The sequence below is a fragment of the Marinoscillum sp. genome, assembly GCF_040222955.1.
Taxonomy (GTDB): Bacteria; Bacteroidota; Bacteroidia; order Cytophagales; family Cyclobacteriaceae; genus Marinoscillum.
The window spans coordinates 1-57,671 of the sequence record NZ_JAVKCA010000003.1 but is presented as its reverse complement, the minus strand read 5'-3'; the positions used below and the strand labels follow the sequence as shown (position 1 = coordinate 57,671).

Here is a 57,671-nt window from a genome sequence, read left to right as displayed (position 1 = left end):
ATTGGTGAGATTGGGGAAACGAACATCAAAAGGAGCATGATAAACCCTGCAATTCTTTGCTTTCAAGAAATGATGCAACTCGGTGAAAATAGCCCCTCCTATCTCCTGATGAGTCCTCCGCGGCGCAGGAGACATCCTAAAAAGCTTTCCCTTGATCAACTCCACACGTTCCTCAAACGTCCATTTCAGATAATCAGCATAGGAGTACGTGGCCTCCGGCTCCAGCAGGGAGATATCATCAATCAGAATTTCATTTGGTTCGTATGCGGACATATCTACTTTTAGCCGTTTATTTCTTCAAAAACATCCGAAAGCTCAATCTTAAGCCCTTTCAATACATTAGAATCGACAGCATTCTCTCGCACAAATTTGCCCCGGGAGACATACCGCCCTTCGATGAGATCGTAGATTTCAAGCACATTTTCACCTGGATACACTACCCAGTACTCCTTCACACCATGCTCTTCGTAGAGGTGGTATTTTTCATTGAGATCCCTGGACGCTGTAGCTGGTGAAAGAATCTCCACCACCAGATCCGGTGCACCTTTGCACCCGGCATCATCCAGTTTAACTGGATCACAAACCACACATATATCCGGCTGAACTACTGTAAAAGTCTGATTATCCTTATCTCCCTGATTTTCAGGAAAGCGAACATCAAAAGGAGCAGAATACAGATGACAGGATTTTCCCTTCAAAAAACCACCGATCTCCACATGAAGCCTGGAATGAACTTCCTGATGAGTCCTCCGCGGCGCAGGAGACATCCTGAAAAGCTTTCCCTTGATCAACTCTACACGCTCCTCAAACGTCCATTTCAGATAATCGGCATAGGAGTACGTGGCCTCCGGCTCGAGAAGCGAAATATCGTCTATACTGGGTTCTTTTTCTTTATATAGTGGCGTAGCCATGCTAGTTTAAAGATAAAACGTTTTAAAATTATTTTCACACATCTCCCATGAGTCAGCATTCTCTACCTCCTCCTATTCGCCAAAAGTGGGGGTGGCTCTCCGGTAAAAGGATTCCACCTGCCGATGGTCTTCGCCAGCATACCCGAGGCACGCATCACAGACCGGTCTCCATACCTATCCCGAATGGCATCCATGGCGTGGTAGAGATTGAGCTGCTCCTCACTGTCATCAAAGAGGTCTATCTGATAAAAACCATTCACCAGATCACTCATGCGAATCCCGATAAGCCGAACCAGCAGTCGCTTGTTATACAACCGATCAAATAAATCCAATGCTTTAGGTATAAGCGCATGATCAGCCGCCGTATAGGGGATTTTGGCCTGCAACGTATAGGTATTAAAATCTGAATAGCGCACCTTCACGGTAATACAGGAAGTCAGCTTCTCTCCCCGCCTCAGTTGAAACCCGAGATTCTCTGTCATGGCCACCAGAATTCCTTTGAGTTTCACCACATCGATGGTATCCCGATCAAAGGTACGCTCCGTGGAAATTGATTTTCGCTCAGAATACGGCACCACTTTAGAATAGTCGATCCCATTGGCCTTGCGCCAGATGGTGACTCCATTGGCCCCAAACGCCCGCTCCATCAGGTCCACCGACATCTGCTGTAATGTATAGATCTTACGCACACCCAGACTCATCAGTTTACTGTAGGTCTTATCTCCCACCATTGGAATCTTTTTCACAGAGAGGGGTGCTAAAAAAGGCTTCTCCTGGCCGTAATCTATCCGTAGGTGGTTATTCGGCTTGGCTTCATTAGTCGCTACCTTGGAGACCGTCTTGTTTTCCGAAAGGCCAAAAGAAATAGGCAACCCTGACTCCTTCACGATGCGGGTACGCAGTTCGGTAGCCATTTTCCAGGCTCCAAAAAACTTGTCCATTCCCGTGAGGTCTACATAAAACTCATCGATCGAACTCTTCTCCAACACCGGCACTGCTTCCTGAATAATATCCGTCACCATCTTGGAGTGCTTGGTGTAATCAGCAGAATTTCCCCGCACAATGATGGCCTCCGGACACAGCGCCCGTGCCAGCTTCATGGGCATGGCCGAATGCACCCCAAATCGCCTGGCTTCATAGCTACAGGCCGCCACCACTCCCCGATCGCTCGTCCCCCCGATCAACACAGGTTTACCCACAAGGGCACTATTCTTTAATCGCTCCACAGAGACAAAGAACGTATCAAGATCCAGATGCAGAATAGAATTCATATTTGCAAATCTAATATTTTTAGTATTAAAACTAATTATATTAGTTTTTTAAATGGGAAATAATTCCTCCAATTCCAGTTCCCCGTCCTCTTACCCTCAATCGCTTCGATTAGATATCCAATAAAAAATTAAATTAACTTCCTATATTATTTTTTTAGGCAAGTCTAAATTAATAATATTGTAATTCTAAATACTTTCAAAATGAAGTACACTCAATCATTCATCACCGTCTACTGTATGATCTTGCTGGGAAGCTGTGAAAGCCTCATACCTCCAGCCCCTGAAGAGCACGACTTACTGGATGGCCCGATGGCAGAGCTCACTCACGCTCAAAACAAACAGTTCCTTGCGGGTGATATCGCTTTTAATGATGAGGTCTTCACCGCCGAAAATGGGCTGGGTCCACTCTTTGTGGCTACCTCCTGTGGCAGCTGCCATGCCGGTGACGGCAAAGGTCATCCCTTCACCACGCTCACCAGGTTTGGGCAAACCGCACCCGATGCCCCGCATCAGTCACCAGGCGCTCCTCAACTGCAACACCGGGCGCTTCCCGGTTTCGAGCCAGAACGAATACCGGAAGGCACACCCTTCATGAACTTCACCCCGCCGGCTGTTACCGGACTGGGGCTGCTCTCGGCCATCACGGATGCGCAAATCCTGGACCATGCTGATCCCGATGACCTGGACAATGACGGCATCTCCGGAGTACCCAATTACGTCAGTCCACCTCCCTATTTTGAACAGCAGTGGTTTCACTCTCCACTCAATGGAAAAGTCATAGGCCGATTTGGAAAAAAAGCAGCCGCGGTAGACCTCCTCCACCAAACAGTGAGCGCTTACAACCAGGACATGGGGATCACCTCTACCTTCGAGCCCACAGATACCTATACCGGCCTCACGCTGGATCCGGAAGTGAGCGACCAAACGGTGCGAGATGTGGTTTTTTACCTGCGTACACTCAAAGCTCCCATCCCAAGAAGCCCTAAAGAATCAGTCATCTCATCAGGACGACAGCTTTTCGAAAACATCAATTGCTCCGGTTGCCATATCCCAGAGTGGAAAACCCCCTCATCAGATATCGCAGCCCTGTCCAACAAGCTTTTTTACCCCTATACAGATCTACTCCTCCACGACATGGGCCCGGAGCTGGATGATGGCGCAACAGAAGGTAGTGCCGAAACTTATGAGTGGCGGACTCCTCCACTTTGGGGCCTGGGTCTGTCTCCCAATTCACAGGGGGGCCAGTACTTCCTGATGCATGATGGCAGAGCCAACAGCATCTCTGAAGCCATCAATATGCACGGTGGTGAAGCCGAACAAAGTAAACTGGCGTTTCAGGCCCTTGCGGAAAGTGATCAACAGGCGCTATTGAAATTTTTGGAATCCCTATAGGTATGAAACGAAAAAAATTTATCAAAACCTGCGGGATCGGGTGCCTGAGTCTGGTAAGCGGCGCCAGCCTTCTGGCAGGCTGCGTAGGTACACGGCACATCAGTGTTCCCATTTCCGACTCCTTTCTTATCATTCCCGTAAGTGAATTTGCTAATGAAAAAAAGGGAGGCTACAGAAAGTACCTCATCGTGCAGAATGAAGAGCTCAGCTATCCCATATGTGTTTACAGGCTTTCCGAAAACGAATATACCGCCATCTGGATGAGATGCACCCATCAGGGCACAGAGCTACAGGCCTATGGCGACAGGCTGCAGTGTCCCGCCCACGGCAGTGAGTTTTCCAATACCGGAGCATTGCAAAACGGACCCGCAGATCAGCCACTGAGAACTTTCCCAACAACCACAGACCTCAACCAAATCAAAATAGACCTGAGATGAGATATTTATACAGCATCACTTTACTCATTTGTTCATTGTCAGCCTGGACACAGGTAGATAGCTCGTTGCTTAAAAAAGCTGCGAAAGACTCCACCATCACCGGCATGAATATGGATGCAGTCTATAACAGACCCTTTCTGCAGGTTGGGAAAACCCCTATAGCCGTAGGTGGGTACATAGAAGCAGACTATCAGTACATGGGTGAAGACGGGCTTACCGAGGGGCATTCATTCAGAATACCGCGACTAACGATCTTCATGTCTTCTGCCATCCATCAGAAAATCAAGTTTCTGACCGAACTGGAGCTGGAAGAAGGAGGAAAGGAAATCGCCATAGAGTTTGCCGCGCTGGATTTTAATTTTCACCCCCTCCTCAACCTCCGTGGCGGGGTGATCATGAACCCCATTGGGGCTTTCAACCAAAACCATGACGGCCCAAAATGGGAGTTTGTGGACCGTCCGCTCAGTGCAGAGCAAATGCTCCCTGCCACCTGGAGCAATGTGGGATTTGGCATTTATGGCAAACATTACCAAAACGACTGGGCATTCGGCTATGAGGGGTATCTCACCAATGGGTTCAACAACGCCATCATAGAGAATGACCAAAACCGAACGTTTCTGCCGGCATCCAAAGCCAATGCCGACCGGTTTGAGGAGACCAATAATGGTGAACCGCTGATTACCCTAAAAACTGGCCTGAGATACAAAAACAATGAGATTGGCCTTTCTTACATGGGAGGCATCTACAATACACATACAGAGGATGGCCTTGTTCTGGAAAACAAGCGGCGGCTTGATGTATGGGCTGTGGACTTCAACACCACGCTGACCCCAACAAAAACTTACCTGGTGGGCGAGTATGCATGGATATGGGTGGACGTGCCCGCATCATATAGCCAACAATATGGAAACCAACAGCACGGCGGGTTCATAGACATTGTGCAGCCTGTTTTGAACAGGACCATATTGGGATTCACAAAAGCAACACTCAATGTAGCCTGCCGACTGGAGTATGTAGACTGGAACGTTGGCAGTTTTAGGGAAACAGGCGAAAATATCTCCGATGACATTTGGGCCGTGGTACCTGCGGTGAGCTTCAGACCTACAGCCCAAACGGTCATTCGACTTAATTATCGGATTATGAGGCAACAGGACATATTGGGTAACCCACCAGCTAGTATTGCGGGGGTGCAATTCGGGATATCCTCTTACTTTTAAAATGCATCGGACACATCCGGCCAACCAGAGGGTAATACAGGTCATTGTATAGCAAAAGCGAAAAATGACCGTAAACATATTTCAAAATCGATATAAACACTTAAATTATTGAAATATGCGTCCCAACTCTCTTCATTACCTGATCTCATTGGCACTATTGAGCCAACTTAACCCGGCCGATGCCCAACAGAAAAAAACCTACAACGTAGCCATCGTGGTACACGAAGGTGTAGAGCTTTTTGACTTTGCCGGCCCGGGAGAAGTCTTCGCTGCTGCGTCCCGGTCCAACGACGTGGCCAATATTAAAGTCTTCACCGTGGCCCCGACCAAGGATCCGGTGGTGAGCCAGACATTTCTCAGCATCAACCCCAATTACTCCATCGATGATGCCCCGCGGATCGATATCCTGGTGATTCCCGGCGGCAGGACCGGCGTACTGCTGAATGACGAGAAGTTCATGGCCTGGGTGAAAGAGCTGGAGCCGAAAACCGACAACCTTCTGACTGTATGCACAGGTGCCTTTGTGCCGGCTAAGCTGGGCTTACTCGATGGACTCAAGGCGACGACCCACCATGGATCAATTGCCTCGCTGAAAAGCGGATACCCCAAAGTCACTGTCATAGAAGAAGAAAAATTTGTAGACAATGGGCATATTATCACATCGGGCGGGGTGTCCTCTGGCACCGAGGGGGCTTTGCACATGATCCAACGCATCGCCGGGCTCAAAGCAGCACGCGGGGTAGCACGGTATATGGAGTATGATCACTGGTCTCCAGACAAGGGGCTCATGGCGTATGAAAATGAGGCCATCAAAAAACTCAAAAATCTGTCGGTCACCACCAAAAGCCGTGACGGCATGAAGTCGGATTTCTCAGACTTTGAAAAAGAACTTAACTGTGTGACTGCCGGGGCAGTGGATTTTGGCGAACTGGAAGCCTACGCTGATGAGTTGCTGGAAAATAATCAGTCGGAGCTAAGCCTGATGGTATTTAAGCGGCTGAGTGAACTGTATCCCTGGTCAATTGTTCCTTTCGATCGCATGACAGAAGTCTCACGGAAAACTGGCAAAAATGACACGCCTCCTACAGAAGAGGAATTTATCAGCCTGATCGAAGAAGATGGAATTGAAACAGCTGCCCAATCTTTCGAAACCTGGCAGAAAAAGTATCCCGGGTGGAAAATCTTCGGCGAGAGTGCACTCAATGTCCTGGGATACAGGTACCTGTACCACGCAGATCTGCCTACGGCGCTTGGCATCTTCCAACTGAACGTAAAAGCCTACCCCAAATCCTGGAATGCGTGGGACAGCCTGGCCGAAGGTTACCTGAAATCCGAAGACTATCCGATGGCCCGAAAGTACTACAACAAGTCCCTGGAGCTCAATCCGGAAAACACCAACGCCACCAAAATGCTGGAGCAAATAGCAACCCAATATGCCTCCAAATGAATCAAAGAAAAATTGTCTTCCTCATACTACCCAAAGTGCACCTTCAGGACCTGGCAGGTCCGGCACAGGTCTTTTATGAAGCTGACCGGTTAGATAAAAACACCTTTGAACTCCGATATGCCGGCCTTCAGGCCAGTGCCATCAGTGAGCAGGGGCTTCAATTGGGTGGTTTAGAAGACTTCAACCACCTGGAACTCACCCGGGAGGATTTCATTTTCCTCCCGGGCATTGATTTCACCAGCTACCGGGACCAACCTTTATCTGAGGAGGAAACAAGGCTCTTCTCCTGGCTAAAAAAGCAACACCAGGAAGGAGTTTCCATCGCTTCTGTCTGCTCCGGAGCGCTGATCCTCGCAAAGGCAGGCTTGCTGGACCATACGCGCTGTACCACCCACTGGAAATGTGTGGACTACCTGCAACAGGCCTACCCAAAAACCAGGGTGCAAGCCAACAAAATTTTTGAAGAAGACCGAAGAATCTATACCAGCGCGGGCATGACCTCCGGAATAGACATGGCACTGTCTATTGTAGAAACGATTTGCGGCCCGCTTACTGCTGCGTATGTAGCCAGAGAAATGGTGGTGTATGTTCGCAGAAGCGGAACAGAGAGTCAAAAGAGCTATTACCTGGACTACCGCACGCATTTCAACCCCACCATACATCAGGTACAGAACTACCTGATCAACCACATCAATGAAAACCCAACCCTCACGGAAATAGCAGAGCGATTCTGTGTAAGTGAACGAAACCTGACAAGGCTTTTCAAGAGACATGCTGGCCTGACCATTCAGGACTACAAAGATGTGATGCGACTGGAACTGGCAGCCCACCTCCTGCACAACCCCAGCTATACCCAGAAATACATTGCCGGGGAATGTGGCTTTCAGGACGAAAGACAGTTCAGGAGGCTCTGGAAACGTAAATACAATTACCCGCCCTCCAGACATCCAGAGCATGCTGCTTATTAAGTATGGCACAAAAAAACCTCACCTGAGACCAGGTGAGGTTTCGATTAATTTAATATTCTGGTGATTATACGATCTCTACCAATTCGATTTCGAAGATCAGATCCTGACCTGCCAATGGGTGATTGGCATCAATGGTAATCGCTTCCTCAGTTACTTCCTGTACGATCACGTGGGTCTGCTGACCGTTATCATTGGTGGCCACCAAAGTCTGACCAGCTTCAGGTTTCATATCTGCTGGCAGCTCTGTGCGGGGCACCTGCTGAATCAACTCTTCATTTCTCTCACCATATGCCTCCGCAGAAGGAATGGTCACGGTTTTTTTCTCGCTGATGGCCATGCCATTTACAGCCTCATCAAAGCCTTTGATCATCTGGCCTCCACCTACTGTAAACTGAAGGGGATCACGCTCCAAAGATGAATCAAATACTTGTCCGCTAGTAAGCTTTCCGGTGTAATGTACCTTCACGGTATCATTCGCTTTTGCAATACTCATAGTTGTTGTTATTGTTTTTTTTGAAATTTTTATCTGGCCAGACAAAGACACTAGGCACTCCGGAATGGATCAATAGCAGCTGCAACCTGACATTCTACCGGTTATAACCGGTTTGAGTCCGCAAAGTTAATAAATGAGGGAGGGTTTAAAACCAAAATCGCATTTTTATGCATTGAAATTCAATACTTTAACCCTGGGAAACATGCTATTTCGTGCGATCTATGGTAAACTGAACCAACTGCTCCAGGGATCTTCGATAGGGCGATTCGGGTAATTCAGCCAACAATTTATTGGCTTTTTGGTGATAATCGGTCATCACATCCGTGGCATACTTGATGCCTCCAGAGGCTTTCACAAAGTCAATCACCTCGTTGACCAGCTTAGGTTCATCAGCGCTTCGTTTGATCATTCGGCGGATGCGCTTCTTCTCAGACCTCCCCACCTGATTGAGGGCGTAGATCAGCGGCAGGGTCATCTTTTTTTCTTTAATGTCTATTCCGGTAGGCTTCCCTATTTCGAATGTCCCATAATCAAACAGGTCATCTTTGATCTGAAAAGCCATTCCCACATTTTCTCCAAACTGCGTCATGCGCTCAACCACCTCCGGGTCTGCTCCGGCAGAGGAGGCCCCCACCCGGCAGCAGGCCGTAATGAGACTGGCCGTTTTCTGACGAATGATGTCATAATACACCTCTTCAGTGATGTCCAGCTTTCGGGCTTTTTCCATTTGTAGCAGCTCCCCTTCACTCATCTCCTTCACCGCATTGGAGACAATCTTGAGCAAATCAAAATCATCATTATTGAGAGAAAGGAGTAATCCCCGGGAAAGCAGAAAGTCCCCCACCAATACAGCAATCTTATTTTTCCAAAGGGCATTCACTGAAAAGAACCCCCGACGATAGTGGGAATCATCCACCACATCGTCATGCACCAGTGTGGCAGTGTGGAGCAGTTCGATCAACGAAGCTCCTCTGTAAGTGGACTCATTGATCCCACCAGCGGCCCCGGCACTCAGAAACACAAACAAGGGCCGCATCTGTTTTCCTTTGCGACGTACGATGTAACTGGTGATTTTATCCAGTAGCATTACGTTGCTGCGCATGCTCTTTCGAAACTTTTGTTCGAATTCTGACATTTCCGCAGCTACCGGCTCTTGTATATCTTTGAGTTGTATGGGCATGTGAATTATCCAGCTGCAATATTAACATCTCGCAACTGCATTACAAATCTGTTTATTTGTGATCTAACCTTTTGTTATACTCGAAGGGTTTTTTAGTTTACCTCGTTTTTTATCAAATCCGCTTATGAGCATCAAACAAGCTGAATATTATCTTCTGGACGTCTTTACAGACGAAAAATATGGTGGAAACCCGCTGGCGGTTTTTCCTGATGCCAGTACGATCAATGAGCACCTGTTTCAGAAAATTGCCAGAGAAATGAACCTGTCCGAAACAGTCTTTCTTTTCCCTCCAAAGGAAAACAGCAACTACTCCATGCGGATTTTTACTCCTGAAAAGGAATTGCCTACTGCCGGACATCCCACAGTAGGTACGGCATACTACATGGCCAGGATGCATAATCTTGCCAAAGAAGGATCATTAAAAATCACGCTGAACCAACCCATTGGGGCCGTGGATGTGTTTGTGGAATTTGAAGACCATCACCCTGCCATGGTGACGATGCATCATCCGTTGCCAGTTTTTGGCCCAACACACAACGAAAAAGCCTGGCAGGTGGCTGAGCTGCTTTCCCTGGATGTCGAGGACCTGGATGATTTACCCATCGAGGAGGTCTCCTGCGGAAACAATACCCTCATAGTTCCGCTAAAATCGGTAGAAGCCCTGGGAAAGATCCGGTTCAGACCACACCTGTGGGACAATCTGCGCTCGGAATTCAACAAATCCATCGTGTATACCTTCACCAAAACAGGCGTGAAGGATGGCGATGTACAAGGGCGCATGTTCGGACCGGAAGTAGGCATACTGGAAGACCCGGCTACCGGATCTGCCAACGGCCCCCTCATCAGCTACCTCACCAAACACCAGCTGGTCTCCGGGCCCATACTGAGCCTGCAGGGATGTGAGATGGGCCGCCGCAGCAAGCTCCATCTGGATGCTGACACAGACAGCCAGGGCAACATCACCGCTGTGAAAGTGGGTGGGAAATGTGTCTTCGTGGGTAAAGGCTTCCACTTTTTAGAACTGATGTAGCATTTATCCCTAACTTGCATCCATAAAAAAACACCAGCCTAAAGCTAAGTAGATCACAATCTCTTTTGAATGAGAAGACAGAAAGCCAGATATTCTGAAATTATACCCCGGACAAAGCAGTGGCCCATCGTGCAACTGGCTAAGGACCGAAAGCAATTTATAGAAGAAGTAACCACCGAGTCATTCAATAACCTGAAACACATCACCCGTGGCAGATCGCTGCGCGAAGAACTGGAGATGACCGTGTACAGGGAAAAGCTTCGCATCAAAGCCAACCCGTGGAGGGTAGACCCAAAGGATGAAAAGTCCTTTTGGAAAAGCATCCAGGACCGACTCGGTGACAGCAGCGCATTACCCCCTGAAGAGGCCAAAGCCATAGAAGAAGGCCTGCTGACGGAGATCATTCGCCGATACGCCGAAGAGATTGCCGGTAATTTCAAGAAGAATTCATACCGGTTTGCCCGTGGGTTCATCACGTTTGGCTTTGCACGACTGCTCAATGCCACCCGGGTGAAGGGCTTTGCTTCCCTGTTCAGCCGACAACTGGACCTGGACGATAAAATTAACATCGTGGGCGAACCCGAACACATCCGCGAGCTGGCCAAAAGAGGCACCGTGGTGATGGTACCTACTCACTTTAGTAACCTGGACTCCATCCTGATCGGTTGGGTGATCCAGTTTCTGGGGTTGCCCGCATTCATCTATGGCGCCGGGCTGAACCTCTTCAACCTGAAGATTTTCGCCTACTTCATGAATAGCCTGGGAGCTTACAAAGTGGACCGAAGAAAGAAAAACCCTGTGTACCTGGAAACCCTCAAGACTTACTCCAGTCAGGCGCTTAGAAGAGGCTGTCACAGTTTGTTTTTCCCGGGTGGAACGCGCTCGCGATCCGGCCAGATAGAAAAAGCACTGAAACTAGGCCTGATGAGCACGGCCATCGAAGCACAGCGGATTATGTATCAGGAGGAAACGCCCGATAAGCCCGCAAGAAAGATCTTTTTGGTACCTGTGGTGATCAACTATCACTTTACTCTGGAAGCACCGGCACTGATCAATGAGCACCTGAAACGTACCGGACAGGAGCGATATTATAAGGAGGCAGATGAGTTTACCACATCCTACAAGATTGCTACCTTTCTGCTGAAGTTTTTCACCAAAGGCTCCAACATCTCCGTGAGCATAGGCCGCGGGATGGACATCCTGGGCAACTATGTGGACAATGAAGGTAACAGTGTGGATGCTGCCAACCAGCCCATAGACCCTAAAGACTATTTCATATCACAGGGGAAAATCACAGTGGACCTGCAGCGTGAGCATGAGTATGTGCGGATACTGGCGAAGCGCATCGTAGAGGAATACCATAAATACAACCGGGTTTTTGCCAGTCATCTGGTGGCCTACACGGCTTTCAAAATGCTGGAGAGAAAAAATCCCAAACTGGACCTGTACAATCTGCTGAGACTGCCGGATGAAGACCTCATCCTGGACTATGAGGAATTTAAGAAAGCCTGGAAAAAGCTGCGAAAGCGCGTACTGAAGCTGGAAAGAAAAGGAAAAGTGGGTGCCGCACAGCACCTGAAGGAAAAAGCCGATGAGGCCATCGTGCATGGCCTGGCCAACGTGGGAATGTACCATGCTCAGCGCCCGTTGATCAAAAAAGGCGATAAGATCATCATTCAGGATATGAATACATTGTATTACTACCACAACAGAATGGAAGGCTATGGGCTCGAAAAACACATCTGAAAAGCCAATAGGCGTTATCGGTGCGGGTAGCTTCGGTACAGCGGTATCCAATATCCTGGCCGAAAAAAACCAGCGCGTCATCCTTTACGCGCGCACACCCGAAAAGGCAGCGTTACTCAACTCTACCCGGGAGAGCTCCGGACATCAGCTGCACGATCGTGTGGAAGTGACCAACGACCTGGAGTACATTGGCACTTCCTGTGATGTCATCTTTCCGGTGGTTCCTTCTGCTAACTTCCGGTCGATGATGAAAGAGCTGGCCCCGTTTCTGCGGCCCTATCACATACTCATCCACGGCACCAAGGGCTTTGACCTCAATGTGGATCGCAAAAAAATTGATACACAAAACCCACTCTCGCGTGAGCATGTGCGCACCATGAGTGAGGTGATCAAAGAAGAAAGCTCAGTGGTACGGATCGGATGTCTGGCTGGTCCCAACCTGGCCCGGGAGATCAGTGAGAAAAAACCAGCCGCTACAGTGGTGGCCAGTCACTTCGATGAGGTGATCAGGGTAGGACAAAACCTGCTTAAAAACGATCGGTTTCTGATCTATGGGAGCAATGACCTTATTGGGATAGAGCTCTGTGGCATCCTGAAAAACATCATTGCGGTAGGCGCAGGCACCATTGCCGGGTTGGAACTGGGCGAAAATGCCAAAGCCCTCTTTATCAGCCGCGGCCTGGTGGAAATGGTACACATCGGCAAAGCCCTGGGGGGCAATGCAGAAGCCTTTCTGGGACTTGCGGGTGTGGGTGACCTGGTAGCCACCAGCTCCAGCCACCTGAGCAGAAACTTTACCGTGGGCAACCGACTGGCCAAAGGAGAAACCATCGATCAGATCATAGCGTCTATGGAAGAGGTGGCCGAAGGGGTGAAAACCATCCGGATCATTAATGAGCTCTCGCAGACTTATAAAGTAAGGTGCCCCATTACAGAGACGCTCTACCGCATCATCAATCAGGAAATGACCGTGGATGATGCCCACAAGTACCTGATGAAGTTCCCCTTCCGGGCGGAGATAGATTTTATGTAAACCCCTACTCCTCCTTTCGGGTACTGGTAAGCTGCTCCATCAGCAGGATCAGCAGTTCGAATCTGATCAATTCATTGTATTCCAGGTGATCATTATAGTCCGCCAGGTTTTTGATGAGCTCATCACGCTCTCTGTAAAACGCCTTTTCCTCAAACCGCTCCCTGACCAACCGTACAAAACACTGATAGAATGCCCGGGTGCGCGGCAACGCATTCTCTTTAATATACCGCTGATAATACACTTTGAGGTTATTGGCCTCACTGTCATACTCCAGAGTGTTTTTCAGGCGCAGGAGGATGACCCGCACGATCACAAACTGCAAATTGTAGCCGGTTTTGTCCTTGGAGATCGGGGCACAGTCGTGATAAAACTTGTGTAGTTTCTTAAAGTCAAAACCCGGCACCTTCATGGGCTCGCCCAGCATGTGACCGATCATAAAAAGATAAGCCGACCTGATGGCCCACGCCGCCCGATCCATTTTGTCCAGCTCCAGAAACCTGGGCTCCTCATGCACCATCTCCAATAGCTTTAGCGCCTCACCATATGCACCCCGATGCATCAGCAACTGAAACTCCTCCACCAGCACCTCAAACCGATTAAACGCCTCGAAAGAAGTGCTCTTAATCAATTTTTTGAGTACCGGCCTTGCCTGGCCCAGCTCAGCCGTGGCGATGAAGTATTTCAGGGAAGAAATATTGACCTCCAGCATCACATGCTCTGTCTCCAGGTGGGCATACGCTTTGAGGTGAGCCCTGACTGCCTCCAGCACCCGTCCCCACTCCACAAAGTCATTTTGCTGATGGGCCGCTACCAGGGCCACACGCAGGTAGTATAGCCTGAGAAAAGGAGACTCGTACCGCTCATGATAAGTGCTGAGCTCCTCCATGTAAGCCCTGCATTTGGTTACCAGCGTATGCGACTGTGACCGGACAAATTTAGTTTCCGAAAGTACCACCTGCACCAACCCTTTGGAGACATCCATGACCTTGGCCTGCTCCATCAGTCCGGTGGCGGCTTGCTGGTATTTCTCCACCTCGCTGGTAAAACCCTTCAGGTAATTGATCTTTCTGAGGGTGAGAAAACACTCCAGCTCCACCTCTATAAGGTCATACTTGCGTGCCTTCCGCAGCACCCGCCGGGCGATGCGCTCCGCATTGTGGTAGACATTTACATACAGCAGCTTCCTGGCGATGGTCATCTGGCGCTCACACTGAAACTTGATCTTGGTGTAATTCCTCCGGTTGAGTTCGGAATGGTTGGTGGCCAGAATAAGCTCCGACAGTTTATTGATGAGGCTGCCCTTCAGCATGATAAAGCGCTTGTCTCCGGGATCGCTCTGGTACAACTTACTGGCAGCGGAGACGTCATCCAAAAAGCCACCAGCAGCCACCAGCTTATAGAGTTTCTTAAGCTTTGAATCCCTTGGAATGAGTAGGTTAAACGTTTTCGGTCGGTCCTGCTCCACGACATTGACCATTTCTCGAATCAAATCCATTATCCGCTGGTAGAATTCGACTTTACTAATCCACAGGTGCTGTACCCGCAAACTGCGGTAAACAAACCCTGTTGGCTACTCTAAATAAGACCATTTTTAGCACATATGGCACATATGGTTGCAATTCTTAACATTCTCACAACACGCCCCTTCCCTGCCAACCGCGTTGCACGTCCTGTTTTGTAGCTTACTACCACGCAGATATTGTAATCGCAAAAGGTGCTCATTCAAAGTATCTTCGGGTAACCTAATTCAAAACGTATCATGAAAAAAACCTTCTCACTCTTATCACTACTACTCATTGTATTCTCCGTGGGGGCGCAGGCACCTGCCGGGTATTACAACACTGCCAACGGACTGTCCGGGGAAGCTCTGAAAGCCGCCCTGAACGACATCATCGATGGGCATACGGAATACAGCTACGCCAATGTATGGGACCTGCTGAAGGTCACAGATGTGGATCCCAACAACCCCAATAACGTGATGGGCATCTACTCACGATTCTCTATGGATGCTGCCGCAGAATATGCCGGTGGGGCCGGATGGAACCGTGAGCACGTCTGGGCCAAATCGCGGGGTGACTTTGGCACCACCATGGGGCCCGGCACCGACATCCACCACATCCGGGCGGAAGACGTGTCCACCAACTCAGCCAGAAACAACCGGGCCTTTGACGATGGAGGCACCCAATATGTAGATGGATCAGGCAACTACTCCGGACCTACACCTGCCAAATCCGGCTCCGCCTACACCTGGTACCCGGGTGATGAGGTGAAAGGAGATGTGGCCCGAATGATCTTCTACATGGCTACCCGCTACGAAGGTGAAAACGGCGAACCTGACCTGGAGCTCACCGAAGACATCCTTTCCAACACGGACAAGACACCTTTTCATGGAAAACTTTCGGTACTACTGCTGTGGCACGAGCAAGACCCGGTGACCACCCTGGAAATGGATCGTAATGACGCCATTTTTGGCTATCAGGGCAACAGAAACCCATTCATCGACCATCCGGAATACGTGGCCTCTATCTGGGGTTCCGGAGGTGGTGGCGGTGGAGGTGGCGGGAGCTGCGCCAACACAGAAGTGACCTTCACCCTGGTGACCGACAACTACCCTGCGGAAACCTCCTGGACGCTGACCAAAGATGGCAGCACCGTGGCCTCAGGCAGTGGCTACACGGATGCCAATACTTCGCATGTAGAAAGCCTCTGCCTGACCGATGGCACTTATGACTTCACCATCAACGACCAGTATGGCGATGGCATCTGCTGCTCCTACGGATTAGGTTCATATGAATGGACCTCCCCGGCAGGTACACTCGCCAGTGGCGGACAGTTCACCTCATCAGAGACCAAGTCCTTCACCATAGGGAGTGGTGGCGGAGGAGGTGGCGGCGGTGGCTCCACGGGCACGGTGATCATCTCCGAGTATGTGGAGGGCTCCTCCAACAACAAAGCCATTGAGATTGCCAACATAGGATCTTCCTCTGTAGACCTCTCGGCCTATACACTGAAAAAACAAGTGAACGGCGCAGGCGCCTGGTCTTCGCCGCTGAGCCTGAGCGGCACACTGCCTGCCCAGAGTGTCTATGTGATCGTCTACAGCAGCGCGGGCAGCACCCTGCTGGCCAAAGCAGACCTCACCACCTCCAGCTCGGTGATGACCTTCAACGGCAACGATCCGGTGGGTCTGTTTGAGAATGATGTGCTCACTGATATCGTAGGGACATTCAGTGGCGGTTCGGGCAACTTTGCGCAGAATGTGACCCTGCAAAGAAAAGCCACTGTGGCGGGACCTTCCTCCACCTACAGCACGTCCGAATGGACCACCCTGGCACAGGACAATTTTGACAATGTGGGGTTGCTCACCGGCGGTAGCTCCGGCGGAGGTGGTGGTGGTGGCACAGGCGGCACCATGCCCACAGGGTACTGCTCCTCCCAGGGCAACAACTCCTCCTACGAGTACATTTCCAGCTTTAGCCTGGGAGCTATCAACAACTCCAGCGGCAACGATGGTGGTTATGGCAACTACACCAGCCTCTCTACCACGGTAGCCAAAGGGCAGTCTTATCCCTTCAGCCTTACACCTGCATTCCCATCCGGGGTGTATGATGAATACATCAAAATATGGGTGGACCTGAACCGCGACGGGGACTTTGCGGATGCCGGAGAAGAGCTCTTCAGTACCGGCCCCATACAGTCTACCACCACAGGCAGCATCTCCATCCCCACCTCGGCCTCTGAGGGGATCACCACCATGCGCGTGAGCATGAAGTACAATGGTGCACCCACCTCATGCGAGGCCTTCAGCTATGGCGAAGTGGAAGACTATGCCGTGACCATCTCTGCCAGTGGCAGCAGGGTGGCAGCTACTGACGAAAGCATTCGCACCTTCACCACGGAGCTCTACCCCAACCCTGCGGCGGACTTTGTGAACCTGCACCTGAAAGTGAAGACCGAAGGCTACCTGCAGGTACAGATCAGCGATCTGAACGGCAGGATCGTCTATACCCAGGCTCACAAGGCAGCCAATGGCTTTCTGACCACACAGATCAAGACCGGCACGCTTGGTGGCGGGTTTTACTTTGTTACCGTCACAGGCGGTGAGGAGACCTTCCAAGGCAAGCTGATCGTGGAGTAAGCAGCACTATCCTATCAAAAACGAGGCGCGCATTCTGAGAATGCGCGCCTCGTTTTTTTCAGAAGAAATATCGTTCACTTCACTTGACAATCGTAAATATCCTAAACTCTTCACCCTCTTCTACAACCAATTCGCCATTGTACCAGACATTCCCAACCACGGTAAATCCTACCTTCACTTCGACATCTGCCTGTATTGTATCAATATCCACCTCAGAAAGCTTTAAATAGGTCGTGGTAATTTCACTTACTTGGGTAGTATCTGGCCAAAGAACGAGGTATTGCTTTCCATTGGAGTCCCCCGTAAGCAAATACCCATCATCTACGCGAATCGCCTCCCCGTTCTGTTCATAGTAAATCTCCATATCCTCCTGGCTATAATGACCATCCGTGTTAGTATCCAGGAGATTCTCACCCGCAGAATTTTCATAATAAATAGTCATATCAAGACTAACATAGGCAGATTTCTTATTTCCACCTCCCAGATTAAAGTCACAGGAGCTTGTAATGCATAGAAGAGCAAACAGTATAATCATTAATGTTTTCATATTATTTAGGTCTAATGTCTTTCACCATTTTCACTAAGAAATTGAATCTTGTTCCGTCTGTTGCGGTAAAATTAGCAGTCGTTCGTCCGTGTAGTAGATTTCTAGCTAAAGGTGTTTCGTTGCAAAAAAGACTTTGATCTTCTCATGACTTGTGATAATCATCCTGTCGTGATGGGTGGGGAATAGTCCCGATAACTATCGAGAGCACTAACCTTCCAGACCGATACCCATTCATGACATCAATGTTGGAGATCGCTATTTTTTTAAATATGACTCAATGTTGAAATCTTCTATTGACATATCGATTTCTTCAATCTCATAGGCTTCCATTAGCACAGATAATCCGGCACTTGGATATTCAATTTCATATTTCAATGCTAAAGCACCGTTTGTCGAGTTAAGAAACAAGTTCCAGTTTCCGAAATTATGGTTTTGATAAAGCTCTTTGTTCACAGTCAGTTCTGGGGAAAAGTAGTAAGTTGTGAAATCACTCTCACTCTCAATTGTTAGTTTACTGCACTTTAGTTCGAGGATTTCTTCTTCTCCGGAAAGCTGTTTCACAGTTCCCGTTTGAGGGTATTTGAATGACGCATCCATTACTTGAATTTGTCCTTGATTGTTGAAAAAGTATTTGTTCGAGGAGCTGTTAAAGAGCTGAGTTATCACACCCTTTTCGTTTAGCGATTTGTAATTGCCTTCCGAAACGAAGTAGTGCATCTCAGTATCCCTTCCAAGGGTTGCCGCATTAACTTCATTACCAAGAGAATCGAAGTATTGTAGCTTTAAAGATATTCGACCTTCAAAGAAGTTGGTTTGTGCGTTTAAATTCAGTGAAATAGCTGAAAAAAGTAAAAGAAGTATTTTGTTCATGATTTTATATGCGTAATTGAATCTCTTCACCGACCAGCTATCTGCTGTGTCTACAGCCGCTAGGTCACGATAAAGATAGCTGAACTGCCCAACCCCTACAACAGTATCCACGATGTACTACGAAACTCAAGTCTTCTACCAGAAAGATGGAAGGTGGGGCGGGAGATGAACTAACAGAATGGGTAGTGTAGCGGTTTGTTTTCTAAGAAACTCTCAGAAAGCACTCCCAGTAGCTATCGGGAGGCACATGCCTGATGAGGGTTTGTTAGCACTCTACTTCCAATTTGATATTATTTTTTCGTCTACGGTTGGCTCACGACCCTGTTCAGTTACAATGTTCCTGAAGAGTTCCTGTTGCATTTCAATTGTCCAGTTATCAAAGTTCTTCTGATGAAAAATGAATTGATTGTTCCAATAGAATTTCAATGTCCAGCCCTTCCGATGTTGAAGGATTGGTTTCCAATTCATCTTCAGTTCACCTACCGGAATCTTAATCGTTTGAAGACGGTCAAACTTGTAAAACTGAAATTCAAATTCGTTCGCCTGTCTTGAAAAGTTCACAAGTTGGTACTTAGCTCCAATAGCAGTCTGAATTGTGAATATGGTTAGTAGTCCCAATGAGACAACTAACCCATAAGTTCCTTGTTGATAAAGGAGTCCAAAGAGAACTAGAGAAATAATCCATCGAGGAAGACCTTGAATGGCCATTCTGTTCCAAAAGTTTCTGGGTTCAACTGTAAGTTCTGAAGACATGGTGAGTACTATCCTTAGCTTCCCTTCCTATAAATATTCCAAGAAACTGATTTATTAACTAAAAGATAGGAAAGTCAGGTATTGAACCAAGCGCTAACCAGATGTTAGGATCTATCGGTCGATTTGAAGCATGCTTTCCCATCTTAAGTTTCAGATAGATATTCGGGATTCAGTGTGAAGCTATCTACTTATCTAGGTCCATATAATAGACTTTTGCCGCTTCTTCAAGTTCGTCATTATAGCTGTCATCGAAGGCAAAACTGGCTAATCTCCACTCCTTGTCCGGCTTGTAAAGTTGAAACGTAAACCTGAGTGGTTGTCTGTCAAATTTGACCAGATAGGAGTGTAAGACATATGAGTTCCCAAGTTGTTTAGTCACTATCGGTTCGTACCCGTAATACTTGCCAACTAGTTCCTCGTTATATCTCGCCAATTGAGTTTTCACGTTGTTGATGGCATCTTGGATTCTAGTAGTCCAAGGATTCGTCTTGTAAAGTTCGTCAACAGCCACTTCGACTCCTTCATTCTCATATCTTGAGAAAAATTCGTCAATAAGTTTTTGCCCGTTATCTTGAGCAAAGGAGTTTAAACTGTTCAGTCCTACAAGAAGAATGGTGAGTGTTAAAATTCTGAGTTTCATGTTTTCTCGTTCGGTAAAGTGATCAATAAAAGTAACTTATCTGCATGTTCCTTTTAATTCATTGATAGTGGTGGGTACCTACTATAGTTACTAGTAGCGGTCTGATATCTGTATCGCTAGCATTTTTTGTTGGGCACAGTCTTTAAAGAATTATTTTGTAGTTGAGGCAGTAAGTTGCTCTAAATAGTTGCCAAGAGTTAAAGAATAGTTTGGGTTGTCATCATGACACTTGTCAAAGAGGAAATAGAGATGTGTTTCACCCGCCTTTCCACTTTTAATTTTTGTGACTTCAATATTTAAGGTGTCTCCTGAATGCAATCTCAAACTCATAATCGCTTCCCATCCTCTTGTCTGTCGATTCCATTCTCCCCTAGTTCGATTGCGGATCATTCTTCTTATTTGTTCAAGTACTATAGGATCAGAAAAAGTCATTTCGTAAGAAACTAGATTGTTTGCATATTGGTACTCTAACTTTTTAAGCTTCATTTCCATTATAGCATCCGGATTCTTAAGAAATTCAAGCTTTTTACCCATAGCTTCTTGCATAGAGGGGCAATGATTCGTGCTTTTTCCAACCCAGAACCAAAGAATAATGAAAAGAGGAATTAATATGAGACTTGCTTTAAGAGAAAATCTGTTATAAGCTTCATCCATTGATTTGAGTATGAATTATTGTGCCTAACAACCGACCAACAACCCCCGGCTACCGGCCTGTACCAAATCTAGCTGATTTTCCATCCAGAACAAACCACTGTAGGCTATCGAGATACCCTCAAGCCGGGTAGGCTGTTACTTTTCCTTGATGAAAAGTAACCAAAAATCATGACAGAATGATCGCTTCCCACCCTATCCGATCAGTATCGGGGCCATCGCACGCCCGGAATTCTGTCGGGCCGTCCCGCCTGGAAGTTGAGGTTCCAGGTTCAGGCCTGTTAAGAAGTCCAAAAACGGAATGACGGAACGGAAAAAAAAGGTCATTCCGGTTTCTGAGGCACGAAGAATACCGGAATCTCATGGCTAATTCAGAGGAGCTTCAGAGGGGTTTTGGCTCCGTAAGGATCGATCATGAGATCAATTGGGTAGGTATGTCCTCCCATCTGTAAGTTCATTGCCCTCCAAAGTAGGCATATAACCATTACGAGTCAAGCATTATTTTTCGCCCTTCCAGGAAACCTCCAGGGTTTTGAAAATCCTGGAGGTTTACCTGATTCACACCCGGTATGCTCAGGACAAGACACCGTCAAGCAAAAAGCTCCCAAAGGAGGCTTTTCCGTCAAGAAATGGCACTTGGGATCTTCCGGGAAGGTGTAATCCACCAGCCGTGATCAGATGATGGGGCTCCAGCAAGAGGGAAAATTTGAGAAACCTGGTCACTATTCCTAAAGATTCCGGTCTTTGTCCACCGCTGTGCTTCGCCCAAAAAACGGAATGACGGAACGAAAAAAAAAGGTCATTCCGGTTTCTGAGGCACGAAGAATACCGGAATCTCATGGCTAATTCAGAGCAGCTTCAGAGGGGTTTTGGCTCCGTAAGGATCGATCATGAGGATCAATTGGGTAGGTATATCCTCCCATCTGTCATGGTGAGCCTGTCGAACCATCAGACAGATGGGTGATTCGGTGCCGGCATTGTCCTTACGCTTCGACAGGCTCAGCGTGACAATGCTCCACTCAGGGTAATATGCCGGGCTCAACGTCCAGTATAAAACCTATCAAACCAGCACAAACAGCCCTTTCAATCCTCTATCCTCAGTCCGTCATCCAGCTCGTTGGTGTCTGTAGACTTTCGGACAAAACCATTTTTAAGAAGTAATTCCTTGCAGATACCAATGGCCTTCACCAGGCCTTCGCCTATTCGGTTGGCCTTCACGCCCATCACCACTTCATCTACCACGGTCTGCCAGTCAGCTGTTTGCACTTTTCGGCTGATGCCTTCATCTCCCAGCACCAGCACCATGTGCTCCTGCCTGCTCACAAATATGAGTATGCCCACACGCTCCTCCGTTTCGAATACTTTTTCATTCAAAAATGCCTCCAGCGCCCGCTGGCGCACCCGCTGCGCCTGTCGCTCTTTGGGAATGATCCAGCGCTTGGCCTGAGGGAAAATCAGGGGAAACAAAAAACCGACGATGAGCGCCAAAAAAGCAACAATAGCTACTTCCATAGGGGTCATCCTGAAAGGCAGCATCCATGTGTATGAAAGCAGACCCAGCAGCACCAGCGTAAATCCCGACAGCAATGTGCTCACGTACCAGGAGGCTTCCGCATAGTCATCGCTCGCTCCCACGAAGTAGGGCACTATTTCACCGCAAGACACCGTTTCCAGGTCTTTCACGGCCTGCTCCACCTGCTGCTTTTCTGATTCCGAAAAAGTATATTTCTTAGCCATTTGTTCCTATATTAAATATTACCACCCACCAGAGGCACCACCACCACCGAAACCACCGCCACCACCGGAGAAGCCACCAAAGCCGCCACCACCTGAGTAGCCTCCACCCCCACCAAAGCCGCCGCCCCAGAACATACCGCCACCTCCGCCACGGCCTCCATTGGAAGGCACACTCATGAAGATGGCCACTATGATGGCTATGAATATGCCAGCCACCAGCCCGATCAGGAGCCAGCCAAGGACGAACACAATCACAGCACTCACCCCTGTGGCCTTGCCTTTACCGAGCTTTTTGGTGAGTACCGCCTTAAGTATCCCGGTGAAAATAAAACCCAACACTAACACCGGCAGCACCCAGCTTTTGGATGAAGTACTGTTGGTGGGTCGCTGCTTAACCGCCGGAGGCAGCTCCTCGCCCGTGATGACACTGATCACCACATCCACCCCACTGTCTATTCCCTTGTAGAAATGCCCCGAGCGAAACTCCGGAGTAATGACGTTGGTAATGATCCGTTTGGAAAGCGCATCCGTGAGCGCCCCCTCCAGGCCATAGCCTACCTCTATACGCATTTTTCTATCGCTCATAGCAAAGAGCATGATCACGCCATCATCTGCACCCTGCCGTCCGATCTTCCGGGCCTCTGCCAGGCGGATGCTGTATTGCTCGATGGTCTCCTCACCCGTAGTGGGGATCAGCACCACCACTACCTGGCTGCCTTTGGTGCTTTCATAGTTTTGAAGCTTCTGCTCCAGGCTGCTCTGCTCCCCCGGAGATAGTGTGCCCGTAAGGTCTGTCACCGGACGGGTAAGGTCGGGCAGCGCCACATCCTGTGACCATGCACCCAATGAAAGAAAAATTAATAGAGGTATCAGTATCCGAATTTTCACAATGTCGTTTGTTCTCTTATCCTTGTAACTTAGTCAACACAATTCAAAAATTAAATTGAAACACCATGAATAAAAAATGGATTATACTAATCGTTGTTGCAATCGCCATTATATGGATCTATAGTTCCGTAAAAGGGGGCTACAATGAAATGGTAAGACTTAATCAAGAGGTTAAAACTGAATGGGCCAATGTGGAAACGCAATATCAAAGGAGGTATGATTTAATCCCCAACCTTGTCAATACTGTCAAAGGTTTCGCTGAGCAAGAGAAGGAAGTGTTGATTGGAGTAACCGAAGCACGTGCAAAAGCTACAAGTGTAACGGTAGATGCGGGCAACCTAACCTCAGAAAAGCTGCAGCAATTTCAAGCCGCTCAGGGTCAGGTAAGCTCATCACTTTCCAGACTTCTTGTTACTGTCGAAAAGTATCCCGAGCTCAAGTCTAATCAAAACTTTCTGGAACTTCAGGCCCAGTTAGAGGGCACTGAAAATAGAATTCAAGTGTCACGCACACGATTTAATGAAGCGGCCAAAAACTTCAATACTTACATCACTTCTTTTCCGCAGGTTTTGTTTGCGAAATCACTTGGGTTCGAAGAGAAACCTCAATTCGCATCAGTAGAAGGCGCTGAAAAAGCTCCTGAGGTACAGTTTTAAGTCTGGTACAATTGGCCCCGGGTTGGTCTTCATGATCAACCGGGTGCCTTCTTTCGACCAAATCAAATAGCTATCTTTACTCTATGAGGGTCTCAAATTCGGATATTGCTCACATCAAGAAAACCGCCCAATCCATTTTTGGCAATGCCTGTGAAGTCTATCTCTTTGGGTCACGGGTGTCCGATGACAGAAAAGGTGGTGACCTGGATTTACTGATCAGAACTGACGATCCCACACAGCTCCTCACAAAGAAACTCACCTTTAAAGCCAGGATCAAACAATTAATAGGAGATCAGAAAATTGACGTAATCGTGAGGTCGGTAAGTGCTCCCGATGAGCAAGACCTCATTTATCAGGAGGCGTTAAAAGGATTACTGCTATGAAAGACTGGCAAATAAGATTCAATGCTGCAAGAAAGGAATCTGAGTTGCACTTCCACCATCTCAATCATGCCTTCCGTCGGACATCGGAGATTTATCCTCTAAGTGAACAAACCGTGAAGAATCTCAGCAATGATCAAATTGCCTTCACGGATCAATTGATTTTCAGGTTTACCAAACTTCAGGATTGCATGGGGAACCGATTATTTCATTCCGGGCTGGCACTTTTGGGCGAACCAGTGGATGATCTAACCATGTTAGACAGGCTCCATCTCCTGGAGAGATTGTCGATTATGAATGACGCCACTGAGTGGCTACAGCTTCGGGAATTGAGAAATGAACTAACCCACGAATACCCGGATGCAGATCAGATCAAAGCTGAGGCACTTAATGCACTCATTGAGCGAATTACTTACCTCAAGTCAGTATTTAAAAAATTCACGGATTTTGTGGATTCAAAATTGGGGTGAGTGTTGAAAAAAGAGCAACCTGACTAAATCATCAGACTGCTCCTTCCCTTCATTATTTACTTCACCGTCTCCACCACCAGGTTGTGGTTGGTGTAGATACAGATATCCGCGGCTATGCCCAGGCTCTCACGCACCATCTCTTCAGCAGTCATATCCGGCGAATGACGCTTCAAAGCTATGGCCGCTGCACGGGCATACATGCTTCCGGAGCCTATCGAAGCTATGTCATCATCGGGCTCCAGTACATCTCCTGTACCGGAGATCACCAGTATCTCCCCTTTGTCCACCACGATCATCATGGCCTCCAGCCTCCTCAGGTATCGGTCGGTGCGCCAGTCTTTGGCCAGCTCCACCGCGGCACGTTTCATGTTGCCGGTATAGGTAGCCAGTTTCTCCTCCAGGCGCTCCAGCAGGGTGAAGGCATCGGCCGTAGACCCTGCAAAACCAGTAATGATCTTACCATCCTGCAGTTTGCGAATCTTCTTCACATTGCTCTTGGCTACCGTATTGCCCATAGTGGCCTGTCCATCTGCACCTATGGCCACTTGTCCATTGTGCTTGATGGCTACCACGGTGGTAGATCTTATTTTTATTTTTCCCATGTTGTATCGCTTATTCTATAATAAAAATGTCCCGTCATTGCATAACGGGACATCTCTTTATATGGTTTGTCTGATTCCTTAAATCAAAATTCTAACCGGATCTTCCAGCAATCCTTTGAGTGTTTTCAGGAAGGCGGCTCCTACGGCTCCATCCACCGCCCTGTGGTCGCATGAAAGGGTCACTTTCATCACGTTGCCAGGTTTCATCTCGCCATTCTTCACGATCACGGTTTCTTTAATGCCGCCCACTGCGAGAATACACGCATCCGGTGGATTAACAATCGCGGTAAAGTCCTCTACACCAAACATTCCCAGATTGGAAATGGTAAAGGTGTTACCGGTGTAATCGTCAGGAGTCAATTGCTTGTTTTTTGCCTTCTGGCTAAAGTCCTTCACTTCCGCAGAAATGTGCGACAGTGACTTGTTATCTGCAAAGCGGATCACGGGCACAATCAGTCCCTCAGGCAGGGCCATAGCCACACCTATGTGGATGTGAGAATGTTTCTTCATCACATCTCCGTGCCAGCTCACGTTCACGTCTGGGTGCTGACGAAGCGCCGCTGCAGTGGCCTTCACCACCATATCATTGAAAGAAAGCTTCACCGGAGACATCTCGTTCATGCTGGCTCGTGCGGCAATCGCCTTGTCCATGTTGATCTCCATGGTGATGTAGAAGTGCGGCGCAGTGAATTTACTTTCAGACAGTCGCTTCGCGATGGTCTTGCGCATCTGTGTCACTTTCACATCCACTGAGTGTTCTTCGCCCACTACTTTAGGGATATGAACCGCCGGGGCCTCAGCAGCCTTGCCTTCTGCTTTAGGAGCTGCCTGTGAAGGCTTGAAGTCCTCTACATCCTTCTTCACAATCCTGCCACCATCACCTGAGCCGGCAATCTGACCCAAATCATATCCTTTCTCCTGAGCTATTTTCTTAGCCAGCGGCGAAGCCTTCAGTCTGCCATTGCTGGAGCTGGATGACGTATCCGCTGCGGCTTTGGCTTCCGGTGCGGCGCTAGCTGCTGATACACTTTCTTCCTTTGGTTTATCTTCTGTTTTGGCTGGCGCACTTCCGCCAGCCGCTTCGGCTTTCAGTAGCGTTTTCCAGTCGGCACCCGCCTCTCCTATAATAGCTATCACACCATCGATCGGCACAGAACCACCATCTTCAATGGCAATGTGCAGGAGCGTCCCATCCTCATAAGCCTCCAGTTCCATGGTTGCTTTGTCGGTTTCCACTTCGGCCAGCACATCGCCAGCTTCCACTTTATCACCTTCTTTCTTAATCCAGGAAGAGATTACGCCTTCTTCCATGGTGTCACTCATCTTTGGCATGCGGATCACCGAGGCATTGATCCCGGAGGTATCCACCGCCTCAGCCTTGGATGGGGCTGATTCAGCGGCAGCTTCTTTTTTCTCTTCAGAAGCTCCATTGGACCCACCACTTTCTATATCCTTCAGTAGTCCGGAGATGTCTTCACCTTTCTCGCCAATGATGGCAATCACACCATCCACGGCTACAGATTCCTGCTCCTGTATCCCTATGTATAAAAGCACTCCATCCTGATAGGACTCCAACTCCATAGTGGCCTTATCGGTCTCCACTTCTGCCAGCACATCCCCGGAAGACACTTCATCACCCTCTTTTTTGATCCATGATGCGATGACCCCCTCTTCCATGGTGTCACTCATCTTTGGCATTCTGATTACTTCAGCCATTTTATCCGCATTATTTATATCTTATCAAACAATTCCAAAGTTAATCCATGTCGGTTTTTCTCCAACATCTTTAATCCTTTAATTTGGATATTATAACAAATTGAAAAAATAGGGACTTCTTTTTTAAAAATTTTAAATGCCCGCGAAAGACAACTTTGACTACATACGCCCCAAACGGTTCTTCTCCCCGCACCTGGAAACCATCTATCCGGCACTATTCAGAAAAGTAAAAAAAGTAGCTCCGGCCACCCACGAACGACTGGATACACCTGACGGTGATTTTCTGGACCTGGACTGGCGAAAGCAGGGTTGCTCCCGGCTGGTTATCATCCAGCATGGACTGGAAGGGAGTGCCGACAGGCCCTATATGCTGGGTATGGCCAAGTGTTTCTATGAGAACGGATATGACGTACTCACCTGGAGCTTCCGAGGCTGTAGCGGGGAAATGAACCGAACCGCCCGATTTTACCACAGTGGAGCCACAGATGACCTGGATGCAGTCGTCCAGGCTGCTTTACCCGATTATCAGGACATCAGCCTGGTGGGGTTTAGCCTGGGTGGCAACCTCACTCTCAAATACCTGGGTGAGGCCATCCGATATCCACAAATAAAGCGTGGTGTAGCCATCTCGGCTCCCCTGGACCTGGATGCCGGAGTGGATAAACTACACACGGCCAATGGACTCATCTATGAAAAGCGATTTCTCCGAAACCTCAAAAAGAAAATACGCGAAAAAGCCTTTCTGATGCCGGATCAGATCCACGTAGAAAAGTTGAGAAACGTCAAAACCCTTAGAGATTTTGATGATCACTACACCGCGCCTCTCCATGGCTTCAAAAACGCCACGGACTATTACCGACAGTGCAGCGCCAAATATTTCCTCAACGGCATCAAAGTACCCACCCTTATTCTCAACTCAATCAACGACCCTCTGCTGAGCAGGGAGAGCATAGATCACCGGCTCACCGCAGCCCTCCCTTTGGTGCATCTGGAAACCACCAAGCACGGCGGCCATGTGGGCTTTTACCAAAAAAGCAGTCAACCCTACTTCTGGTCTGAGCGGCGGGCGCTTGAATTTTGCCAGCAAAATTAGATTTGCGTACAAACCATGCTATCTTTCCGTCTGTGTACGATCGCTATACCATTTTCTGCCCCATCGAGGAGTTGGAGCAAAAGTTTTCTGTAAAAAACCAGGGCTCCTTCAGGGAAAGCTACAATGCCGCCCCTGCACAGAAACTCCCCGTAATTACCAACAAAAAACCAGGGCAGATTCAATATTTTCATTGGGGCATCACGGATGCCATGGCCAATAACAAATCCATCAGCCCGCGTCTGTTTAACCTGACCAGCGACAATGCCCTGCAAAGACCTGCGTATAAAAAAATACTCCAGGCTGAACGCTGCCTCATTTTAGTCAATGGGTTTTATGTTTGGAAACAGCTAAGCAAAAAGCAAAGGGTGCCCTATTTCTGCTACTATAAGTACCAGCTTCCCTTTGCCATAGCAGGGGTATGGGAAGAGTTTGATGACCTGCAGGACAAAGTAAATAGCACCTTCAATATGTTGGTGGTACCTTCCACCGGGCCATTGCAAGACTATCAGGAAGACATGCCTGCTATACTAAGTAGCGAGCAGGCCGTAAGCTGGATGGATGAAAATGCCGACCTGAGCAGGCTGAAAGAAATACTCGGCAACATCTCTCCCGGCAGCCTGAAAATGCATGCGGTAAGCCCACGATTGACTGACCTGAAAAACAACGATGAAGGCCTGGTAAAACCAGCTCCTCCGGCAGATCAGTTTGGAAATTATACCTTGTTCAGTTAAGTTTCTGTCACGATTACCTCCCAAAGCCAGCGCCGGAGTATTTTTTATTTTGCTATAAAGTATGAGAATATCACTTAAAAAGGGAGTCCCATTGTTCCTGTTTGCCACTTTATTGTCCTTTACCTGTGTCCATGCACAGAAAGAAAAAAAACTATACAATAAAGGGCTTTACGCATTCTATGATGAGGATTTTCCAGCCGCAGCCTACTTTTTTCAGGAAATTGCCGCCTCAGGGAAGTCCTACAAAGACTCGGACTACCGGCTGGAGCTGAGCCTGCTCACACAAAAGGAATATCGTGAACGACCTCTTGATGCAATTGTCAGATACAGCGAGATCAAACAAAAAACTGACAAATTTTACCATTATTGGATGGGGCGTGTATTTGCTAACCGGTACATGTTCCCGGAAGCCGTGGAATCCTGGCAAAAATTTCTGAAGCAGAAAGCCTATAAAAGTGAGGAAATTGTGATGGAAACAAAGGATTTCATTGCACAAACGGAAAGGCTCATCGCTTTCTTCGACAACCCCGACAACTTTGAGGTGCACCAGCTAGGCAAGCCAATCAACACTGAATATGCTGAACTCACCCCCGTCTATTTCGAGGAAAAGGATGAGCTTATTTTCGCTTCTAACAGACTCAATCCGGATCGGGATGATTTCGTCATCTATCAGGCCACAAGTGGCGATGTGGGGTGGAATGCCCCCACCGAAATTTCAGTGCTGGGATCCTTCAAGAGAGAAATAACCAATGTGGAAGTCGTCAACAACGATGGCAAACTCTTTCATTTCAATGCTAAAAAAGGTGACTTATTTTACAGTGAGCTGACCGCCAGCGGGTGGACAAAACCCGTGGAGTTCGATAGCAAAATCACCTCCACCAGACTGGAATCACACTTTTATATCAATGAGCACGAAGACCGGATCATTTTCGCTTCAAAAAACAAAAAGAACGGCCTGGACCTGATGGAGTCGTTCAAAGATGCGGAATCCGGAAGATGGGAAAAACCTCATCCCTTTGCTACCAACCTGAACACTACATTCAACGAAGACAGTCCCTTTCTGTCAGAAGATGAAACCAGGTTCTACTTTTCATCTGACCGGCCCAATGGCGTAGGCGGCTATGATGTGTATGTATCGGAACTGGATCCTGAAACCCGTCAATGGTCGGATCCGGAGAACATGGGCTGGCCCATCAACTCACCCGATGATGAAGTCAATTTCAAAATCAACCCTGACCTCAATTCCGGTTATTTTTCTTCCAACAGGATACACTCTATTGGGGATTTCGACATCTACTTCTTCTGGAAAATACAGAAGACCTCCATTGAAGGACGTGTGGTAGATGGCATCACTCAGGAGCCGGTCACCCATGGTGAGATCCGCTTTCACCCGGCCCAGTACCTGGATGAATACTTTCGCTCAAAACTCGATTCATCAGGGAGGTACAAAACTCAAATCATTGCCAATGAGAGCTTCAGAGTGGAAGTACTTCAGGGGTTCGACACCCTCATGAATCAGATTTTCACCGTTGATGGAGCCGAAGGTGACAATGTCATTCACATCAAAGACTTCTATTTGCTCCCACCCGATCTGGAAGCCGAACAAAGGGCCGCCCTAGAAGCGAGGTATAACCAGACTGCTCCTTCTGAGGAAAGTACTGATGGCGCTCAACCCCAGGAAGAGATCACCAGTGAAAACACCAGCAACAATCAAAACATGACCCTGAGCAATGTTTATTTTGAGTTTGGTACCAGTCAGCTTCGGAAAGAGTCAGACCCTAAATTGAACCAGCTCCTCACATTTCTCACAGAAAATCCGAAAATCCGCATTGAAGTCTCCGGACATACGGACAACATAGGCTCCAGGCAGGCCAACCTCATAGTGTCTCAAAGAAGGGCTGAATCTGTAAAAACCTGGCTGGTTGAAAAGGGAATAGATGCCTCCCGGATTACCACAACAGGTTATGGAGAAAGCCGCCCCATGGCCTCCAATGATGATGAGGTGGATGGCCGGGCGCTGAATCGCCGCATAGAGTTCAAAGTGCTGGAATAAGTAAAATTTCACGACCGCTACATCCCCGATACATCATTTTTTAAATAACTTGAGGTGCAAAGTTAATTTTCATTCAAAATGGCGCCAAAAACAACTTTGATAAGAACGCTCCTATGCGGAGCAGGAGTGTTCTTGTCCCTTTTCTCATTTGCCCAAAAGGAAGCAAAACTCTACGAAAAAGGGCTGGAAAGCCTCGGACAGCATCGATATCCGGCTGCTCTCGGCTATTTCAAAGAAACCGCAGCGATCGATCCGCAATATCAGGACCTGGAATATAAAATGGAGATTGCCACACTCCTCAGCCCCGAGGGTGACGACAAGGCCCTGAGCAAAATATTGAGTTTTGAAAGCTCCTATGGCAGCACCGACGATCACTACTACTACTGGCTGGGCCAGATCCATACGAGGCGGTACCAAATCAGTGAGGCGGTCTCAGCTTTTGAAAAATTTCACCAGAAAATAGCCTATGCAGGTAACGCCGAGGAGGAGTCGCTGGAAATGGTGGAGCACAGCACCCAGCTGAAAGAATTCTTCAACAACCCGGACAACTATGAAATCCATCAGCTGGAAAGTCCGGTGAATTCCGCTGCCTCAGAACTAAGCCCTGTATACTTTGAAGGTGAAAATGAATTGCTGTTTGCATCCGACAGGAAGGGCAGTGGAGAAAAGCCCTTTGCCATTTATTACACCAAAAGTGGACCCAACGGCTGGGAGCCTGTGCAAGAGGTAAAAAACCTGGGCACCTTCACCCGAAGCAATGCCAACATAGAGGTCGTAAATGACGATGGTAAACTCTTTCTTTTCAGGGAAGAAAATGGCGGAGACCTTTTTTACAGCCAACCCTCAGGCAGTAGCTGGACCACACCGGTGGAGTTTGATGCCCGAATCTCCAACAACCACCTGGCATCCCATTTCTTTATCAACGAACACGAAGACCGCATCATCTTCGCCTCAGACGAAGACACCGATGGCCTGGACCTCTATGAGTCCTTCAAAGACCCGGCCGGTGGCAAGTGGAGCAAGCCTGCCCCCTTCTACACCAGCATCAACTCTGCTTACGACGAAGACAGCCCTTACCTCTCACCCGACGAGAAGACCTTATACTTTAGCTCCAACAGGCCCGGCGGAATAGGCGGGTATGACGTCTATGTGAGCTACTACGACGAAACCTCCTTCACCTGGTCAGAGCCGAAGAACATGGGCTGGCCCATCAACTCTCCAAATGATGAACTTCACTTTAAGATGAACGACAATCAGACCTCCGGGTACTTTGTATCAGACCGACTCCATTCAAAAGGCGGTCTTGATATCTATTTTTTCTGGGAAGTGCAAAAGGTAAAAATAGAAGGTAGAATCTTTGATGAAACCAGAGGGGTAGCCCTTACCAATGCTGAAATTCGCTTTCGCCCCTACCAATACCTCGACGAATACTTCAGCTCGTCCATAGACCAGACCGGAAGGTACAGCACCCGGATTATTGGGGACGAAACTTTCAAAGTAGAGATTATCCAAAATGGAAAAATTATCCTGGAGGAAAAATTTGAAATTCACGATACATCCGGGGAGCCTACTACGCATTTCAAGGATTTCTCAGTCAAATAAGCGGGAGACATTGCAGGCTTAAGGTTGTGATATTTAACCGGACTAGGGGAAATATGTCCTTTTAGCTCTATTTTTGAAAACCAATGAAATCATTAACCCCATAAAACCCTACTGCATGTACACCTCAAAAATCTCAGGCATAGGCCACTACGTACCAGACAATGTAGTCACCAACAAAGACCTGGAACAATATATGGAAACCTCTGACGAATGGATAGAGGAAAGGACCGGAATCAAAGAACGGCGGTGGATAGACCCCACCACAGATGACATGCCCTCCACCATGGGGACGAAAGCAGCCAGAATAGCCATTAAAAATGCAGGCCTTACCCCTGAGGATATTGATTTCATCGTCTTTGCCACCCTGAGTCCTGACTATTATTTTCCCGGCCCGGGGGTGCAGGTGCAGGAGCTTTTGGGCATCGGTGAAATAGGTGCCCTGGATGTACGCAACCAGTGTAGCGGATTTATCTATGGCCTCTCCGTAGCGGACCAGTTTGTGAAAACAGGCATGTATAAAAATGTGCTCGTGATCGGAAGCGAATACCATTCGGGCGGGCTCGAGAAATCCACCAGAGGCCGCGGAGTAACCGTGATATTTGGTGACGGAGCAGGAGCCGTAGTGCTTTCCCGATCAGAAGATACGACTAAAGGTATCCTCTCCACACACCTCCATTCAGAAGGAAAACATGCCAAAGAACTGGCCCTTATTGGCCCGGCTACCAACAGATGGGTAGACAAGATCATGAGCGAAAACGATCCGGAAGACACCAGCTATTACCCTTATATGAATGGCAATTTTGTCTTCAAGCATGCCGTGACCCGCTTCAGCGAAGTAATCCACGAAGCCCTAATGAGCAATGGTTTTGAGACCAGCGATATCGACATGCTCATCCCACACCAGGCCAACCTGCGAATCAGTCAGTTTATCCAGAAAAAGATGGGACTGGGTGACGACAATGTGTATAACAACATCATGCGCTACGGCAACACTACCGCTGCTTCCATTCCCATAGCGCTAAGTGAAGCCCATTTGGAAGGAAAGATCAAGCCGGGCGATCTGGTATGTCTGGCGGCATTTGGAAGTGGATTTACCTGGGCTTCTGCATTGATACGCTGGTGATGAGACCTACCGCCGAAGAATTGGACATATTGAATGATCAGAACTTTTTGAAGCTGAAAAACAGCTTGTCTGAAAAAATCATCCAATACCTGGCCAAAATAGAGCGGTCACTGGCTGAAGAAATCAAAGAAATGCCCTTCAAATTTCCGGAGGGCACCTTTTTGAAAGCCGGAAAAATCTCCAAAGGTGAACAATACCAGGGGCTACCCTACTTCATATTGGATTACCCCAGACTCTTCACCCAAAAAGAGGTGTTCGCCTTTCGAGCCATGCTCTGGTGGGGTCACCACTTTAGCTGCACCCTTCATCTGCAGGGAGACTACCTGCAACAAAACAAATCCAGGATTATTAACAACATTTTCACCCAAAATGCTTTATACTTTTGTGTGAATGATCAACCCTGGGACTATCATTACCAACAAAATAATTATCAACAAATCTCAGCACTTACCAAAGAAACCGTGAATCAACACATTAAGGAAAAAGGTTTTTTAAAAATCAGTGATTACCTGCCGGTGACGGACTGGTCTGAGTACGAATCATTCGCATTGAAAAGTTTTGCCCGATTTTTGAACTACCTCCAGTAATATGCGAATACTTCTTCTGGCATTTTCTATACTCACCCTGGGGCCGGTGCTGGCCCAGGACACTGAACTGGACCCCAATCAGCGGGTATTCCAGACCGACACCCTACCCGATGGGGTATACCGCTCCAAATACGACGATGGCACCCGGGCCTTTGTGGGAGCCGTGCAGAATGGTCAGAAGACGGGAGTATGGAAGTACTACAACCAGAACGGTACCCTCAAAGAGATCATAGAGTATGAGAATGGAGTAAAACATGGCCTCAACAGAAAACTGGATGCCTACGGGGTGCTGATCAATGAAAGCACGTATGAGAAAAACGTCCTCAACGGCCCTTACAAAGAATACTATGACAATGGAAAACTGGCGCTGACCGGGTATTACCTGAATGGTCAGCAGGACAGCACCTGGATAGAGTACTTTCCGGAGGGAAATGTGAACTTCGTGAAGAAATACAAAAATGGTCAGCTTAACGGAAAAAGCCTCTTTTACTATTCCTTCGGCCGATTAAAGACTGAGGAGTATTATACCAATGGCATAGAGTCTGGTACCTGGAAGATCTACTACCCCAATAAGCAACTCCGCAAAGAGTTTCGCTTCAAAAATGGCCTCCTCAATGGTGCTTACAAAGAGTTTCACGAAAGTGGAGCCAAGAGCGTGGAAGGGCAATACGCCCTGGGCCTCAAAACGGGTAAATGGCTCAGCTTTTATGAAGATGGCACACTGTTCTCCATTGGGGACTATGAGCGCGACCAGAAAACCGGACTTTGGAAGTACTTTAAAGCCAACGGAGCCCTGGACTATGAAGGGCAGTATCAGAACGGGCTGATGGAAAACCAGTGGATTTACTACTATGATTCTGGCATCCCACGAATGATCGGAAGCTTTGTGCACGGAGATGAAGATGGACTTTGGGGACTTTTCTATGAAAACGAACAGCTCAAACAAGAGCAGGTCTGGAAACTGGGAAGACTCGTGGAGGTAAGTCCCTTTTTTACCATTCAGGGCGAAGAACTAACTCCAGGTACTCTGAAAAATGGCACCGGCACGCTCCTTTCTTATCATCAGGATGGCACCATTGCCTCAGAGGAAGAATTGATTAGCGGGAAAAAAGCCGGTGTGGCCAGATACTACTACGAAGATGGCACCTTAAAAGAAACCGGGCGATACCTCACGGGATTGCAGACGGGCGAATGGAAACAATATCACCCCAATGGGAAAATAGCCGCAGAAGGTCAATACACCAAAGGCGAAATGACAGGAGTGTGGTCCTTTTTCAATACGCGCGGACGCCTGATCGATACGGTGGACTACTCCGATACCCAGCCAGAATAAGACGACTATAAACCCAAATCCTGCAGGGCCTTCACAATTTCATGTGGGTGACTCCACGGGATGAAATGATTTACACCTTTCAGGTACCGAATATCCGTAAGCGAGTCGCCCATCATCCTCCGCACAAATTCTGCATTCTCTTTGGGAACCAACACATCCTTAGTTCCCTGAATGACGATGGCCGGAATCCGCACCGACTTCCAAAGTGGTGTCAGACTGTCCAACTCATCTTTAAGGGGCAAAATTTCCTCATTGCTCACCCAAAAGTCAGTGGGAGTCACCCAACCACCTACCCTGGTTTCTATCCATGTTCGGTACCACTCGTAGCGTTCCATAGCCGGATCCACTGAGGGCGCCACCAACACCATGGCTTGTGTGAGATTCGGATAGTCCATGGCGATCCGGGCCGCCACCGGACCACCCAGGGAGTGACCCACCATCACTTTGTTGGGCTGATCAAATCTCCTGATCACCTCCTCCAGATAATATGCCTGTTTTTGCAATGAAGGCTCCGGCCTGCCATAGTCTGAGGCGCCAAATCCGGGACGATCAATGGAGAGCACATCGTAGGTTTGAAGGAGTGAATCATTTTTGAAAAAGTCCAGAAAGGCACTCCACGAACCGGGAGATCCATGAATAAACACCGCCAGATTGGCTTTACCCTGATCTATATAGACATAATGGATGTGATTGGCGCCCACTTCGATGGTCTCCGAAACCGGCTGAATGGAGCGGTCTTTAAAAATCTCCTGAAAGGCCTCCGGCTCCAGTCTGAATTCCATGCAGCCGCACAGAAAAACTGCAATCATCAATATTGGCGCTTGTCTCATGGTAGGCAAAACGCCAGATTCCCGATTTTGGTTATATATTTCAGCATCAAACCAACATCACATGATCATCAACCTCATTTCTTCGCCCCGAAACATCTCCACCGCGCTCATGTACTCCTTTGCACACAGACCCTACACCAAAGTAATGGATGAGCCTTTCTATGGCTACTACCTCAACCTCACAGAGGCAGATCACCCGGGAAAGGAGGCCATCATAGCGAGCCAGCCCAAAACGGTGAGCGAAGTGCGCAACTGGATCCAGCATACAGCCAGCCAGCATGAGGTGGTATTTGTGAAAAACATGGCCCATCACCTCATCAATATGAACATCGATTTCCTGGAGGACTATCGCAATGTCTTTTTGATCCGTGATCCTCAGCAGTTGATTACCTCCTTTGCAAAAGTCATCCCCAACCCACAGATGACCGATATTGGTGTGGCCAGGCAATATGAGCTTTATGAAAAGTTGCTAGAGACACAAAGCTGTCCCGTGATTGACTCCAACGAAGTACTGAAAAATCCTGAAAAAGTGCTCCGACAACTGTGCCAGGCCCTTGGCCTCACTTTCGAACCCTCCATGCTCCAATGGCCCGCCGGCGCACTGGCAGAAGATGGCGTGTGGGCCGAATATTGGTACAAGAATGTACATGCCTCCACAGGCTTCGAAAAGAAGGTCACAGCAGCGGTAGCACTACCTCCTGAATGTGAAGCATTGTATACTGAGGCGTTACCCCTTTATGAGAAAATGGTTCATAGCGCCATAAAAGCTTAGGTTTTATCAAAAGCTAACATATTGTTAGTTATTACTTAACAGGCCTGTGGTGTACGATAGTAGGTTCGTTCTCTAGCTTCGTGTTTTCATTTACAATCATGAAGACAATCCATTACGCACCTATTATTGCCCTGTTCACCCTGGCCGCTTGTAGCCAGCCAGAGATCAACCACTACCAGCTTCGCATGAAGGGTAGTGAGTCGATGTATGAAACTTTTCTGGAGCTCAAAAATGATTTTGAAAAACGCCAGGACAGCATCACCATTAGCATAGAAGGAGGTGGTAGCCGCACCGGTCTGATGGCCATCAAAAATTTTGAAGCGGAGATCGGGCTCTCTTCTTTCCCTTTTGACCTGGAAAAAACGCTGGGCGCTGATCACAGTGTGAACGAGGCAGTCGTTGCCTATGATGCCATTGTGGTGATCACCAATCAAAACAACCCCATTGACTCCCTGAGCGACGAAAGCCTGCAGAAAATCTACTCAGGCACTATCTATGACTGGAACCAGCTGGGTGGCCAACCGGGACTCATCTTACCCATCATCCGGGATGAAAACTCAGGTACGCAGCAGTTCTTTGTAGAGCACTTTGGTGTAAAACAGCTGGCCCCTACTGCCAAGGTAGCGCATGACAATGCAGAAATTGTAGCCAAGGTAAGCAGCAACCCGAACGGCATTGGCTTCATTGGTTTTGCGTACTTTACGGAAAGTGTGCATAACATGAAGCTGCCCTCTGACAGCACACAGACCCAATTTGAAGCACCTACCCATCGCAACCTGGAAAACGGAAAGTATCCCCTGAAGCGTGGACTCAGAATCTATTATCGTGACATGAACAACCCGGCGATCAAAGGCTTTCTCCAGTACCTGAAAAGCAAAAATGCAGAAGGTGTAATTGAATCCTTTGGGCTCATCCCGGTGCAGGATTAAATCTACATGCTCAGAAACCTCAGCGGGTCCGCCTCTGTAGACAGGCCCCTGAGCACCTCCACGGCTCGCTGTGCATCATCCCTGTCCACAAAAATATGGTCGTGGTAATAGCCGGCTACTACATTGCAGCTGATATTGTTTTTGGCAAGCGCAGTGGCAAAGACCGCAGTGAGGCCCACGGCAGACAATGATGAGTGTACGGTAAGGGTAATCCAGGAAGCCACAAAGTCGTAAGAAATTCCCAGAGCATCCGCCCGCGCTCTCTTTAGCACCACAGTGACGCCTTCAGCCTCTTTGAACTCACAGATTGTCTCCTCCCTGCTAATGTCTGTAAGACTCGTGACTGAAGCAAATACGTATTCTCCCGGTTGCAGCTCAGGCATCATGCTTCTCACCAGGGTGATCAAATTGGTTTCACCACCCATACCCTCACCTGAATAATGTGCTATTCTCCGGAGCCACCGCCACCGCTATTTTGGAATCGGCGGTGCCGTAATACACAAACCACTGACCTTTATAGAAACTCAGTCCTTCCAGAAAGCAAACATTATTAACCTGGCCGGTGATTTCATAGTCCTTGTCAGGAGTGAAAAAATAGTCCTCCGATCGGGCAATAATCCTCTCGGGATGCGCTGGATCAAACAGCACCTGTCCGGCAGAGTAGGTACCGTGGGCCAAAGCAGCATCATACCGGTCGTCCAGCGCATTCCGGCTGTTGTAGATCAGTAAAATTCCATTCTTCGTCAGCATCGCAGGAGGTCCGGGCTCCACCAGGTCACTGTCAAATTTTCCCTCCCGAGGGCTCAGCACCTTGATCCATTCCCCCTTGGCATCTTTCACGGGTGTCCATTTGATGAGGTCGTCAGAGGAGGCCAAAAACAAGTCCGTATCTCCAAAGTACATCCAGTATTTACCGTTGATTTTTTTTGCAATGAGTCGCCCATCGCTCATTTCCGACACAATGGCGCCCGATTTGGACCAGCGGTTAATGTCCTCCTGCTCAGCAAAGGCCGATCCATATTTTGTCCACTGTTTCAGGTCTGTAGAAGTAGCCAGCAGCAGCCGGGCCAGGTCTCCATCATATCCTGTGTAGGTCATGATGTAGCGGCCACTTTCGTCCTCCACGATGCGGGGATCCTCAGCACCCCCTTCCCACTCATATATTTTTGCTTTATCCTCCTGAGGGAAAAACACTGGCTGAGGGTACCGGGTGAAGTGAATCCCATCCTGTGAATAGGCCAGTCCGATCCTCGAGGTTCCGTTGTACCTGCCCACAAAATCCTCCGCACGATAGAGCAGAAACAGGGTGTCATTTCTTACCACAGAAGCAGGATTGAAGACATCTTTCCCCTCCCACTTCACCGTATCTCCTTTGATAGGATCCACAAACAAAGTGGTCGTATCCGGAGTAAGCACAGGATTGTCTGCATCCATTTTGATGAAGCCCGTTAATTGCCAATCGGTAGGAACCTTCTGTTCCGGGGTGCATGCCGTGATAAACAATGAAAGCAGGGTGATTAATGGAAAAATTCTCATAATTTTCAAGTCTCAAACCCCAATTTAACAAAACGAATGCTACAAAAGTATAATCCCAAAAACGAATACATCAAGGTATGGGTCGGTGACCGTCTGATGGACCGCTCAGAAGCCAAAGTTTCTGTCTTTGACTCCTCAGTACAAGGAGGAGACGCCATCTGGGAAGGTCTCCGGGTATATAAAGAAGGGATTTTTTGCCTGAACCATCACCTGCGCCGGATGAGCGAGTCAGCCAAGGCCCTGGCGTTTGAAAGTATGCCCTCCTTCGAAAGCATTAAGGCCGCCATCAAAGCCACCCTTGAGGCCAATGGGATGACGACAGATACGCACATCAGGCTCACCCTTACACGAGGTGAGAAAATCACCTCTGGAATGGACCCCCGTCTGAATCAGAAAGGGCCATGTTTGATAGTGCTGGCAGAGTGGAAGCCCCTCGTCTACGACAATGAAAAGGGTATAAAAGTGATCACCAGTACCCAGCGTCGAAACAATCCGCAGTACCTCGATAGCAAGATCCACCATGCCAACCTGCTCAATAACATTCTGGCCAAGGTACAGGCCAACTTTGCGAACGTGGATGCGGCCATTATGCTGGATCATCAGGGCTTTGTGGCCGAGCTGAATGACACCAACTTATTCATGGCCAAAGATGGTGTGCTGTATACCCCTTTTGCCGATGCCTGTCTGCATGGAATCACCCGGGGACTGGTCATCGACCTGGCCGGAAAACTTGGCATTCCGGTTTTTGAAAAGAACCTGTCGCTGGTGGAATTTTACAATGCTGATGAGGTCTTTGCCACGGGAACCATGGGTGAGCTCACTCCTATACATGAAATAGACGGACGAAAGATTGAAAACAAGTCGGGGCAACTCCTCAGGGGGCAACTTCAAAAGGCTTTTGCGGAATTGATCCCCTCGCTGTGCGAAAAATGGTAATTTTTTCAGTTCGTATCCACCCAATAGTCTGGCCGCACAAAGGAGGCATTGGGAAGTAGGGAACAGTCCTTGCAGATATTCGGGTAATCATACTCAAAGGTACCACTGAGATAGGCACAGTCATCTGAAACGGTGGTGTTGAGAAAATTAGGAAATACGGCAATGCGGGTGGTGTCCATCAACACAGCCTGAAAAAAGCCCTGGACATTTTCGTCTTCCTGACGGGAAATCACATTGCCATACGCCACGCCCGGAGGAGTATCAAAGAGGGAACCGGAGTTTTCTGTAAGCGCCTCAATGCTCCGCATGTACTGGTAATTCCTCTCCGACATGGAATATTGAAACAGGGTGAAAATGTGTTTGGTCTGGAAAGACTTGTCGATGGCCCTGGAGATAATGGCCGGTACCTCAAACTCACTTTTGGTGTAACCTACATTCGTAAACAGGTTGAGCTCCTCTGCGCCTATCGGTCGGATGATGTAGCAGGGAGGCGGGGTGTTGTTAAAGGGATCAGGGAAATCTGTTTGAAAAAAGGCATAAGTCTCTTCGCCCAGCCAGGTAAGAAAAATAGGCTCATCATGCTGCTGAAAACGAGTGGTCAGGTGGCATTTCACGGCAGGCACGGACACATCCAGCCCTAAAGTGGAGGTAGTGGTCAGTTCGGATTCTTCCCAGCTAATTTCATCCTGTCCCCCATAGAAAGGCATTCGATCCGGTTCGGTCTCATACCTTCTGCCATCAGCCAGCAACACCTCTATGTGGTATGAGCGGCCAGGGTATCCTTTCACTATATTGGCCGGGCATCGGTAATTCACTCTGGATTTATTGTCCTGTGTGTAGGTTTCGGCTACAAAACCCTCCCTGTTACCCCCTTCATCCACCAGTGTCACCTGCGCATTGAATACATCGGTGGGTGCCTCCCCGGTAAAGGAAGTCTGCTGAATCTTCACCTGATAAGGTCCCGGGCCCTGATTGATGTATCCTGAAATCACTATCTGCCGGGCCACGTCCTTATCCTCATCCAGAAGGTACAGCGTTTCGCAAGAGGAAATAAGGACCAGGAAGCCGATAAAGGGAGCAAAATATTTCATTTTCAGTAGACTTTGGTCCAATACTCAGGTCGCTCGTAAGAACTCCCGGGGTAGTTAAGACAATTGAGACAGTGAGCGTCATACTCACTGAAAGGCTTGCCTATGGTATACTCACAATCGTCAATGATGAAGCTGATCAGTTCATTGGGGAAAACAGCCATTCTGGTGGTATCCACTACAGAAGCATGAAAATACCCCTGCACAAGGTCATCGCCTTCCACAGGATAGATATTGCCAATGGCCCTGCCCGGAGGTGAATCAAACAATGAGCCATTGTTTTCCACCAGCACCTTCACACTTTGCAGGTAGTTGTAGTAGCCCTCTGAGATTCCATATTGATAGACCGTGAAGATATGCTTGGTAAGAAATGAATCATCAATGTCTCTGATCCAAAACCCTTCGAAGGTGTAAGAAGGAGCCTTGTTTTGAAGGTTGCTAAAGAGGTTGACCTTCTCCGATCCAAAATACCGGGTCACATAGCATGGGGGTGGAATGGATCCAAATGGGTCGGGAAAATCCGTGGGAATGATGGAAAAGCTTTCGGCTCCCACCCAGTTGAAATAAAGGGGTTCGCTGGTCTGAGGAATGGTGGTGGTCAAATCAATACTCACCACCGGCACCTGAAAATCCAGACCCGTACTGGCTGTTCGCACATCAAGGGTTTCTTTCCAGTTCAAGGCATCGGATGCATGCAGCGCAGGCATCGTTTCGGAGACAGACCGAAAGACCTGTCCCGCTAATAATTTCACTTCGATGTAATAACTACCGCCCGGCTCCCCCTGGATGGTATTCCCCGGACATCGGTAAACACCATCACCCACTTCTTCAAATTCCTCCGAAGCTCCGTCTTCATCATACAAGATGACGCACGCAGACAGCACGTTAGCAGGCAGAGAGCCTGTGGCACTGGCCTGGCTTACTTTCACAAAATATGGCCCGTTGGACTGATCTATGTACCCGGTGATAATAATGGGCCTTTGAATGTCTTTATCCTCCTCAAAGTCAAACGGCTCCTCACATCCCCACAGGATCAATACCCCCAACAGCCAGCCACTCGTTAACTTCATAAAATAGATTCCTCTCATTTGAAATTGACGGTATAGGTAATAGATGGAAATGCCTGACCGAGTACCGTCAGTTTATAGCTAAAAGGGATAATGGCAGCATTGGTCGGCTTTCTGTAATAAATAGAATACGCATTGGCCCGGCCAAAGAGATTGTAGACAGAAAAATTCAGCTGATCCTGCCATTTCTTGAAAACCGAATTGAATCCCAAACCAACATCAAAACGGATGTAATCGGGAATCCGGTATTTGTTTCTGGAGCTGTAAAGTGGAACTACGGCATTATTGAAGTAGTAACTCGACTCCACTCCGGTGAAAGGACGGCCGCTGTTGTAAACCATATTCACTGAGAAAAAAGCCTTGTCACCTCCCAGGTCACGCTTAGCCACCACCGAGAGGTTATGCCGCTGGTCATAGTTGGATGGATACCATTTCCCGTTGTTGATCCGTTCGGTCTCAGAAGGTCCATTGACCAGGTTTTCAGATTTGGAAAGGGTGTAAGCCAGCCAGCCAGTCCACTTTCCTTTTTGTTTTTCGAAAAGAAACTCCAGTCCATAAGACCTGCCTTGCCCCTGTAGCAGTTCCGTCTCCAGATGATTGTTCAGCAGCAGGTCGGCAAAGTCGCGATAATCGTAAATGTTGCTGATGTCCCTGTAGAACACATCCACGGAGTTTTGCCACCTGCGCCGGTCATTGGTGAAACTTAGACCCAGGCTGTAGTTGGAGGACTCTTGTGGCTCTATGTGAAATGTGCTGACCTGCCACAAATCTATCGGTGTGGCAGAAGTAGTGTTAGAGATCAGGTGAAGGTACTGATACACCCGGTTATAGCTGGCTTTCAGGGAAATGTTGGGGGTCATCAGAAAGTTAAGTCCCACTCGGGGCTCCAGGTTGGTGTAGTTCACGTCTCCGGCTGACACGTGAGCCGTATCTATGATGTTGGTAAGGGATTTGGGCTGGCCCAATTCGTAGAGCAGAAACTCATTTCGAGCCAGCATGGCGTAATAGTTATACCTGAGCCCTCCCGAAAGGGTCAATTTCCCAAGGGACCACTCATCATCCACATATACACTGGCCAGCACACCCCTATCCTTTTCTACATGCGCTGGCACCACGCCGGATCTGGCGCCTGCCACACGCTCCTCAGGTTTCTGATGGTAGTCTTTGATTTCCAGGCCCAGGTTGATTTGGTGGTTAGCAAAGCCCTCGTAGACAAAATTATCCTTCAGTGAGGTGCTGGCAATCCCATTCTGTATCTCATAGTCTTCTGCCACGTCATATTGCCTGTTGTGATAGTCTACATGATTGATCTTCAGCTCATGCAGAAATACGTCCGAGATCACATTTTGCATGGTCAGGCTACCCATGACATGTCCCCAGCTGAATTCAAAATCATCACTAAAGCGAAACCGGTCAAAGCTCCTGTAGAACGATAGGTTCACTTTGTTCCGATCATTGATTCGATAGCCCAAAATCAGGTTCTGATCATCAAAAACGGCCTTGCTGCGTTTCACATCATAATCCTTCATTTGACCGATCACCCAGTTGGGGTAGGCAAACCTGGCCGCGGCCAGCACGGAAAGTTTATTTTGAATGATGGGGGTCTCAAAAGACAACTTACTAGTGACAGGACCCACGGTCAAAGAGCCCTCCATCTGCTCATAGCTGCCCTCGCGGGTATTCACATCCAGCACCGACGATAGCCGCCCCCCAAACGTAGCAGGCATATGCCCCTTGTATAGGGTAAAATCCTTGATCACATCAGAGTTGAAAATGGAAAAGAACCCAAGCAAATGCGAAGAGTTGAACACCTCTGACCCATCCAGGGTGATGAGGTTTTGATCCACCTTTCCGCCACGCACATTGAAACCCGTGGAGCCCTCGCCGGCATTGGATACCCCCGGCAATAAAAGTATGGAGTTGACAATATCGAGTTCGCCCATCAGCAGGGGCACGTCCTCTACGTCTTTGATGGTGAGGCGCTCCACGCCGGGGATAGACTTGATCCGGTAGTCCTCAGCGCGTGCTGTTTTCACAACTTCCTGTAGTTGGGTGAAGGTGCTCTCCATCCGCACTGTCAGGTCAATATTACGATTGAGGTAAATCGTATTTCTGTATTCCTTGTACCCTAGGTACTGCACAATAAGGGTGTAATTTCTTTTGGGAGCAAAGAGTTTGAATCGCCCGTTCAGGTCCGTGGAAGTACCCAGCCCAAGCTCTTCCAGCAACACACCAGCTCCGATAATCTCCTCGCCCTTTTCATCCACTACCTTTCCCGAAAGGTTAAAATCCTGACCAACAACTGTCAGATGGCCGATGAGCAAGAGCCCGGCGATTAATAAAAAATGCCTCATAGCCCTGAATATAGCTCACATATGCAAAAAAGCCACCCTGAATGGGCGGCCTTTTTGAAGAAGTATTAATGCAAACGTTTGTTAATTCTAAATATTAGGCGACCAAACGCTGTAGCTCTTCGGAGGACACTGAATTTCTACCCAGCCACCACTTTGCGTAGTAGGGTACCAGCCGGAGTGACCTGTGAAATCTTTGATCTGTGTATTGTTCCAGTTGGTAGGTACCCAACGGGTCAGCCAACTGTTGGAGTTGTTGATGTAAACGATCAACCCAGGGTTACCACCGTACCCGTTTCTACGCGCTACATATTCATCTGTGTCAGTGTAGAGAATGCTGGTATTACCTGTTGCTTTTTGGTTATGTATCCAGATGAGGTTGTTCAGTTTGTTTTTGTCCAACCAGGTTTCATAATCCCGATAGAATATACATGGGTATCCCTCATGTGTAAGGATGTAGGCGTAGGCCAGCATTTTGTTGTAGATCTCATCAGTATCATGATTGGTGACGAAGGTCACCGCTTTGTAGGCGTTTCGCTTCCACATCATGTCATCATTCAGCTTGTTCAGGTTATTGCCATCAAAAGCGTCATTCATTTTGTAGTAAGCTGCAAAGTCAAAAACTGAACTATTGGCATTGTTCGCCCACCAATTCAGGTAGTTCACGTCTGAATCCCAGAGTTCGCCAACGGAGAATCCGCCCACGGCATTATTCCATGAACTGACCACCCAGGGCTCAAATCCCTTCACATAGTCAAATCTCCAGCCGTCAAATTTCATGGTGTTTTTGTAGTACTTGGCCACAGCATCTGAACGGCCCCATAGCCAGTCCTGCACATATGGAACGTCATGACATAGATCGGGAAAGCCACCAAAGCTGCCACCGTCATTGTTATGCACCCAGTTGGGGTGAAAGTCATGCTGAGTTCTCTTAAACTTACCTGAAGCCACTCCATTAAAGTTAGTCCAGGTATTTCCTCCAGTATATTGGTTGGCCTCTGACTGTCCGCCACTGTTGTGATTGATGACGATATCGGCGTATACTTCCATGTCCTGACCATGTGCGGCTGTGATGAGTGACTGAAGCTCGGTTTTAGATCCAAATCGTGTTTCCACCGTTCCATTCTGGTTGTAATTTCCAAAATCATAGTAGTCTGTAGGATCATAGCCCATGGAATAGGGGCCATTCTGTGCTTTGGAAACAGGTGGCAGCCAGATGCCTTTGATCCCGGCATTGGCCCAGGCAGTGGTTTTGTTCTTCACCGTGTTCCACCAGGTGCCACCGGCAGGTACATCCCAGTAGAAGCCCTGCATCATTACTCCTCCGCCGGGTCCGGCCACAAATTTGGCGTTGGACTTAGGCTCTACGCCTGTGGAGAACGGGCGTCCATCATGAGTGGTCACATCCACCACATTGATTTCATTTTGGGCATCGAGTAGCGCATTTTCTGCACCCTCGTCCTCCTCACAGGACATCAAAAAACCACCTGCCAAAACGGCAAGCAGCAGACTTAAATGTTTGGTTTTCATCATTCTAAAGGTAGTTTTCATAGTTGGAAATAGGTTAATAGTTTTTCAAATTAGGTTGTTATCAAATCTGGTTTACATTCAATTATTACTCATAAGAGACCAGCGCTGCGCGGGACTCAATAGGATTCATTTCATTATCAAAGGCGAGCTTGAGCTCACCATATTCTTTAGCCTTCACCACCAGCGTATAGCGCATGATTTCGTTTGAGAGGTCTTTAGTGCTTTTAAATTCCACCAGTCTGAATTTGCCAAACCTGTCCTCGATGTAATAGCTTAACATCACGGGTAAATCACCCTCATGAATGGTGGACTCGAACAGAGGTCTGCCACTCTTATTGTAGATGGTTTCGCGCCGCACTTTGTCTTCAGCATATGCCGCCATGAACCTGTTGGCTCCCTCCATCTCAATCTGCTGCCAACTCACTGAGAGGCTCCCCTGATGATCAGCATAGTGTCTGGCCACGATATGAGGCGGTACCTCATCCTCAGATAGCGCCACTTCCTGAGAAAATACGGTGACCCCCGAACAGGCAAAAAACAGGATGAGAAAAATACTTTTAAAGCTCATAGGTAATTGGTTGGTGGATGGGACTTGCGCCCTGTACATTTCGCTAATGATGAAACCAATCTCCATTAATAAAATCATCCATTCGCTTCATTTTATAATTTGACACTTTCAAAATAAAGGTTAGTTGTTTTTGAAAAATCAATAGATTGTAGTTTCGAAAATCTTATATTATTGCGAAATCATAATTTCCTTGTCAGCGGTGAACAGAAAGGTAATTTTATGTGGGTTGCTCTGCTGCGTGTGGAGCCTTACTGGTTTTGGTGCAGATAAAGCGCCAAAGTACCACACCACCTTTATGGTGGATGCAGTGCCCACCAATACCCCGCACGACGCCTCCATCTACCTGGTCACTGATTTGGATGGTTGGGTCACCGATAAGCCCGAACGGAAATTTCAAATCTCAACTGATGGTACACTTGTGCTGCACCTGTACCACAGTAGGGACACCCTTCAGTACAAAATCACCCGTGGTACGTGGGGTTCGGTGGAAGCCCGTAAAAACGGACGTGCACGCCCCAACAGGTTATTAATCAGTCAGGCTCCTGAGTCAGAGGTTCACATGACAGTAGAGTCCTGGGAGGACATCTCCTCTCACTCATATACCATCTATATGTATTTCCTGATCATTGCGGCCATCCAGGGGCTGCTGTTGGTCATAGCCATCAATACCATTCGCAACCAAAACAAGACAGCCAACTCAATCCTCAGTGTTCTGCTTGTCCTTATCACCATTTCAGTACTTGGGAGGGCCTCCACTTTTGATCCGGATGTATTCAACTGGGAACCAAAGTTGCTCTTTGTGCCGGAGCTGATCCTGTTTACTTATGGCCCTATCTTCTACCTCTATATTCACAAGCTGCTGGTCATAGAGGTCAAATGGTCCCGAATATGGCCTCAGTTTATTCCGTTTGTTGTACAGTTTGCCCTTTACCTGCCTTACCTGGCGCTGGAGCGGCAGACCTTTATCTACAAGGTACTGGACAAAGAACTCTTCCCTTATTTCGCCATTACCGGAGTACTGGCGCTGCTTTTCAATAGTGCCTATTGGATCATTTGCAAGCGAATCATCTCGGGCTATGGCTCACAGGAGCACCTCAACGAAAAACAGAAAAAATACCTGCGCTTTCTGGACTATGTACTGGGCATCAAAGCCATCTACCTCTGCCTGTGGCTCATCGTGGTGGTGATTTACGTGACTGGGCGGGTATTGAACACCGACCTCCTTTACATCTCTGAAAACCTTATAGACGTACTCTGGCTACTCTTTTCACTCATCATTTTTGCCCTGGCTTATTATGCCGTGAAACATCCGGAAGTACTCAGGGAGAAGAAGAAATATCAGGATCAAAAAATTAATCAGGATGAGATCTCCAGCATCAAACACAAGCTGATCAAACTGCTGGAAACCGATCAGATTTATTTGAAACCCGAACTCACGCTGGAAAGTATGGCACACATGATCCCTACAGCCTCCCATACCCTCTCCCGGGTGATCAACGAGCAATTTGACCTGCATTTCACTGAACTCATCAATACCTACCGGGTAGATGAATTTATCAGAAAAGTAGACGCTTCCGGAGAGTCCGCTTCCTTTCTGGAGATTGCCTTCAGCGTGGGATTTAACTCCAAGCCGACGTTCAACAGGGCCTTTAAGAAAATCAAAGGTTGCACGCCGCGCCAGTACTTCAAAGAAGTCCATTCCTCTGGTCATCGGCATTAAGTACTAAGGATTTTCTAATTTAGCGATCCAAACACAGTCTAATGCTCTATTTCTATCAACCCAAAACATCAGAAGGCGTCTTTCATCTTATGGATGATGAGTACCAGCATTGTGTGAAGGTGCTCCGCAAAAAAGTAGGCGACGAAATAGGCATCTTTGATGGGCTTGGAATGGATTATCATGCGGTAATCAAGGCAATCACCGGGAAATCCTGTGCGTTTGAAATCACGAAAAAAACAGCCCTGGAGCCACGCCCTTTTTATAATCACATTGCCATTGCGCCCACCAAGAATACTGACCGGATAGAATGGTTTGTGGAGAAAGCCTGTGAACTGGGTGTAGACGAGATCAGTTTTGTCCTTACTGACAACTGCGAACGGAATAAGATGCGAACGGAGCGGCTGGAGAAAAAAGCCGTGAGCGCGCTCAAGCAATCCAAAAGTGGGTTTCTGACCAAAATCAACCCACTGATCAAACTAAAAGACTTCTTAAAAGCGGATCTCAAAGGACAAAAATTCATGGCAGTGGTGGAGCCGGATTTACCCTACCTCACCAACGAACTAAAATCAGGTCAAACAATCATCACCCTTATTGGTCCGGAAGGGGACTTTTCCAAAGAGGAGGTGTCAACAGCTGTAAATGTCGGGTTTCAGAAGGTAAGCCTTGGCAAAAACACGCTTCGGACGGAAACTGCCGGTCTTATGGCCGCTCATTGCGTAAATGTGATCAACGAATATTAACTACCGGGCCACCCACTGATAGGTGGATTTCTTGCCCCCAATGTACCTGTCGAATTTCAGTCTGAGGGAGGTGACCTCTTTCACAATCACATAACTCACCGCACCATTCTCAAACAACAGCGAGTCTGTAAACACATGCTCATTCGAGGCTGACGATCCTGCTTCTGAAGCGGTCATTTCACCATAATATAAAGTATCCGGCACCTCACAGGTAGTGACCTGATACACGTTTATCGCAGTAAGCCCTTCGTATACATGCAGCTCCACTGCATTGGCACAGCCTTCAATGTTTTGATTCTGCCCGTCCACCTCCAGACCCGTGAGCGCCCAGACCTTCTCCTCTCCTCCGGATATCAGACGCTCCACCTGATGGCCATACAAGCCTGGCGGATAATAGGTCTCTTCTTCGCAACCCATCAGGGCTATGAAGCAGATCGTCAGAAGGAGTAGCTGTCTTATCATCTTTACTTACCGAATTTACCCTTGAGCATCGCCAGCTTGGCTTGCAGGTCGCCTTCCGGTTCTTTTTCTTCTCGTTTTTTACGATCCTGCTTAGGCGCAGACTTACCGTAAGGGTCTGATTTCATGGAAAGTGATATCCGCTTTCTAGGCACATCCACTTCCAGCACAGTCACCATCACCTTCTGCTGCAGTTTCACTGCCTTGGTGGGATCAGACACAAAACTATCCGAAAGATGGCTCACATGAACCAACCCGTCCTGATGCACCCCCACATCCACAAACGCCCCAAACTTGGTGATATTGGTGATGATGCCGGGAAGTTTCATCCCTATGGACAAATCCTTGATCTCATGCACATGGTCTGCAAACGCGAAAGTCTCAAACTGCTCACGAGGATCCCGACCTGGTTTGGCCAGTTCTGCCAGAATGTCCTTCAAGGTAGGCAAACCCAGGTCATCCGACACGTACTTTTTCAAATCAATCCTGCTCCTCAGGTTTTGATCTTTCACCAGATCTTCTACTGTACAACCCAGGTCCTTGGCCATGGTGTACACCGTATTGTAGCGCTCCGGGTGCACGGCACTCTCATCCAGTATATTTTTCGCCCCTTTGATTCTCAGGAAACCTGCGGCCTGTTCAAAGGCTTTGTCGCCCAGTCGTGGAATGCTCTTCAGGTCCTCACGGCTCTTGAATGCTCCGTTTTCATTCCTGTGCTTGACAATATTCTCAGCCAACTGTGGCCCCAAACCAGACACATAGGTCAATAGCTGCTTGCTGGCGGTGTTAAGCTCCACGCCCACACCATTCACACAGCTCATCACTGTATCGTCCAGAGAGTGCTTCAGTGCATTCTGATCCACGTCGTGCTGATACTGTCCCACACCGATCGATTTGGCATCTATCTTAACCAGCTCCGCCAGTGGGTCCATCATTCGGCGACCGATACTCACCGCTCCACGTACGGTGAGGTCATAATCTTTAAACTCCTCTCTGGCTACCTCAGAAGCTGAGTAGATAGAAGCTCCGCTCTCATTGACCATGGCCACGATGATGCTGGCCGGTAAACCTATTCCTTTCACAAACTGCTCCGTCTCCCGGCTGGCGGTGCCATTACCAATGGCAATGGCTTCTATGTTATGCTTCTGACACAATGCACCTATAATGGCTGCGGATTTGTGAATGTCTTTTTGCGGCTCGTTGGGGTAAATGGCGGTATGTTCTAATAGTTTTCCCTGGCGGTCCAGACACACCACCTTACAGCCTGTCCTGAAGCCCGGGTCTAATGCCAATACCGCTTTCTGCCCCAGCGGTGCGGCCATCAGTAACTGCTTAATGTTGTCTACAAACACTGAAATAGCCTCGGTATCGGCAGCCTTCTTGCTCTCCATCCGTGCTTCGGTTTCAATACTTGGCTTGATGAGTCTCTTGTAGGAATCCTTCAGCGCGGTAGCTACATGCTCTGCCGCCGCATTGGAGCCCTGCACAAACTGTCGGCTTAATCGGTCAATGGCTGATTCCTCAGGCACAAAGGTATCCATGATCAATATTCCTTCCCGTTCACCACGACGAATGGCCAGCAGCCTGTGAGAAGGAATGGTCTTCAGCGACTCTTCCCATTCAAAATAATCTTTGTACTTCTGGCCTTCTGTCTCTTTCCCCTTTAGTACCCTGGAACTGATCATTCCTTCAGCCTTAAACAGGTCTCTGATTTTCTGTCTTGCCTCGGCATCCTCACTGATCCACTCCGCCATAATATCCCTGGCTCCCTGCAGCGCGGCATTCACATCCTCCACTCCTTTCTCCTCACTGATGTACTGCTCGGCTTCCTGCTCGGGCGATACATTTCCCTGCTGCCATAATACCTTGGCCAGCGGCTCCAATCCCTTTTCTTTGGCCACTGAAGCTTTGGTCTTGCGCTTAGGCTTATAAGGGAGGTAGAGGTCTTCCAGGGCCGCCATGGTTTCGGCAGCTTCTATTTTCTTTTTCAACTCGGGGGTCAACTTTTCCTGCTCCTCTATGGACTTCAGAATGGCCTCCCTGCGCTTATCCAGGTCTCTCAGCTGCGCCAAACGATCCCTCACTGCTGCCACTTCCACTTCATCCATAGTGCCGGTGAGTTCCTTTCGGTATCGGGAAATAAAAGGCACAGTGGCACCTCCATCCAGAAGCGTGGTGGTGGCTTCTACAAAGCGGGGTTGTAATGAGAGTTCCTGGGCTATCTTAGCAGCGTAGTTGATCATGTTGTTGTTTTATGGTTGATGTCTCAAAAAGGATAAAACATCGGCTAAATTTTGTTCTAATGTAATTCCGTTCATCGTCGTCCTGACAATCGGGCGCCAAAAATATCATTTCTCTGATTTTATCAGAAGGATTGCGTTAGATAAATGAGAATAATTTCAGAAGTAAAAAAATGAGCAAAAAATCTTACAGAAAAGAACTGATTGAGTGGGCGATTATTGTGGTGGTGGGTCTTACGCTTTATGTCACAGGCCTTCATACGGAGGTAATCGGACAGATACAGCGGGTGGTGCTGGCCACAGGTATCATGCAACCTGAAGCGGATGATGAAAAGGTAGCAGCCAGTTACGACCTCAGACTTTCTAATATTGCCGGCAGAACTGTCAGTTTTGCAACCTTCAAAGGCCAGACCGTCTTCCTTAATTTCTGGGCTACCTGGTGTCCGCCCTGTATTGCTGAGATGCCAGACATTGAAGACCTCTACCAGAAAATGGGAAAAGACGTGACCTTCGTGATGATCTCTCTGGATGAAGATCGGGACAAGGCGCGGAGGTTTGTTGAAAGAAAAGGTTTTGAACTTCCCGTTTACTTCCTGGAGTCCCCCCTTCCGGCACCGTACAATCCCAGTTCCATCCCCACCACCTATGTGATTTCACCTGAAGGTCAGGTGGTCTTGACTCGCCACGGCATGGCAAAATATGACACGGAGGAGTTTCGTCTGTTCCTTTCAGAAATCAATTCGGAATAGTTATATCGTCTTCTTGTTACCTGAGCCCTTGGAAATCTCCGACCAGGCCTGGTCTTCAAAATCGATCCTGACCAGCTCCCCGGGAGTCATGTCCCCAAAGTTGGCACTTGTCAGATAATCATAGAGGTAGGAAATGCCGGGATTATGACCAATGATCAAAATCACACTGTCCGCTTCATCCTGTTTGGTGATCAGCTCAAAGAGTGTGCGCACGGAGGCTTCATATATTTCCTCCATGTAATGGATCGGTAAGGTATAATCCAGCTCTTCAGTGAATATCTCGGCAGTTTGCTGGGTTCTGTTGGAGGTGCTACAGTATACTTTATCCGGATAAAAAGACTTCAGCTTCATGGCCTGTCCCAAAGATCGAAGTTGTAGTACACCATTTACAGTCAGGGACCGATCAAAATCAGATCCCTGAAAACCATATTCGGCCTGTCCGTGCCGCAATAAATAAAGATTCTTAACCATTTCTATTTTTTTTGGTTAACTCACCAGCTAAAGCTAAAGAAACCTTTAAACCCAGAAGGTGCTATTCTTTAGGTAATTAATAAAATTTCAAGATATTTACCACCTTAAAAAATCTGAGCATGGCAAAAAACCTGGTAATAGTAGAGTCTCCGGCAAAAGCAAAAACGATAGAAGGGTATTTGGGTAGCGATTACCAAGTGAAGTCATCTTACGGTCATGTAAGGGATCTCCCCAAAGGAGATAAGGCCATAGACATTGCCAACGGCTTCAAACCCACCTATGAGGTTTCCGCTGACAAAAAGGAGGTCATCAGAGAACTAAAGAAATTAGCGAAGGCCGCAGAGACAATCTACCTCGCGAGTGATGATGACCGTGAAGGAGAAGCCATTTCATGGCACTTGAAGGAAGCACTGAACCTCAATGACTCCAACACAAGGCGGATTGTTTTCCGGGAAATCACCAAGAACGCAATACAAAACGCGATACAGAACCCACGGGGCATCGACATAGATCTGGTGAACGCACAGCAAGCCAGAAGAATTCTGGACAGATTGGTAGGTTTCGAACTCTCTCCGGTCTTGTGGAAAAAAGTACGTCGGGGTTTATCCGCCGGCAGGGTGCAGTCCGTGGCTGTGCGAATGGTAGTGGAAAGGGAGCGGGAAATAGATCAGTTTGAAGCTCAGTCGAGTTTCAAGATTAGCGCCCTGTTTGACCTGGATCAGGGGAAAGTACTCCAGGCCGAATTGGGTAAACGCTTCAAAACAGAAGCTGAGGCGCAAGCCTTTCTCAACCTGTGCATAGGGGCAGATTTTGAAATCAGTAACCTGGAGACCAAACCGGCGAAGAAAAGTCCGGCGCCTCCTTTTACTACTTCTACCCTGCAGCAGGAAGCTAGTAGGAAGCTGGGCTACTCTGTATCCTACACCATGTCGCTGGCGCAAAAACTTTACGAAGCGGGTAAGATCTCCTATATGAGAACTGACTCAGTGAACCTTTCGCAAGAGGCCATTGCCAGTGCCAATTCGGAAATATCGGGGTCCTACGGTCAGGAATTTATTCAAAACCGATCTTACAAAACAAAATCACAATCTGCTCAGGAAGCGCACGAAGCGATTCGCCCTACAGATTTTCATGTGCAGTCAGTAAGTGCCGGCTCAGCAGAAGGGCGACTTTACGAGCTCATCTGGAAACGAGCCATCGCCTCCCAGATGGCTGATGCACAGCTGGAAAAAACAACCGCCACCATCAGCATCTCCACCACAGACGAAGTACTGGTGGCACGTGGTGAAGTCATCAAGTTTGAAGGATTTCTGAAAGTGTATCTGGAGTCTACGGATGACGATGAAGATGAGGAGCAAAAATCGATGCTGCCGCCGCTCTCCATTGGCCAAAAGCTGGACTTGCAGCAGATGCTGGGTAAAGAAGGATTTACCAGACCTCCGGCAAGATATACTGAAGCCAGTCTGGTGAAGCAGTTGGAAGAAAAAGGAATCGGTCGACCGTCCACCTACGCACCTACCATCTCCACCATACAAAAGCGTGAGTATGTGATCAAAGAATCGCGTGATGGCAAGGAGCGACAATACGTGGAGCTGGTATTAACCAAAGGCCAGATCAATAAAACCACAAAGACCGAAATGACCGGGGCGGAGAAAAACAAACTCTTCCCTACCAACATCGCCATGATTGTCAATGACTTTCTGGTAGAGCATTTCGAAAACGTGGTAGATTATTCTTTCACAGCAGATGTGGAGAAAGAGTTTGACGACATTGCCAATGGCACCAAAGCCTGGGAGCAAATGATCCAGTCGTTTTACGGTAAGTTTCATACGAAGGTGGAAAACACCGACAGCCTGGAGCGGGCAGACATCTCCGCTGCAAGGGAGCTGGGTACAGACCCCAAAACCGGCAAAAACATCTATGCCCGAATGGGTAAATACGGCGCTTACGTGCAGCTGGGTGAATCACCTGAAAAGGAGGATGACGAAAAGCCACAATACGCCAGCCTGAAGAAGGGTCAGTTTCTGGAGAATGTCACCATAGAGGAAGCATTGGAGCTCTTCAAGCTACCCCGTAACCTGGGCGAATTTGAAGACAAGGTGATGACTGCCGCCATAGGGCGCTTTGGTCCCTACATACGCCACGATGGCAAGTTCGTTTCCCTCCCAAAGGAAATGGATCCGCTGACAGTAACGGAAGAAGAAGCGATAGAGCTGATTCTGGCCAAGCGTGAGGCAGACGCCAACAAGTTTATCAAAACCTTTGATGAAGATCCTGAGGTGCAGGTGCTCAACGGAAGGTATGGTGCCTATATCAAATTTGGGAAGAAGAATGTGAAGATCCCGAAAGACAAAGTGCCGGAAGAATTGACTTATGCCGAGTGTAAGGAACTGGCCGACAAGACGCCCGAGAAAAAAGGGCGTGGTGGTGGGGCCAGGAAGAAGAAATAAGTGGTTAAATGACGCAATAGCTTTTAGCGTTATTTGAATAGCTGGCCAACTATTTAGCACTCTCTTTTTGGTAAAACCACTTTTCGGTTCTATTTTCAAACCGCTTTATACCAGTTACTCACTATCCTGAATGAAGAGATTGCGCCTTATATGTTCCCAGACATTAGGCAGACAATGGATGCAGTATTTTTTGATGCTTGCGTGTCTGTTGCTCCTCATTGCAGGCCGTGCCCAAACCTACCCCGTCCAGGTCACCACCACGCTGATTCCGCCGTATAGCCCTGTGCTGTCGTACTACACTGCCGCAGATGCCAACAACCTGCAGGTGATCATCCATGTGATGGAGCTGGACCGCACTGACCTGCGTGCCAAACTGCGCGTGACCATAGAAGGTGCCGGCGTGCGACTCTACACCAGCCCCGCCTATGTGCCCCCGGCCCTCGTGCTGCAGGGAGGCGTGCCCGAGATGCTCTCAGGCTTCGACATCCGAGGCTACCTCAACCCCAACAACCTCATTTTTGAAGGCATCACCCGCGCTGAGTTCATCAAAAGCGGCAAGCTGCCCGAAGGCTTCTACACCTTCACCATCGAAGTGCTGGAGTACAATCGCAGCGTGCGCATCTCCAACCAGTCCCGGGCCAATGCCTGGGTAGTACTCAATGACCCACCCCTGATCAACTTTCCCTTCAGTGGAGACAAGCTGCGCACCACCGACCCCCAAAACATCAGCTTCTCATGGGTAGGCCGCCACCTGGCGTCCCCCAACTCTGCCTTCTCCACCGAGTATGAGTTTACCCTCTATGAGCTGTACCCCGGTCAGACCAACCCCGAAGTGGCTGTGCGCTCCTCCAACAGCATCTACCGCACCACCACTGCCCAAAGCTCCCTGTACTATGGACCTGCCGAGCCCCAGCTGATCCCCGGAAAGAAATATGCCTACCGCATCAGGGCCTATGATGTGAGTGGCAGAGACCTGTTCAAAAACCAGGGCTATAGCGAGACCAACTGGTTTCAGTATGGTGATGCCTGTTTGCCCCTGCGCAGCGTCACCGCCGAAGCCCTGGACCCCAGCCGCATCCGCATCTCGTGGGAGCCCGAGGCTACCCATACCGGCTTTGTGGTGAGCCACCGCGAAGCAGGCACCGACACATGGTGGAAGGAAACCACCTTCAGCACCTCCCTGGTGATCCCCGACCTGAAAAGAGGCACCGCCTACGAATACCAGGTGATGGGCCAGTGCAACCAGTATGAGGGCGAGACCAGCCCCATCCAGACCATCAGCACCGAGGAAGAAGAGACCGAAGACCCCAACTTTGCCTGTGGCACCGACCTGATCATGCCCGAGCTGAGTCCCAACCCCCTGCAGAAGCCCCTGCTGCCATTGGACCTGTTTCACATAGGTGGGCTGGATGTGGTGGTACACTCCGTGACCCTCAATGCCGATGGCTCCTACAGTGGGATGGGCCATGCCCCCATGCCCATCTTCAATGGCGCTGGCATGCGGGTGAAGATCCGCAATGTGATCATCAATGAAGACTAC

Annotated in this window: 54 protein-coding genes (1 of these 54 running past the window's edge); 27 read left to right on the top strand and 27 right to left on the bottom strand. The window is 48.4% G+C overall.

Annotated features, from left to right (window positions below):
- The 3 genes from RIH33_RS00845 to dinB form a co-directional block, all read right to left on the bottom strand.
- Positions 1–273: part of a Uma2 family endonuclease coding region (locus RIH33_RS00845; RefSeq protein ID WP_406658478.1), annotated on the bottom strand (this coding region is incomplete at its 3' end). 147 nt of the annotated region lie to the left of the window's left edge; the window shows 273 of its 420 annotated nt.
- Between the two features lie 8 nt (positions 274–281).
- Positions 282–911 carry a Uma2 family endonuclease gene (locus RIH33_RS00840; RefSeq protein ID WP_406658479.1) on the bottom strand — a complete coding sequence of 210 codons (630 nt, stop codon included), beginning with the start codon at positions 909–911 and terminating at the stop codon, positions 282–284.
- 62 nt (positions 912–973) lie between these two features.
- A complete protein-coding gene (gene dinB / locus RIH33_RS00835; RefSeq protein WP_159584800.1) occupies positions 974–2,182 on the bottom strand; it encodes a DNA polymerase IV in 1,209 nt (402 codons plus the stop codon).
- A gap of 201 nt (positions 2,183–2,383) precedes the next feature.
- Between dinB and RIH33_RS00830 the strand changes: the two genes are divergently transcribed.
- From RIH33_RS00830 to RIH33_RS00810, 5 genes are all read left to right on the top strand, one after another.
- Positions 2,384–3,574: a di-heme oxidoredictase family protein gene (locus RIH33_RS00830; RefSeq protein WP_406651042.1), complete on the top strand. Its 1,191-nt coding sequence runs from the start codon at positions 2,384–2,386 to the stop codon at positions 3,572–3,574.
- A gap of 2 nt (positions 3,575–3,576) precedes the next feature.
- Complete coding sequence (locus RIH33_RS00825; protein ID WP_406651043.1) at positions 3,577–4,011, top strand: ubiquinol-cytochrome c reductase iron-sulfur subunit; 435 nt, start codon at positions 3,577–3,579, stop codon at positions 4,009–4,011.
- Positions 4,008–5,228: a hypothetical protein gene (locus RIH33_RS00820; protein WP_406651044.1), complete on the top strand. Its 1,221-nt coding sequence runs from the start codon at positions 4,008–4,010 to the stop codon at positions 5,226–5,228. Before RIH33_RS00825 ends, RIH33_RS00820 begins: the two co-directional genes overlap by 4 nt.
- Before the next feature lie 115 nt (positions 5,229–5,343).
- Positions 5,344–6,675 (top strand): DJ-1/PfpI family protein, encoded by a 1,332-nt coding sequence (locus RIH33_RS00815; RefSeq protein ID WP_406651045.1) that lies wholly within the window; start codon positions 5,344–5,346, stop codon positions 6,673–6,675.
- Positions 6,672–7,643, top strand: coding sequence for a GlxA family transcriptional regulator (locus RIH33_RS00810; RefSeq protein ID WP_406651046.1), 972 nt, complete (start codon positions 6,672–6,674; stop codon positions 7,641–7,643). The genes RIH33_RS00815 and RIH33_RS00810 overlap by 4 nt, the downstream gene beginning before the upstream one ends.
- A gap of 64 nt (positions 7,644–7,707) precedes the next feature.
- Here RIH33_RS00810 and RIH33_RS00805 read toward each other — a convergent pair whose 3' ends face one another.
- Together RIH33_RS00805 and RIH33_RS00800 are read right to left on the bottom strand one after the other, a co-directional pair.
- On the bottom strand, positions 7,708–8,136 hold the full coding sequence (locus RIH33_RS00805; protein ID WP_406651047.1) for a peptidylprolyl isomerase: 429 nt from the start codon (positions 8,134–8,136) through the stop codon (positions 7,708–7,710).
- 205 nt (positions 8,137–8,341) lie between these two features.
- Positions 8,342–9,316, bottom strand: a complete 975-nt coding sequence (locus tag RIH33_RS00800) for a polyprenyl synthetase family protein (protein WP_406651048.1) — start codon at positions 9,314–9,316, stop codon at positions 8,342–8,344.
- A gap of 124 nt (positions 9,317–9,440) precedes the next feature.
- On the opposite strand from RIH33_RS00800, the gene RIH33_RS00795 reads away from it, so the two are divergent.
- The 3 genes from RIH33_RS00795 to RIH33_RS00785 all read left to right on the top strand — a co-directional run bounded on the left by RIH33_RS00795 (position 9,441) and on the right by RIH33_RS00785 (position 13,125).
- The gene (locus RIH33_RS00795; protein WP_406651049.1) at positions 9,441–10,346 is read left to right on the top strand and encodes a PhzF family phenazine biosynthesis protein; all 906 of its coding nucleotides are present in this window, start codon (positions 9,441–9,443) and stop codon (positions 10,344–10,346) included.
- Between the two features lie 69 nt (positions 10,347–10,415).
- Complete coding sequence (locus RIH33_RS00790) at positions 10,416–12,092, top strand: 1-acyl-sn-glycerol-3-phosphate acyltransferase (protein WP_406651050.1); 1,677 nt, start codon at positions 10,416–10,418, stop codon at positions 12,090–12,092.
- Complete coding sequence (locus tag RIH33_RS00785) at positions 12,070–13,125, top strand: NAD(P)H-dependent glycerol-3-phosphate dehydrogenase (RefSeq protein ID WP_406651051.1); 1,056 nt, start codon at positions 12,070–12,072, stop codon at positions 13,123–13,125. Before RIH33_RS00790 ends, RIH33_RS00785 begins: the two co-directional genes overlap by 23 nt.
- Before the next feature lie 4 nt (positions 13,126–13,129).
- Here the strand turns inward: RIH33_RS00785 and RIH33_RS00780 are convergent, their stop codons facing one another.
- Positions 13,130–14,620: a hypothetical protein gene (locus RIH33_RS00780; protein ID WP_406651052.1), complete on the bottom strand. Its 1,491-nt coding sequence runs from the start codon at positions 14,618–14,620 to the stop codon at positions 13,130–13,132.
- 264 nt (positions 14,621–14,884) lie between these two features.
- Here RIH33_RS00780 and RIH33_RS00775 point away from each other — a divergent pair, with 264 nt between their 5' ends.
- Positions 14,885–17,263: an endonuclease gene (locus RIH33_RS00775; protein ID WP_406651053.1), complete on the top strand. Its 2,379-nt coding sequence runs from the start codon at positions 14,885–14,887 to the stop codon at positions 17,261–17,263.
- 79 nt (positions 17,264–17,342) lie between these two features.
- Here RIH33_RS00775 and RIH33_RS00770 read toward each other — a convergent pair whose 3' ends face one another.
- The 8 genes from RIH33_RS00770 to RIH33_RS00735 form a co-directional block, all read right to left on the bottom strand.
- The gene (locus RIH33_RS00770) at positions 17,343–17,810 is read right to left on the bottom strand and encodes a hypothetical protein (RefSeq protein ID WP_406651054.1); all 468 of its coding nucleotides are present in this window, start codon (positions 17,808–17,810) and stop codon (positions 17,343–17,345) included.
- A 255-nt stretch (positions 17,811–18,065) separates the two neighbouring features.
- Entirely contained in the window at positions 18,066–18,791 is a 726-nt protein-coding gene (locus tag RIH33_RS00765) for a hypothetical protein (protein ID WP_406658687.1), read from the bottom strand.
- Between the two features lie 162 nt (positions 18,792–18,953).
- Positions 18,954–19,388 carry a hypothetical protein gene (locus tag RIH33_RS00760; protein ID WP_406651056.1) on the bottom strand — a complete coding sequence of 145 codons (435 nt, stop codon included), beginning with the start codon at positions 19,386–19,388 and terminating at the stop codon, positions 18,954–18,956.
- A 229-nt stretch (positions 19,389–19,617) separates the two neighbouring features.
- A complete protein-coding gene (locus RIH33_RS00755; protein ID WP_406651057.1) occupies positions 19,618–20,073 on the bottom strand; it encodes a hypothetical protein in 456 nt (151 codons plus the stop codon).
- Between the two features lie 150 nt (positions 20,074–20,223).
- A complete protein-coding gene (locus RIH33_RS00750; RefSeq protein ID WP_406651058.1) occupies positions 20,224–20,727 on the bottom strand; it encodes a hypothetical protein in 504 nt (167 codons plus the stop codon).
- An 844-nt stretch (positions 20,728–21,571) separates the two neighbouring features.
- Positions 21,572–21,766 carry a hypothetical protein gene (locus tag RIH33_RS00745; RefSeq protein WP_406651059.1) on the bottom strand — a complete coding sequence of 65 codons (195 nt, stop codon included), beginning with the start codon at positions 21,764–21,766 and terminating at the stop codon, positions 21,572–21,574.
- Positions 21,767–21,807: 41 nt separating this feature from the next.
- Positions 21,808–22,461, bottom strand: coding sequence for a TPM domain-containing protein (locus RIH33_RS00740; RefSeq protein ID WP_406651060.1), 654 nt, complete (start codon positions 22,459–22,461; stop codon positions 21,808–21,810).
- 18 nt (positions 22,462–22,479) lie between these two features.
- Positions 22,480–23,307: a TPM domain-containing protein gene (locus RIH33_RS00735; protein WP_406651061.1), complete on the bottom strand. Its 828-nt coding sequence runs from the start codon at positions 23,305–23,307 to the stop codon at positions 22,480–22,482.
- Positions 23,308–23,414: 107 nt separating this feature from the next.
- On the opposite strand from RIH33_RS00735, the gene RIH33_RS00730 reads away from it, so the two are divergent.
- From RIH33_RS00730 to RIH33_RS00720, 3 genes are all read left to right on the top strand, one after another.
- Complete coding sequence (locus RIH33_RS00730; RefSeq protein WP_406651062.1) at positions 23,415–24,005, top strand: LemA family protein; 591 nt, start codon at positions 23,415–23,417, stop codon at positions 24,003–24,005.
- 83 nt (positions 24,006–24,088) lie between these two features.
- Positions 24,089–24,388, top strand: a complete 300-nt coding sequence (locus RIH33_RS00725) for a nucleotidyltransferase domain-containing protein (RefSeq protein ID WP_406651063.1) — start codon at positions 24,089–24,091, stop codon at positions 24,386–24,388.
- Positions 24,385–24,855, top strand: a complete 471-nt coding sequence (locus RIH33_RS00720; protein ID WP_406651064.1) for a hypothetical protein — start codon at positions 24,385–24,387, stop codon at positions 24,853–24,855. Before RIH33_RS00725 ends, RIH33_RS00720 begins: the two co-directional genes overlap by 4 nt.
- Before the next feature lie 56 nt (positions 24,856–24,911).
- On the opposite strand, the gene hslV is transcribed toward RIH33_RS00720, so the two are convergent.
- Both hslV and RIH33_RS00710 read right to left on the bottom strand, forming a co-directional pair.
- Positions 24,912–25,457: an ATP-dependent protease subunit HslV gene (gene hslV / locus RIH33_RS00715; RefSeq protein ID WP_406651065.1), complete on the bottom strand. Its 546-nt coding sequence runs from the start codon at positions 25,455–25,457 to the stop codon at positions 24,912–24,914.
- A 78-nt stretch (positions 25,458–25,535) separates the two neighbouring features.
- A complete protein-coding gene (locus tag RIH33_RS00710) occupies positions 25,536–27,173 on the bottom strand; it encodes a pyruvate dehydrogenase complex dihydrolipoamide acetyltransferase (RefSeq protein WP_406651066.1) in 1,638 nt (545 codons plus the stop codon).
- Positions 27,174–27,309: 136 nt separating this feature from the next.
- Here RIH33_RS00710 and RIH33_RS00705 point away from each other — a divergent pair, with 136 nt between their 5' ends.
- From RIH33_RS00705 to RIH33_RS00675, 7 genes are all read left to right on the top strand, one after another.
- Positions 27,310–28,266, top strand: a complete 957-nt coding sequence (locus RIH33_RS00705; RefSeq protein WP_406651067.1) for a YheT family hydrolase — start codon at positions 27,310–27,312, stop codon at positions 28,264–28,266.
- A 2-nt stretch (positions 28,267–28,268) separates the two neighbouring features.
- Positions 28,269–28,997: an SOS response-associated peptidase gene (locus RIH33_RS00700; protein WP_406651068.1), complete on the top strand. Its 729-nt coding sequence runs from the start codon at positions 28,269–28,271 to the stop codon at positions 28,995–28,997.
- 61 nt (positions 28,998–29,058) lie between these two features.
- Positions 29,059–31,050: an OmpA family protein gene (locus RIH33_RS00695; protein ID WP_406651069.1), complete on the top strand. Its 1,992-nt coding sequence runs from the start codon at positions 29,059–29,061 to the stop codon at positions 31,048–31,050.
- Positions 31,051–31,128: 78 nt separating this feature from the next.
- Complete coding sequence (locus tag RIH33_RS00690) at positions 31,129–32,652, top strand: hypothetical protein (RefSeq protein WP_406651070.1); 1,524 nt, start codon at positions 31,129–31,131, stop codon at positions 32,650–32,652.
- Positions 32,653–32,767: 115 nt separating this feature from the next.
- Entirely contained in the window at positions 32,768–33,775 is a 1,008-nt protein-coding gene (locus RIH33_RS00685; protein ID WP_406651071.1) for a 3-oxoacyl-ACP synthase III family protein, read from the top strand.
- On the top strand, positions 33,775–34,362 hold the full coding sequence (locus RIH33_RS00680; protein WP_406651073.1) for a hypothetical protein: 588 nt from the start codon (positions 33,775–33,777) through the stop codon (positions 34,360–34,362). Before RIH33_RS00685 ends, RIH33_RS00680 begins: the two co-directional genes overlap by 1 nt.
- A 1-nt stretch (position 34,363) precedes the next feature.
- Positions 34,364–35,695, top strand: coding sequence for a toxin-antitoxin system YwqK family antitoxin (locus RIH33_RS00675; RefSeq protein ID WP_406651074.1), 1,332 nt, complete (start codon positions 34,364–34,366; stop codon positions 35,693–35,695).
- Positions 35,696–35,700: 5 nt separating this feature from the next.
- Here the strand turns inward: RIH33_RS00675 and RIH33_RS00670 are convergent, their stop codons facing one another.
- Complete coding sequence (locus RIH33_RS00670) at positions 35,701–36,504, bottom strand: alpha/beta fold hydrolase (protein WP_406651075.1); 804 nt, start codon at positions 36,502–36,504, stop codon at positions 35,701–35,703.
- 82 nt (positions 36,505–36,586) lie between these two features.
- On the opposite strand from RIH33_RS00670, the gene RIH33_RS00665 reads away from it, so the two are divergent.
- Together RIH33_RS00665 and RIH33_RS00660 are read left to right on the top strand one after the other, a co-directional pair.
- Positions 36,587–37,297 carry a sulfotransferase family protein gene (locus RIH33_RS00665; protein WP_406651076.1) on the top strand — a complete coding sequence of 237 codons (711 nt, stop codon included), beginning with the start codon at positions 36,587–36,589 and terminating at the stop codon, positions 37,295–37,297.
- Positions 37,298–37,395: 98 nt separating this feature from the next.
- Positions 37,396–38,226: a substrate-binding domain-containing protein gene (locus RIH33_RS00660; RefSeq protein WP_406651077.1), complete on the top strand. Its 831-nt coding sequence runs from the start codon at positions 37,396–37,398 to the stop codon at positions 38,224–38,226.
- Positions 38,227–38,228: 2 nt separating this feature from the next.
- Here the strand turns inward: RIH33_RS00660 and RIH33_RS00655 are convergent, their stop codons facing one another.
- Positions 38,229–38,651 carry an ACT domain-containing protein gene (locus RIH33_RS00655; RefSeq protein ID WP_406651078.1) on the bottom strand — a complete coding sequence of 141 codons (423 nt, stop codon included), beginning with the start codon at positions 38,649–38,651 and terminating at the stop codon, positions 38,229–38,231.
- Between the two features lie 4 nt (positions 38,652–38,655).
- Positions 38,656–39,762, bottom strand: coding sequence for a glycoside hydrolase family 130 protein (locus RIH33_RS00650; protein ID WP_406651079.1), 1,107 nt, complete (start codon positions 39,760–39,762; stop codon positions 38,656–38,658).
- A 36-nt stretch (positions 39,763–39,798) separates the two neighbouring features.
- Here RIH33_RS00650 and RIH33_RS00645 point away from each other — a divergent pair, with 36 nt between their 5' ends.
- On the top strand, positions 39,799–40,698 hold the full coding sequence (locus RIH33_RS00645) for an aminotransferase class IV (protein WP_406651080.1): 900 nt from the start codon (positions 39,799–39,801) through the stop codon (positions 40,696–40,698).
- Positions 40,699–40,703: 5 nt separating this feature from the next.
- On the opposite strand, the gene RIH33_RS00640 is transcribed toward RIH33_RS00645, so the two are convergent.
- The 5 genes from RIH33_RS00640 to RIH33_RS00620 form a co-directional block, all read right to left on the bottom strand.
- Positions 40,704–41,789, bottom strand: a complete 1,086-nt coding sequence (locus tag RIH33_RS00640) for a DUF4249 family protein (protein ID WP_406651081.1) — start codon at positions 41,787–41,789, stop codon at positions 40,704–40,706.
- Positions 41,790–41,791: 2 nt separating this feature from the next.
- Positions 41,792–42,874 carry a DUF4249 family protein gene (locus RIH33_RS00635; protein WP_406651082.1) on the bottom strand — a complete coding sequence of 361 codons (1,083 nt, stop codon included), beginning with the start codon at positions 42,872–42,874 and terminating at the stop codon, positions 41,792–41,794.
- Positions 42,871–45,207 carry a TonB-dependent receptor gene (locus tag RIH33_RS00630; protein WP_406651083.1) on the bottom strand — a complete coding sequence of 779 codons (2,337 nt, stop codon included), beginning with the start codon at positions 45,205–45,207 and terminating at the stop codon, positions 42,871–42,873. The genes RIH33_RS00635 and RIH33_RS00630 overlap by 4 nt, the downstream gene beginning before the upstream one ends.
- A gap of 87 nt (positions 45,208–45,294) precedes the next feature.
- Positions 45,295–46,737 carry an alpha-amylase gene (locus RIH33_RS00625; RefSeq protein ID WP_406651084.1) on the bottom strand — a complete coding sequence of 481 codons (1,443 nt, stop codon included), beginning with the start codon at positions 46,735–46,737 and terminating at the stop codon, positions 45,295–45,297.
- A gap of 82 nt (positions 46,738–46,819) precedes the next feature.
- Positions 46,820–47,380, bottom strand: a complete 561-nt coding sequence (locus tag RIH33_RS00620; protein ID WP_406651085.1) for a hypothetical protein — start codon at positions 47,378–47,380, stop codon at positions 46,820–46,822.
- A gap of 121 nt (positions 47,381–47,501) precedes the next feature.
- On the opposite strand from RIH33_RS00620, the gene RIH33_RS00615 reads away from it, so the two are divergent.
- Entirely contained in the window at positions 47,502–49,022 is a 1,521-nt protein-coding gene (locus tag RIH33_RS00615; protein WP_406651086.1) for a helix-turn-helix domain-containing protein, read from the top strand.
- Positions 49,023–49,063: 41 nt separating this feature from the next.
- Positions 49,064–49,762: an RsmE family RNA methyltransferase gene (locus RIH33_RS00610; protein ID WP_406651087.1), complete on the top strand. Its 699-nt coding sequence runs from the start codon at positions 49,064–49,066 to the stop codon at positions 49,760–49,762.
- Here RIH33_RS00610 and RIH33_RS00605 read toward each other — a convergent pair whose 3' ends face one another.
- Positions 49,763–50,224, bottom strand: coding sequence for a hypothetical protein (locus tag RIH33_RS00605; protein ID WP_406651088.1), 462 nt, complete (start codon positions 50,222–50,224; stop codon positions 49,763–49,765).
- A gap of 2 nt (positions 50,225–50,226) precedes the next feature.
- Entirely contained in the window at positions 50,227–52,464 is a 2,238-nt protein-coding gene (locus RIH33_RS00600) for a Tex family protein (RefSeq protein ID WP_406651089.1), read from the bottom strand.
- Between the two features lie 170 nt (positions 52,465–52,634).
- Between RIH33_RS00600 and RIH33_RS00595 the strand changes: the two genes are divergently transcribed.
- Complete coding sequence (locus RIH33_RS00595) at positions 52,635–53,210, top strand: TlpA family protein disulfide reductase (protein ID WP_406651090.1); 576 nt, start codon at positions 52,635–52,637, stop codon at positions 53,208–53,210.
- Here RIH33_RS00595 and RIH33_RS00590 read toward each other — a convergent pair whose 3' ends face one another.
- Entirely contained in the window at positions 53,211–53,681 is a 471-nt protein-coding gene (locus tag RIH33_RS00590; RefSeq protein WP_406651091.1) for a SixA phosphatase family protein, read from the bottom strand.
- 119 nt (positions 53,682–53,800) lie between these two features.
- Here RIH33_RS00590 and topA point away from each other — a divergent pair, with 119 nt between their 5' ends.
- Positions 53,801–56,131, top strand: coding sequence for a type I DNA topoisomerase (gene topA / locus RIH33_RS00585; protein ID WP_406651092.1), 2,331 nt, complete (start codon positions 53,801–53,803; stop codon positions 56,129–56,131).
- 178 nt (positions 56,132–56,309) lie between these two features.
- Positions 56,310–57,671, top strand: a 1,362-nt coding sequence (locus RIH33_RS00580; RefSeq protein WP_406658686.1) for a fibronectin type III domain-containing protein, incomplete at its 3' end; no start/stop codon positions are given.

Coding starts and splice junctions, on each gene's coding strand:
- RIH33_RS00630 (WP_406651083.1), bottom strand. CDS start 45,207: ATGAGGCATTTTTTATTAATCGCCGGGCTCTTGCTCATCGGCCATCTG.
- RIH33_RS00675 (WP_406651074.1), top strand. CDS start 34,364: ATGCGAATACTTCTTCTGGCATTTTCTATACTCACCCTGGGGCCGGTG.
- dinB (WP_159584800.1), bottom strand. CDS start 2,182: ATGAATTCTATTCTGCATCTGGATCTTGATACGTTCTTTGTCTCTGTG.
- RIH33_RS00750 (WP_406651058.1), bottom strand. CDS start 20,727: ATGGATGAAGCTTATAACAGATTTTCTCTTAAAGCAAGTCTCATATTA.
- RIH33_RS00795 (WP_406651049.1), top strand. CDS start 9,441: ATGAGCATCAAACAAGCTGAATATTATCTTCTGGACGTCTTTACAGAC.
- RIH33_RS00800 (WP_406651048.1), bottom strand. CDS start 9,316: ATGCCCATACAACTCAAAGATATACAAGAGCCGGTAGCTGCGGAAATG.
- RIH33_RS00775 (WP_406651053.1), top strand. CDS start 14,885: ATGAAAAAAACCTTCTCACTCTTATCACTACTACTCATTGTATTCTCC.
- RIH33_RS00600 (WP_406651089.1), bottom strand. CDS start 52,464: ATGATCAACTACGCTGCTAAGATAGCCCAGGAACTCTCATTACAACCC.
- RIH33_RS00805 (WP_406651047.1), bottom strand. CDS start 8,136: ATGAGTATTGCAAAAGCGAATGATACCGTGAAGGTACATTACACCGGA.
- RIH33_RS00840 (WP_406658479.1), bottom strand. CDS start 911: ATGGCTACGCCACTATATAAAGAAAAAGAACCCAGTATAGACGATATT.
- RIH33_RS00660 (WP_406651077.1), top strand. CDS start 37,396: ATGAAGACAATCCATTACGCACCTATTATTGCCCTGTTCACCCTGGCC.
- RIH33_RS00650 (WP_406651079.1), bottom strand. CDS start 39,762: ATGAGAATTTTTCCATTAATCACCCTGCTTTCATTGTTTATCACGGCA.
- RIH33_RS00755 (WP_406651057.1), bottom strand. CDS start 20,073: ATGAAACTCAGAATTTTAACACTCACCATTCTTCTTGTAGGACTGAAC.
- RIH33_RS00730 (WP_406651062.1), top strand. CDS start 23,415: ATGAATAAAAAATGGATTATACTAATCGTTGTTGCAATCGCCATTATA.
- RIH33_RS00610 (WP_406651087.1), top strand. CDS start 49,064: ATGCTCTATTTCTATCAACCCAAAACATCAGAAGGCGTCTTTCATCTT.
- RIH33_RS00685 (WP_406651071.1), top strand. CDS start 32,768: ATGTACACCTCAAAAATCTCAGGCATAGGCCACTACGTACCAGACAAT.
- RIH33_RS00640 (WP_406651081.1), bottom strand. CDS start 41,789: ATGAAATATTTTGCTCCCTTTATCGGCTTCCTGGTCCTTATTTCCTCT.
- RIH33_RS00770 (WP_406651054.1), bottom strand. CDS start 17,810: ATGAAAACATTAATGATTATACTGTTTGCTCTTCTATGCATTACAAGC.
- RIH33_RS00785 (WP_406651051.1), top strand. CDS start 12,070: ATGGGCTCGAAAAACACATCTGAAAAGCCAATAGGCGTTATCGGTGCG.
- RIH33_RS00590 (WP_406651091.1), bottom strand. CDS start 53,681: ATGGTTAAGAATCTTTATTTATTGCGGCACGGACAGGCCGAATATGGT.
- RIH33_RS00605 (WP_406651088.1), bottom strand. CDS start 50,224: ATGATAAGACAGCTACTCCTTCTGACGATCTGCTTCATAGCCCTGATG.
- RIH33_RS00815 (WP_406651045.1), top strand. CDS start 5,344: ATGCGTCCCAACTCTCTTCATTACCTGATCTCATTGGCACTATTGAGC.
- RIH33_RS00645 (WP_406651080.1), top strand. CDS start 39,799: ATGCTACAAAAGTATAATCCCAAAAACGAATACATCAAGGTATGGGTC.
- RIH33_RS00625 (WP_406651084.1), bottom strand. CDS start 46,737: ATGATGAAAACCAAACATTTAAGTCTGCTGCTTGCCGTTTTGGCAGGT.
- RIH33_RS00665 (WP_406651076.1), top strand. CDS start 36,587: ATGATCATCAACCTCATTTCTTCGCCCCGAAACATCTCCACCGCGCTC.
- RIH33_RS00725 (WP_406651063.1), top strand. CDS start 24,089: ATGAGGGTCTCAAATTCGGATATTGCTCACATCAAGAAAACCGCCCAA.
- RIH33_RS00655 (WP_406651078.1), bottom strand. CDS start 38,651: ATGGGTGGTGAAACCAATTTGATCACCCTGGTGAGAAGCATGATGCCT.
- hslV (WP_406651065.1), bottom strand. CDS start 25,457: ATGGGAAAAATAAAAATAAGATCTACCACCGTGGTAGCCATCAAGCAC.
- RIH33_RS00825 (WP_406651043.1), top strand. CDS start 3,577: ATGAAACGAAAAAAATTTATCAAAACCTGCGGGATCGGGTGCCTGAGT.
- RIH33_RS00810 (WP_406651046.1), top strand. CDS start 6,672: ATGAATCAAAGAAAAATTGTCTTCCTCATACTACCCAAAGTGCACCTT.
- RIH33_RS00790 (WP_406651050.1), top strand. CDS start 10,416: ATGAGAAGACAGAAAGCCAGATATTCTGAAATTATACCCCGGACAAAG.
- RIH33_RS00710 (WP_406651066.1), bottom strand. CDS start 27,173: ATGGCTGAAGTAATCAGAATGCCAAAGATGAGTGACACCATGGAAGAG.
- RIH33_RS00595 (WP_406651090.1), top strand. CDS start 52,635: ATGAGCAAAAAATCTTACAGAAAAGAACTGATTGAGTGGGCGATTATT.
- topA (WP_406651092.1), top strand. CDS start 53,801: ATGGCAAAAAACCTGGTAATAGTAGAGTCTCCGGCAAAAGCAAAAACG.
- RIH33_RS00760 (WP_406651056.1), bottom strand. CDS start 19,388: ATGGCCATTCAAGGTCTTCCTCGATGGATTATTTCTCTAGTTCTCTTT.
- RIH33_RS00620 (WP_406651085.1), bottom strand. CDS start 47,380: ATGATTTTATTAATGGAGATTGGTTTCATCATTAGCGAAATGTACAGG.
- RIH33_RS00780 (WP_406651052.1), bottom strand. CDS start 14,620: ATGGATTTGATTCGAGAAATGGTCAATGTCGTGGAGCAGGACCGACCG.
- RIH33_RS00695 (WP_406651069.1), top strand. CDS start 29,059: ATGAGAATATCACTTAAAAAGGGAGTCCCATTGTTCCTGTTTGCCACT.
- RIH33_RS00720 (WP_406651064.1), top strand. CDS start 24,385: ATGAAAGACTGGCAAATAAGATTCAATGCTGCAAGAAAGGAATCTGAG.
- RIH33_RS00820 (WP_406651044.1), top strand. CDS start 4,008: ATGAGATATTTATACAGCATCACTTTACTCATTTGTTCATTGTCAGCC.
- RIH33_RS00740 (WP_406651060.1), bottom strand. CDS start 22,461: ATGGCTAAGAAATATACTTTTTCGGAATCAGAAAAGCAGCAGGTGGAG.
- RIH33_RS00635 (WP_406651082.1), bottom strand. CDS start 42,874: ATGAGAGGAATCTATTTTATGAAGTTAACGAGTGGCTGGCTGTTGGGG.
- RIH33_RS00670 (WP_406651075.1), bottom strand. CDS start 36,504: ATGATTGCAGTTTTTCTGTGCGGCTGCATGGAATTCAGACTGGAGCCG.
- RIH33_RS00690 (WP_406651070.1), top strand. CDS start 31,129: ATGGCGCCAAAAACAACTTTGATAAGAACGCTCCTATGCGGAGCAGGA.
- RIH33_RS00830 (WP_406651042.1), top strand. CDS start 2,384: ATGAAGTACACTCAATCATTCATCACCGTCTACTGTATGATCTTGCTG.
- RIH33_RS00680 (WP_406651073.1), top strand. CDS start 33,775: ATGAGACCTACCGCCGAAGAATTGGACATATTGAATGATCAGAACTTT.
- RIH33_RS00705 (WP_406651067.1), top strand. CDS start 27,310: ATGCCCGCGAAAGACAACTTTGACTACATACGCCCCAAACGGTTCTTC.